General features: G+C 75.1%; 39 protein-coding genes (1 of these 39 running past the window's edge). 26 read left to right on the top strand and 13 right to left on the bottom strand.

Features of this window, described 5'->3' with window-relative positions:
- Both FB558_RS15870 and FB558_RS15865 read left to right on the top strand, forming a co-directional pair.
- On the top strand, positions 1 to 617 hold a 617-nt coding region (locus tag FB558_RS15870; protein WP_246106464.1), incomplete at its 5' end, for a sensor histidine kinase.
- On the top strand, positions 605 to 1,291 hold the full coding sequence (locus FB558_RS15865; protein WP_142053433.1) for a response regulator: 687 nt from the start codon (positions 605 to 607) through the stop codon (positions 1,289 to 1,291). The genes FB558_RS15870 and FB558_RS15865, both read left to right, overlap by 13 nt.
- An 18-nt stretch (positions 1,292 to 1,309) precedes the next feature.
- Here the strand turns inward: FB558_RS15865 and FB558_RS15860 are convergent, their stop codons facing one another.
- Positions 1,310 to 2,161: an SCO6745 family protein gene (locus FB558_RS15860; protein WP_142053431.1), complete on the bottom strand. Its 852-nt coding sequence runs from the start codon at positions 2,159 to 2,161 to the stop codon at positions 1,310 to 1,312.
- Between the two features lie 102 nt (positions 2,162 to 2,263).
- Between FB558_RS15860 and FB558_RS15855 the strand changes: the two genes are divergently transcribed.
- The gene (locus FB558_RS15855; RefSeq protein WP_142053429.1) at positions 2,264 to 2,968 is read left to right on the top strand and encodes a DNA alkylation repair protein; all 705 of its coding nucleotides are present in this window, start codon (positions 2,264 to 2,266) and stop codon (positions 2,966 to 2,968) included.
- A gap of 18 nt (positions 2,969 to 2,986) precedes the next feature.
- Here FB558_RS15855 and FB558_RS15850 read toward each other — a convergent pair whose 3' ends face one another.
- Positions 2,987 to 3,529 (bottom strand): DinB family protein, encoded by a 543-nt coding sequence (locus FB558_RS15850; RefSeq protein WP_142053427.1) that lies wholly within the window; start codon positions 3,527 to 3,529, stop codon positions 2,987 to 2,989.
- A 52-nt stretch (positions 3,530 to 3,581) separates the two neighbouring features.
- Between FB558_RS15850 and FB558_RS15845 the strand changes: the two genes are divergently transcribed.
- The 11 genes from FB558_RS15845 to FB558_RS15795 all read left to right on the top strand — a co-directional run bounded on the left by FB558_RS15845 (position 3,582) and on the right by FB558_RS15795 (position 15,400).
- On the top strand, positions 3,582 to 4,535 hold the full coding sequence (locus FB558_RS15845) for an aldo/keto reductase (RefSeq protein ID WP_246106463.1): 954 nt from the start codon (positions 3,582 to 3,584) through the stop codon (positions 4,533 to 4,535).
- Between the two features lie 158 nt (positions 4,536 to 4,693).
- Positions 4,694 to 5,692: a TAXI family TRAP transporter solute-binding subunit gene (locus FB558_RS15840; RefSeq protein WP_142053423.1), complete on the top strand. Its 999-nt coding sequence runs from the start codon at positions 4,694 to 4,696 to the stop codon at positions 5,690 to 5,692.
- Between the two features lie 13 nt (positions 5,693 to 5,705).
- Positions 5,706 to 6,215, top strand: coding sequence for a hypothetical protein (locus tag FB558_RS15835; protein WP_142053421.1), 510 nt, complete (start codon positions 5,706 to 5,708; stop codon positions 6,213 to 6,215).
- Positions 6,212 to 8,227: a TRAP transporter permease gene (locus FB558_RS15830; RefSeq protein ID WP_142053419.1), complete on the top strand. Its 2,016-nt coding sequence runs from the start codon at positions 6,212 to 6,214 to the stop codon at positions 8,225 to 8,227. The genes FB558_RS15835 and FB558_RS15830 overlap by 4 nt, the downstream gene beginning before the upstream one ends.
- 108 nt (positions 8,228 to 8,335) lie before the next feature.
- A complete protein-coding gene (locus tag FB558_RS15825) occupies positions 8,336 to 9,133 on the top strand; it encodes a DeoR/GlpR family DNA-binding transcription regulator (protein ID WP_170231313.1) in 798 nt (265 codons plus the stop codon).
- A gap of 26 nt (positions 9,134 to 9,159) precedes the next feature.
- Entirely contained in the window at positions 9,160 to 10,191 is a 1,032-nt protein-coding gene (locus tag FB558_RS15820) for an autoinducer 2 ABC transporter substrate-binding protein (protein ID WP_142053414.1), read from the top strand.
- Positions 10,191 to 11,696: a sugar ABC transporter ATP-binding protein gene (locus FB558_RS15815; RefSeq protein WP_142053412.1), complete on the top strand. Its 1,506-nt coding sequence runs from the start codon at positions 10,191 to 10,193 to the stop codon at positions 11,694 to 11,696. Before FB558_RS15820 ends, FB558_RS15815 begins: the two co-directional genes overlap by 1 nt.
- On the top strand, positions 11,693 to 12,694 hold the full coding sequence (locus FB558_RS15810; RefSeq protein ID WP_211366435.1) for an ABC transporter permease: 1,002 nt from the start codon (positions 11,693 to 11,695) through the stop codon (positions 12,692 to 12,694). The genes FB558_RS15815 and FB558_RS15810 overlap by 4 nt, the downstream gene beginning before the upstream one ends.
- Positions 12,691 to 13,764, top strand: a complete 1,074-nt coding sequence (locus FB558_RS15805; RefSeq protein ID WP_142053410.1) for an ABC transporter permease — start codon at positions 12,691 to 12,693, stop codon at positions 13,762 to 13,764. Before FB558_RS15810 ends, FB558_RS15805 begins: the two co-directional genes overlap by 4 nt.
- The gene (locus FB558_RS15800) at positions 13,761 to 14,552 is read left to right on the top strand and encodes a class II aldolase/adducin family protein (RefSeq protein ID WP_142053408.1); all 792 of its coding nucleotides are present in this window, start codon (positions 13,761 to 13,763) and stop codon (positions 14,550 to 14,552) included. Before FB558_RS15805 ends, FB558_RS15800 begins: the two co-directional genes overlap by 4 nt.
- On the top strand, positions 14,549 to 15,400 hold the full coding sequence (locus FB558_RS15795; protein WP_142053406.1) for a sugar phosphate isomerase/epimerase family protein: 852 nt from the start codon (positions 14,549 to 14,551) through the stop codon (positions 15,398 to 15,400). The genes FB558_RS15800 and FB558_RS15795 overlap by 4 nt, the downstream gene beginning before the upstream one ends.
- A gap of 61 nt (positions 15,401 to 15,461) precedes the next feature.
- Here the strand turns inward: FB558_RS15795 and FB558_RS15790 are convergent, their stop codons facing one another.
- Both FB558_RS15790 and FB558_RS15785 read right to left on the bottom strand, forming a co-directional pair.
- Positions 15,462 to 16,343 carry a DUF559 domain-containing protein gene (locus FB558_RS15790; RefSeq protein ID WP_142053403.1) on the bottom strand — a complete coding sequence of 294 codons (882 nt, stop codon included), beginning with the start codon at positions 16,341 to 16,343 and terminating at the stop codon, positions 15,462 to 15,464.
- 98 nt (positions 16,344 to 16,441) lie between these two features.
- Positions 16,442 to 17,326 (bottom strand): LysR substrate-binding domain-containing protein, encoded by an 885-nt coding sequence (locus FB558_RS15785; RefSeq protein WP_142053401.1) that lies wholly within the window; start codon positions 17,324 to 17,326, stop codon positions 16,442 to 16,444.
- Positions 17,327 to 17,450: 124 nt separating this feature from the next.
- Here FB558_RS15785 and FB558_RS15780 point away from each other — a divergent pair, with 124 nt between their 5' ends.
- From FB558_RS15780 to FB558_RS15735, 10 genes are all read left to right on the top strand, one after another.
- The gene (locus FB558_RS15780; protein WP_142053399.1) at positions 17,451 to 17,921 is read left to right on the top strand and encodes a tripartite tricarboxylate transporter TctB family protein; all 471 of its coding nucleotides are present in this window, start codon (positions 17,451 to 17,453) and stop codon (positions 17,919 to 17,921) included.
- 1 nt (position 17,922) lies between these two features.
- On the top strand, positions 17,923 to 19,467 hold the full coding sequence (locus FB558_RS15775) for a tripartite tricarboxylate transporter permease (protein WP_142053396.1): 1,545 nt from the start codon (positions 17,923 to 17,925) through the stop codon (positions 19,465 to 19,467).
- Positions 19,464 to 20,429, top strand: a complete 966-nt coding sequence (locus FB558_RS15770) for a tripartite tricarboxylate transporter substrate binding protein (RefSeq protein WP_142053394.1) — start codon at positions 19,464 to 19,466, stop codon at positions 20,427 to 20,429. Before FB558_RS15775 ends, FB558_RS15770 begins: the two co-directional genes overlap by 4 nt.
- Positions 20,422 to 22,077: a thiamine pyrophosphate-binding protein gene (locus FB558_RS15765; protein WP_142053391.1), complete on the top strand. Its 1,656-nt coding sequence runs from the start codon at positions 20,422 to 20,424 to the stop codon at positions 22,075 to 22,077. The genes FB558_RS15770 and FB558_RS15765 overlap by 8 nt, the downstream gene beginning before the upstream one ends.
- Positions 22,074 to 22,733 (top strand): 3-oxoacid CoA-transferase subunit A, encoded by a 660-nt coding sequence (locus tag FB558_RS15760; protein WP_142053389.1) that lies wholly within the window; start codon positions 22,074 to 22,076, stop codon positions 22,731 to 22,733. Before FB558_RS15765 ends, FB558_RS15760 begins: the two co-directional genes overlap by 4 nt.
- Positions 22,730 to 23,386, top strand: coding sequence for a 3-oxoacid CoA-transferase subunit B (locus FB558_RS15755; RefSeq protein ID WP_142053387.1), 657 nt, complete (start codon positions 22,730 to 22,732; stop codon positions 23,384 to 23,386). Before FB558_RS15760 ends, FB558_RS15755 begins: the two co-directional genes overlap by 4 nt.
- Complete coding sequence (locus FB558_RS15750) at positions 23,383 to 24,348, top strand: tripartite tricarboxylate transporter substrate binding protein (RefSeq protein WP_142053385.1); 966 nt, start codon at positions 23,383 to 23,385, stop codon at positions 24,346 to 24,348. The genes FB558_RS15755 and FB558_RS15750 overlap by 4 nt, the downstream gene beginning before the upstream one ends.
- Entirely contained in the window at positions 24,348 to 25,322 is a 975-nt protein-coding gene (locus FB558_RS15745; protein WP_142053382.1) for a tripartite tricarboxylate transporter substrate binding protein, read from the top strand. The genes FB558_RS15750 and FB558_RS15745 overlap by 1 nt, the downstream gene beginning before the upstream one ends.
- Before the next feature lie 8 nt (positions 25,323 to 25,330).
- On the top strand, positions 25,331 to 26,104 hold the full coding sequence (locus FB558_RS15740) for an SDR family oxidoreductase (protein WP_142053380.1): 774 nt from the start codon (positions 25,331 to 25,333) through the stop codon (positions 26,102 to 26,104).
- A 221-nt stretch (positions 26,105 to 26,325) separates the two neighbouring features.
- Positions 26,326 to 26,991, top strand: coding sequence for a pentapeptide repeat-containing protein (locus FB558_RS15735; protein WP_170231312.1), 666 nt, complete (start codon positions 26,326 to 26,328; stop codon positions 26,989 to 26,991).
- A gap of 61 nt (positions 26,992 to 27,052) precedes the next feature.
- Here the strand turns inward: FB558_RS15735 and FB558_RS15730 are convergent, their stop codons facing one another.
- Positions 27,053 to 27,793 (bottom strand): SDR family oxidoreductase, encoded by a 741-nt coding sequence (locus tag FB558_RS15730; RefSeq protein ID WP_425468009.1) that lies wholly within the window; start codon positions 27,791 to 27,793, stop codon positions 27,053 to 27,055.
- Between the two features lie 25 nt (positions 27,794 to 27,818).
- Entirely contained in the window at positions 27,819 to 28,559 is a 741-nt protein-coding gene (locus tag FB558_RS15725; protein WP_142053374.1) for an AfsR/SARP family transcriptional regulator, read from the bottom strand.
- A 67-nt stretch (positions 28,560 to 28,626) separates the two neighbouring features.
- Here FB558_RS15725 and FB558_RS15720 point away from each other — a divergent pair, with 67 nt between their 5' ends.
- Complete coding sequence (locus FB558_RS15720; protein WP_142053372.1) at positions 28,627 to 28,788, top strand: DUF1059 domain-containing protein; 162 nt, start codon at positions 28,627 to 28,629, stop codon at positions 28,786 to 28,788.
- Positions 28,789 to 28,835: 47 nt separating this feature from the next.
- On the opposite strand, the gene FB558_RS15715 is transcribed toward FB558_RS15720, so the two are convergent.
- From FB558_RS15715 to FB558_RS15695, 5 genes are all read right to left on the bottom strand, one after another.
- Positions 28,836 to 29,027, bottom strand: coding sequence for a ferredoxin (locus FB558_RS15715; RefSeq protein ID WP_142054284.1), 192 nt, complete (start codon positions 29,025 to 29,027; stop codon positions 28,836 to 28,838).
- 11 nt (positions 29,028 to 29,038) lie between these two features.
- The gene (locus FB558_RS15710; RefSeq protein WP_246106462.1) at positions 29,039 to 30,241 is read right to left on the bottom strand and encodes a cytochrome P450; all 1,203 of its coding nucleotides are present in this window, start codon (positions 30,239 to 30,241) and stop codon (positions 29,039 to 29,041) included.
- 150 nt (positions 30,242 to 30,391) lie between these two features.
- Positions 30,392 to 31,918: a DHA2 family efflux MFS transporter permease subunit gene (locus tag FB558_RS15705; RefSeq protein ID WP_246106461.1), complete on the bottom strand. Its 1,527-nt coding sequence runs from the start codon at positions 31,916 to 31,918 to the stop codon at positions 30,392 to 30,394.
- Positions 31,919 to 31,920: 2 nt separating this feature from the next.
- A complete protein-coding gene (locus FB558_RS15700; protein ID WP_211366432.1) occupies positions 31,921 to 32,658 on the bottom strand; it encodes an efflux RND transporter periplasmic adaptor subunit in 738 nt (245 codons plus the stop codon).
- 24 nt (positions 32,659 to 32,682) lie between these two features.
- A complete protein-coding gene (locus tag FB558_RS15695; RefSeq protein ID WP_142053370.1) occupies positions 32,683 to 34,389 on the bottom strand; it encodes an HlyD family efflux transporter periplasmic adaptor subunit in 1,707 nt (568 codons plus the stop codon).
- 175 nt (positions 34,390 to 34,564) lie between these two features.
- Here FB558_RS15695 and FB558_RS15690 point away from each other — a divergent pair, with 175 nt between their 5' ends.
- The gene (locus tag FB558_RS15690) at positions 34,565 to 35,200 is read left to right on the top strand and encodes a TetR/AcrR family transcriptional regulator (RefSeq protein ID WP_142053368.1); all 636 of its coding nucleotides are present in this window, start codon (positions 34,565 to 34,567) and stop codon (positions 35,198 to 35,200) included.
- 12 nt (positions 35,201 to 35,212) lie between these two features.
- Here the strand turns inward: FB558_RS15690 and FB558_RS15685 are convergent, their stop codons facing one another.
- The gene (locus FB558_RS15685) at positions 35,213 to 35,695 is read right to left on the bottom strand and encodes a hypothetical protein (RefSeq protein ID WP_142053366.1); all 483 of its coding nucleotides are present in this window, start codon (positions 35,693 to 35,695) and stop codon (positions 35,213 to 35,215) included.
- Positions 35,692 to 49,826, bottom strand: partial view of a preprotein translocase subunit SecA gene (locus FB558_RS15680; RefSeq protein WP_142053364.1) — the 3' portion only. Its footprint extends 9,865 nt past the window's final position; 14,135 of the gene's 24,000 nt are visible here — the last part of the coding sequence; its start codon lies off the right edge, out of view — the gene reads right to left on this strand; it ends in the stop codon at positions 35,692 to 35,694. Before FB558_RS15680 ends, FB558_RS15685 begins: the two co-directional genes overlap by 4 nt.

Below are 49,826 nucleotides of genomic sequence, written 5' to 3'. Positions count from 1 at the left end.
CCGAGCAGGCGCAGATGGCGGCCCGGGAGACCGTGGCCCGCGAGATGCACGACGTGCTGGGCCACCGGCTGTCGCTGCTCAGCGTGCACGCCGGCGCGCTGGAGTTCCGGCCGGACGCGCCCGCCGAGGACGTCGCCCGCGCGGCTCGCGTGATCCGGGAGAGCGCCCACCAGGCGTTGCAGGACCTGCGGGAGGTCATCGGCGTGCTGCGCGCACCGGTGGGCGAGCTGCCCCAGCCCACGGCGGCCGACGTGCCCGAGCTGGTGGCGGAGTCGCGCCGCGCGGGGATGCGGGTGGTCCTGCGCCACGAGGTCGAGGGCGCGGTGCCGCAGACGGTGGGCCGCACGGCCTACCGGGTGGTGCAGGAGGCGCTGACCAACGCCCGCAGGCACGCGCACGGCGCGGACGTGCGGGTCGCGGTGGCCGGCGCCGCCGACGCCGGCCTGGCCGTCGAGGTCGTCAACGACCCGCCCCCGCTGCCGTGCCCGCACGGGGAGCCGGGTCAGGGGCTCACCGGGCTCGCCGAGCGCGTCGCGCTCGCGGGCGGCCGGTTGGAGCACGGGCCGACGAGGGCGGGCGGCTGGCGCCTCGCCGCCTGGCTACCGTGGCCGACGTGACCACCGCGGAGCCGGTCGGCGTGCTGATCGTCGACGACGACCCGCTGGTGCGCGCGGGTCTCGCGATGATGCTCGGCGGCGTCCCGGAGATCCGGGTGGTCGGCGAGGCGGGCGACGGGGCCGAGGTACCGGCGCTCGTCGAGCGGCTCGCTCCCACCGTGGTGCTGATGGACATCCGGATGCCCGGCGTCGACGGCCTCACGGCCACCGAGCACCTGCGCCGCCGTCCCGCGGCACCCGAGGTGATCGTGCTGACCACGTTCGACGCCGACCGCCACGTCCTGCGCGCGCTGCGGGCGGGTGCCGCCGGGTTCCTGCTGAAGGACACGCCGCCCGGGGAGATCGTCACCGCGGTGCGGCAGGTGGCGCAGGGCCGCCCGGTGCTCTCGCCCGCGGTGACCCGGCGGCTGATCGCCCGCGTCGCCGAGAACGACCACGACCGGCGCCGGGCCCGTGCCCGGGCGCGCCTCGCGCAGCTCAACGACCGCGAGCGCGACGTGGCCGTCGCGGTCGGCGAGGGCCGCTCCAACGCTGAGATCGGCGCGGTGCTGCACCTCGCGGTGCCGACCGTCAAGACCCACGTCTCGAACATCCTCACCAAGCTCGACCTCAACAACCGGGTCCAGATCGCGTTGCTCGCCCACGACGCGGGCCTCCTCGACGACGACGGGTGACGCCGGGCGCGTCATGCGTCATCCCCCCGGACGGGCCACGCCCATCGCGTTCGGGTAGGGCACCGCACCGCCGTCGGCGACGGACCGGGCGAGCGGACCGAGCGCGTCGAGCAGCCCGCGCAGCGCGGCGTCGTCGAGCGCGCGCAGGGCGGTCGCCGCCGAGAGGTCGGTGCTCCGCTCGATCCCGGCTCGCAGGTCCCGCCCGCGCTCGGTCGGCTCCCCCGCGGCGTCCAGCAGCCCGCGGGCCCGCAGCCGGTCGGCCGCGTCCGCCCACTCCTGGTCGGTCCACCCCCGGAACTCGCGCTGCCGCTCCACCAGCGCGGCCCGGTGCAGCCGGTGGGCCTCGACGCCGTCGACCTGCGCCGCCACCAGCGCGGCCACGTGCCCGTCCCCGCGGTGCTCGCGCAGCACGGTGGCGGCGTGCCAGACGCGGCCGAGCGGGTCGGCGGGCGCCGGGACGTCGAGGTGCGCGGCCGCGAGCGGGCGCCCGGCGACGTCGAGCCCCGCGAGCACCCCGGCGAGCCGGTCGGCCGCGCCCGCGAGCGCGGAGGCGTCCGTGACGTGCGCCGCGAGGGCCGCACAGGCGAGCCGGGCCCGCGCGTCCAGTACGCGCGCCGGGTCGGCGACCGCCCACGCCCCGGGCAGCGCCTTCTCCACCATCCGCGGCGCGAACCCGTGGAAGAGCGCCGTGACCAGTCGCGGGCCCGGCGTGCCGAGCGCCGCCGAGCGGGAGGCGAAGTACCCCGTCCAGAAGCCGCGCAGCCCCAGCTCCCCGTACGCCTCCTTCGACCCGGCGGTGAAGTACACGACGGCGTGCACCGCCTCCAGCACCCGCCACAGCTCACGCTCCACGAGCCCGCGTTCGTCCACCCCGCTGGTGTACGGGTCGGGGCGCGTCGCGGCAAGGCACCCGCCGCGGACGCCGGTCCTCGGGGCCCCGGAACGCGCGGCCGGTCACTACGCTCCAGATCCGTGCCCGCCGCGACCGAGACCGCTGCCGGGTTCCTCGACGCGCTCCGCGCGCTGCGGTCGGAGCCCGAGCTCGCGGTGGTGCGCAGGCGCCTCGGGCCCGGCGACGACGCCATCGGCGTGCGGATGAAGGACCTGTTCGACACGGCGAAGGCCGCCCGGCGGATGCCGCTCGAGCAGGTCGAGGCCCTGTTCGCCGACGACCGGTACGAGGCCCGGATGGGCGCGCTGTGCATCCTGGACTTCCGGGCGAGGGCGCGCGACGCCACCGAGGACGACCGCCGCGCCTACTACGAGCTCTACCTGCGGCACCTGGACCGGATCACGACGTGGGACATGGTCGACCGGGCGGCGCCCAGCGTGGTCGGCGGCCACCTGCTCGGGCGGTCGGTCGCGCCGCTCGTCGAGCTGGCCGGGGCCGCCGCGCCGCTGCGGCGCCGCACCGCGATCACCGCGCCGCTGTGGTTCGTCCGGTACGGCGGCGAGGCCGACCTGCGGGGCCTGTTCGACGTGGCGGCCCTCCTCGCCCACGATCCCGACCCGGTGGTGCACAAGGCCGTCGGGATCGCGCTCAAGCACGCGGGCGGGCGCGACGCGGCGGCGGTGGAGCGCTTCCTCGACGCGCACGCCGCGCGCATGCCCCGGGTCGCCGTGCGGTCGGCGACGGACAAGCTCGCCCCGGCCGTGCGGGCCCGCTTCGTCGGCTGACCCGGACGGAACGCGCGGTCACCGCGGCGCGGAGACCGCCCGGCCGACGGCGCCGATGTCGTGGACGTGGTGGCGGGCCTCGTGCAGGGCGTGGCGCACCAGCCAGCGGGCGGTGCGCACCTCGTCGGGGCGCCTGCGTCCCACCCGCTCCCAGTCGGTGGTGGCCGCGATCTCGTCGAGGAACCCGGCGAGGTGGGCGTCCAGCTCGGCGAGCACGGCGTCGAGGTCGGCCTCGTTGTGGCGGAACCGCACGGTGCGCAGGTCGTTCAGCATCGGCTCGTGCACCGGCGTGTCCTCGGTGCGGGTGCGGTACAGCCGGATCGTGGACGTCGAGAACACGTCGCGGACGTGGCAGGCGTACTCGACGACCGACCAGGTCGTGGCGTCGGGGCGCGTGCGCCGGAGCGCGGGGGCCACGGCGGACACGGCGGCGCGCACCTCATCGGGCACCCCGCGCAGGGCCGCGGTGGCGGACTCGACCGAGGTGTCGGCGTAGGACATCGGGCACTCGCCGCAGACGTGGTGCTCGCCCGCGAGCCGCGGCACCCGGGTCGGGTCCATGCGATCCTCCGCGCCCCTCGACCGATCGTCTGCGCGCGTAAGCTACGCCCCCGTGACGGCCGGCACCTCGCAACTGGGCATCGGCCTCGCCGCCGTCGCCCGCCCCGCCTACATCACCTCGGGGCGCGCGGCCGACCTCGGCGCCCACCGCGACGTCGACGACCTGCGCGTCCGCACGGAGGCGGTCCTGGACGCGGCGTACGCCGCCGGGATCCGCTACGTCGACGTGGCCCGCTCCTACGGGCGCGCCGAGGAGTTCCTGGCCGGCTGGCTGCGGCGCCACCCGGAGATCGACGACGTCGAGATCGGGTCGAAGTGGGGCTACCGGTACGTGGGCGGGTGGCGGGTGGACGCGTCCGTGCACGAGGTGAAGGACCACTCGCTCGCCGCGTTCGACGAGCAGGTGGCCGAGACCGGCGCGCTGCTCGGCCCGCGCCTGGGGATCTACCACATCCACTCCGCGACGCCGGAGACCGGCGCGCTCGAGGACACCGCGCTGCACCGGGCGCTGGCCGGGCTGCGGGAGCGCGGGGTCCGGGTCGGCGTCTCCACCTCCGGGCCCGCGCAGGCCGACACCGTCCGGCGCGCCCTGGAGATCCAGGTCGACGGGGCGCCGCTGTTCACCTCGTTCCAGTCCACCTGGAACGTGCTGGAGCCCTCGGTCGGGGCGGCACTGTCCGAGGCGGCAGGCACGGGCGCGCGCGTGATCGTCAAGGAGGCGGTGGCGAACGGGCGGCTCACCCCGGGCGCCCCCGACGCCCCGCCCGCCGCCGCGGCGCTCGCCGCCGAGGTCGGGCTGCCGCTGGACCAGCTGGCGATCGCGGCCGCGCTCGCCCAGCCGTGGGCGTGGCGGGTGCTCTCCGGGGCGGTCGACCCGCTGCAGGTCACGAGCAACGCGGCGGCGGCCGCCGTGGTGCTGCCGCCCGCCGTGGTGCCCGCGCTCGGCGCGCTCGCCGAGGAGCCCCGCGCGTACTGGTCGGCCCGCTCCGCCCGCCGGTGGAGCTGACCCGCACCCCGGAGATCGCCGCCGTCCGGGGTGCTCGCGAACGGCTCGTAACGATCATTGCCGTCGCGTGGACAACGTCGGTGGCGTGTGCGATGTTGCGCGCACCCATCGGAGTGATCGCGCTCGCCGCCGAGCGCCGCTCCCGAGCAGGAGGTGCCATGGCTGTCACCACACGGAGCCGGGTCACCCCGGCACGCCGCCGACTCCGGACCGTCGTCGCGGCGGCGGGGGTGCTCGCCCTCGCCGCGTGCGGCAGCAGCGAGCCCGAGGTCCCCGGGGCCGACGGGTCGCTGTCGATCGCGACCGGCGGCACCGGCGGCGTCTACTACCCCTACGGCGGCGGCATGGGGACGGTCCTCTCGGAGAACCTCGAGGGCATCACCGCCACCGTCCAGGAGACCAACGCCTCCGTCGACAACATCCTGCTGGTCCAGGACGGTGGCGCCGACATCGCCTTCGCCCTCGGCGACACCACGGCCGACGCCGTCGGCGGGGTCGCGCAGTTCGAGGGCCGCGAGGTCACGATCTGCACGCTGGGCAAGCTCTACAACAACTTCACGCAGGCGGTGACGACCAGCGGCACCGGGATCCGGTCGGTCGCGGACCTGCGCGGGAAGCGGGTGTCGGTCGGTTCGCCCGGCTCGGGCACCGAGGTGATCGCGCTGCGGCTGCTGGAGGCCGCGGGCATCAACCCGGACACCGACATCCAGCGCAGCCAGCTCGGGGTCGGCGAGACGGCGCAGGCGTTGCGCGACGGCACCATCGACGCCGGGTTCTGGTCGGGCGGGCTGCCCACCGGCGCGCTCGTCGACCTGGCGAGCACCGGCCAGATGGTGCTGATCCCCACCGCCGAGTACACCGAGGCGCTGGCGTCGCAGTTCGGCCCGTACTACCAGACCGCGGAGATCCCGGCGGGCACCTACCAGGGCCAGACCGAACCGAGCCCGCAGGTCGTGGTGCCGAACGTGCTGGTCGTGCGCTCGGACATGCCCGAGCAGCTCCAGCAGGACATCACCCGCACGATCTTCGAGAACGAGGAGCGGCTCACCACCGTGCACCCGGCCGCCGCGGATCTCGACGCCGCCACGGCGGGCGACGTGAGCTTCGTCGACGTCTGCCCCGGCGCCCGGGCCTACTTCGACCAGGCGACGGGCTGACCGGGCACCTGCCGTGCGGACGCTCGTCGCGGTCGCGGTCGCGGTCGCGGTCGCGGTCGCGGTCGCGGTCGCCGTCACCGGGCTGCTCGCCGCGGGCTGCGCGGCGCCCGGCCCGGCCGTCACCGTGCGCGACACCGGGGGTGCGCTGCTCACGCGCGTACCGGTGCCCGCCGGGACGTTCGCGGTGAGCTACCGCAACTCGCTCTACGGCACGCTCGCCGAGGAGCGCTACCAGGTGCAGGACGACGGCGGGTTCCGGCTCGTCGAGCTGGCCGCCGACCAGCTCGCGGTGCTCGAGGAGTACTACGCCGTGCCGGGGCCGGTGGACGCGGCGCCGGACGGCGACCGGCGCAGCTGGGTCGCCCAGCCGTCGCAGCACCCGGTGTTCGGCGACCTCTCCATCGCCGCCACCGCGCTCGGCGAGCGCACCCTGCACGTACCCGGTCACCCGCCGGTGCCCCTGCCGCCGCTGACCGGCGCGTCGGGGGTCACCGTCGTTCTCGACGTCGAGGAGAGCCGATGACCGCACGACCCGACGGCGACGAGGCCCGCCCCGACCCGCCCGGTGAGCGCACGTTCGACGAGGAGGCGCTGCTCGCCGAGTACGAGGCGGAGAAGCCCGCGCGCCGGCTCTCCGGGGCCCCGCTGCGCGTGGTGCAGGTGCTCGGGGCCGTCCTGTCGCTGTACGGGCTGTGGTGGGTGTTCAACCCGATGCCCGCGCAGCAGTACCTGCCCTCGTTCCTGGGGCTCGGGCTGGCGCTGACCTTCCTGGTCTACCGCGGCTGGGGCCGCTCGGAGCAGGCCCGCGCCGACGGGCGGACCGACAACCCGCACGTGCTCGACTGGGCGCTGGCGGTGGCGTCGATCGTCCCGTTCGCCTACATCGTGGCGGACTGGGACTCGTTCTTCCGCCGGGCCGTCGTGCCCACCGACCTCGACCTCGTGATGGGCACCCTCGCCATCGTGCTGACGCTCGAGGCCGCGCGGCGCACCGTGGGCCTGCTGGTGCCGCTGGTGGTGGTCGCGTTCCTGGCTTACGCGGCCTTCGGGTCGTACTTCCCCGGCATGTTCGCCACCTCGAGCTACGACTGGGAGCGGCTGGTCGGGCACAACGTGATGGGCACGCAGGGCCTGTTCGGCGTGCCGATGGACGTCGCCGCCACCTACATCATCCTGTTCACCGTCTACGGCGCGGTGCTCACGGCGTCCGGGGCCACGCGGTTCTTCATCGACCTGGCGTTCGCCGCGTTCGGCCAGTCCGGTTCCGGGCCGGGCCGCACCGTCACGCTCGCCGGGTTCCTGCTCGGCACGGTGTCCGGCTCCGGGGTGGCCACCACCGTGACCCTCGGCGGCGTGACCTGGCCGCTGCTGCGCAAGGCCGGCTACCCGAAGGAGAACGGCGGCGCGGTGCTCGCCGCCGCGGGCATCGGCGCGATCCTGTCCCCGCCCACGCTCGGCGCGGCGGCGTTCATCATCGCCGAGCTGCTGAGCGTCTCCTACCTGCAGGTGCTGATCTGGGCGACGATCCCGACGCTGCTGTACTACCTCGGGATCATCCTGGCCGTCGAGATGGACGCCCGGCGCTACCGCACGCACGCGATCGAGCTGGACGTGAAGCCCGCGGGTGCGCTGCTGCTGCGCTTCGGCTACCACTTCAGCTCGCTGGCCGCGATCGTCGTGTTCATGGCGCTGGGGCTGACACCGTTCCGCGCGGTCGTCTACGCCACGGTGCTGGCGTTCGTGCTGAGCTTCCTCGACCGCAGCTGCTGGATGACGCCGCGCCGCGTCTTCGGCGCGCTCGCGGCGGGCGCGAGCGGCGCGCTCTCGGTGATCCCGGTGATGGCGGCGGCCGGGATCATCGTCGGGGTCATGACGCTCACCGGTCTCGGGCTCAAGCTCGCCGGGATCATCGTGACGATGGCGGGCGGCAATCTGGCCCTGACCGCGGTGTTCTCCGCGATCGCGGTGACCCTGCTCGGGCTCGCGGTCCCGGTGACGGCGAGCTTCATCATCTCGTGGGTGATCATCGGGCCCGCCCTGCAGGACGTGGGTGTGCCCGCGTTCGCCGCCGCGATGTTCATCTTCTACTACGCGGTGCTGTCGGAGGTGTCCCCGCCGACGGCGCTCTCCCCGTTCGCCGCCTCGGCGATCACCGGCGGCAAGCCGGTGCGCACCATGTGGCTCACCTGGAAGTACACGCTCCCGGCGTTCCTCGTCCCGTTCGTCGTGGTGCTCTCGCCGCAGGGTGTGGGCCTGCTGCTCTCGGGCGGCGTCGGCACGGTCGTGGTCGCCACGCTGGCGGCGGCCGCCGCGGTCGCCGCGCTGGCGGTCGTCACCGGCGCGTGGCTGGTGGGGCCCGCGGGGGTGCCCGAACGCGTGCTGTTCGGCGTCGCGGCGGTCGCGCTGCTGGTGATGGCCCCGGTCGCGATCGGGATCGGTGTCGCGGCCGCGCTGGCCGGGGTGCTGGTGCACCTGGTGCGGCGCCGCCGGGCCGACGCAGCGGACGCAGCCCAAACGAAAGCGAACAACAGCTGAGCGAAAGCCGCGCTGCAGTGCTTTCGATGCTGTTCGTTGACGGTCGGGGGTGCGTTTCCTAGGGTCTGCGCGGGTGACACCGATCACTCGAGGACGGCTGGGGGCCGGGTGGCGGGCATCGCGGAGCACGAGCGGCAGCAGGAGGTGCTGCGCCTGCTCGACGTCGACGGCCGGGTGAGCGTGGCCGACCTCGTGCGCCGCTTCGGCGTCACCGCGGTGACCATCCGCAAGGACCTCGAGGTGCTGGAGCGCCGGCACCTCCTCGCCCGCGTGCGCGGGGGCGCGGTGCCGGCCGACGGGGCCGACGAGGGCGCCTTCGAGATGCGGCTGCGCCACGGCGCCCAGGCGAAGGCGGCGATCGCGCACGCAGCCGCCGCGCTGGTGCCCGACGGCGCCGCGATCGCCCTGGACTGCAGCACCACCTGCTACCACCTCGCCCTGGAGCTGCGCGGCCGCCGGAGCCTCGTCGTCGTCACCAACGGCCTGCGCGCCGCCGAGCTGCTCAGCGACTCCGGCGTCACCGTCGTGCTGCCCGGCGGCACGCTGCGCCGCTCGTCGTGGTCGGTGGTGGGCGACTTCGGCGACTTCGTCGGCAGCCGGGGCCGGCTCGCGATGGGGTTCTTCGGCGTCCGCGGGCTCTCGCGCGAGCACGGGCTCATGGAGCTCACGGTGGAGGAGACCACGGTGAAGCGCCGGCTGGCCGCGTCCTGCAACGAGGTGTACGCCCTCTTCGACTCGTCCAAGGTCGGCCGGTTCGCCCTGCACAGCTTCGCGCCGCCCCAGCGGATCACCGCGCTCTACACCGACGAGGGCGCCGACCCCGACGCGCTCGCGGGCTTCGCCGAGGTGGGCGTGGCCGTCCACCGGGTGCCCGTCCCCACCACTCGAACCGGAACGTCCGCCTGACCACAGGCGCAGAGGAAGGAGCGACGATGCTCGACAGGCGCATCACCGCGGCGCTCGCCGTGGCCGCGGCAGGGGTGCTGGCCCTCGCGGGCTGCACGCAGCAGAACCCCGGTGGGGGCGGCGGGGAGGGCGGTGGCGGCGGCGAGGACCAGGTCAGCGTCGCGTTCGTGCCCAAGCTGCAGGGCATCCCCTACTTCGAGGCGATGAACACCGGCGGGCAGGCCGCCGCGCAGGAGCTGGGCCTCGAGTGGATCTACCGGGGTGCGTCGACGGCGGACCCGGGCGCGCAGACCGAGATCGTCAACTCGCTGATCCAGCAACGCGTCGACGTCCTCGTGGTCGCACCGAACGACCCCGACTCGATGGCCCCGGTGCTGCAGGAGGCCGCCGACGCCGGGATCAAGGTGATGACGGCCGACACCGACGCCCCGAACTCGGTGCGCGAGGCGTTCGTGAACCAGGCCTCGCCGGAGGGCGTCGGCACCGCGCTCACCGACTCGCTGCTCGAGGCGATGGGCGGATCGGGCAAGTACGCGATCGTGTCGTGCGGCCAGACCGCGGCGAACCTCAACTCCTGGATCGAGGTCCAGCGCCGGGTGACCGCGGAGAAGTACCCGGGCGCCGAGATCGTCGACGTCGTGTACGCGGGCGAGGACGAGGCGCAGGCCGTCACGATGGCCAAGGACCTGATGAACGCCCACCCGGACCTGACCGGGCTCGTCGGCGAGTGCACGGCGTCCGCACCCGGGGTGGCCAAGGCCGTCACCGAGGCCGGGAGGATCGGCCAGGTGTTCACGGTCGGGCTGGGCACGCCGCAGTCGATGAAGCAGTACCTGGAGAACGGCTCGTCGTCCGCGGCGATCCTGTGGGACGTCGAGCAGCTCGGCTACCTGACCGCGTGGGCGGGCCTGCAGCTGGCCTCCGGCACGCCGTTCCAGCCGACGAACGAGGTGAACGCGGAGCTGCCGGCCGTCACGTGGGACGAGGCGAGCAAGGAGCTGCTGCTCGGCGACCCGCTGCGGATCACCACCGAGAACGTCGACCAGTACCAGTACTGATGGGAGAGGCCCTGCTGCGGCTGCGCGGCGTCCAGAAGCGCTACGGCGGTGTCCGGGCGCTGCGCGGCGTGGACCTCGACGTGCTCGCCGGCGAGGTGCATGCCCTCGTCGGCGAGAACGGCGCCGGCAAGTCCACGCTGATCAAGATCGTGTCCGGTGCCGAGGTGGCCGACGAGGGCACGGTGGAGATCGACGGCACGCCGCTCTCCGGCGGCAGCACGCAGGCGGCGATGGAGGCGGGGGTCGCCACCGTCTACCAGGAGCCGCACCTGTTCGGCGAGCTGACGGTGGCCGAGAACGTGTTCCTCGGCCGGGAGCTGAGAACCGGCGGGCGGGTGGACTGGGCGACCCAGCGCACCCGGGTCGGCGAGCTGCTCGCGCAGATCGGCCTGGATCCGGCGATCGGCGACGTCCGCGTCGCCGACCTGCCGGTGGCCGAGCAGCAGCTCGTCTCCATCGCCAAGTCGTTCGCGCACTCGGCGAAGGTGCTGATCCTCGACGAGCCCTCGGCGATCCTCACCGACCGCGAGATCGACGTGCTGTTCGGCGTCGTGCGCAACCTGCGGGCCGCCGGCGTCGGCATCGTCTACATCTCCCACCGGCTCGACGAGCTGGCGCAGATCAGCGACCGCGTCACCGTGCTGCGCGACGGCGAGGTCGTGGCCACCGAGCCGACCGGGGACCTGTCCGTCCGGCAGGTGGCCGAGCTGATGGTCGGCCACGAGCTGGGCGCCGCCACCGCGGACCGCCCGGCCCCGACCGGCGAGCCGGTGCTCGCCGTGGCCGGGCTCGGGCGCAGCGGCGCGTTCTCCGGCCTGGACCTGCAGGTGCGCCCGGCAGAGGTGGTGGCCCTCTACGGCCTGGTGGGCTCGGGCACCGGGGCGATCGCCCGCGCGCTCTACGGGGTGGACCCCGCCGACGCGGGCACCGTGCACGTCGACGGGCGCCGCGTCCGGCTGCAGTCCCCGGGCGACGCCGCCGCGGCCGGCGTCGCGATGCTGCCCGGCAACCGCAAGCAGCAGGGCGTGTTCGCGAACAAGTCGATCGCGTTCAACATCTCCAGCGCGCACCTGCGGCACCTGGCGAAGCTCGGGTTCTGGTTCGACCGCGGCCGTGAGAGGTCCATCGCTCAGGACTTCCTGCGCCGGATCTCGATCAAGGCACCCGACGTGGGTACCGCGGTCGGCGCGCTGTCCGGGGGCAACCAGCAGAAGGTCGTGCTGGCCCGCCAGCTCGTCCGCGCGCCCCGGGTGCTGGTCCTCGAGGAGCCCACCCAGGGCGTCGACGTGGGCGCGAAGGAGGAGATCCACCGGCTGGTGCTGGAGCTGGCCGACGGCGGCAGCGCGGTTCTCGTGATCTCGACTGATCTCGCGGAGGTGCTGCAGCTCGCCGACCGCGTGCTGGTGGTGCGCAAGGGCAGCGTGGTCCGGGAGTTCCCGCGCGGCGCGGGCCAGGCCGAGGTGCTCGCGGCCGCGGCGGGCGACGACGGCGAGGTGGCCGCGTGATCACCGCCTCCACCACGGCAGCCGAGCCCGTGCGCCGCTGGATGCGGGTACGGGCGATCGAGGGGCAGGAGCTCGCGCTCATCGGCGTGACCGGGCTGCTGTGGATCGTGCTCTCGCTGGTCACCGACACGTTCCTCACGACAGGCAACATCACGAACATCCTGTTCACGGTGGCGCCGATCGCGCTGGTCGGGATCGGCATGACGGCCGTGATCGTCACCGCCGGGATCGACGTGTCGGTGGGCAGCCAGGCGGCCGTGGTGATGGTGGTGGTCGCGCTGCTGGTGCGCGACGCCGGCCTGGCGTTCCTGCCCGCGGTGGCCGTCGCCGTCGTCACCGGGCTGGTGCTGGGCCTCGTCAACGGCCTGCTGGTGGCCTACGGCGGGATCCACCCGATCATCGTCACGTTCGGCACGCTGAACATCTACCGGTTCGTCGCGCTGCAGATCTTCGGCACCGAGCAGGTGGCGGGCGTGCCCGACACGCTGTCCGTGATCGGCGGCGGCGCGGAAGGCCGGTTGCTGGGCGTGCCGACCGCGTGGTGGCTCACCCTGGTGCTGGCCGCGGGCATGTGGTGCTACATGCGGTTCTGGGCCACCGGGCGACACCTCTACGCCGTGGGCGGCGACGCGTTCGCCGCGCGGCTGGCCGGGGTGCGGGTGCGGCGTCGCCAGATCAGCGCCTACGTGCTCACCGGCGCCTGCGTCGGGCTCGCGGGCTGCGTGCTGATCGGCAGCGGCGGGCTGGTGCAGCAGAACGTCGGCACCGGCCTCGAGCTGGAGGTGATCGCGGCCGTCGTGATCGGCGGCACGAGCATCATCGGCGGCCGCGGCACCGTGCTGGGCACCCTGCTCGGCGCGCTGCTGGTCGGCACCGTCTCCAGCGCCGTCACCCTGCTGAGCTGGCCCACCGAGGTCACGCAGCTGTTCATCGGCGTGTTCATCCTCGTGGCGGTCGGTGTCGACCTGCTGCGCGAGCGGCGGAGGAGTGCCCGATGACCGAGACGGACCTCGCACCCGCACCCGAGCGCAGCGGCGGCGAGAGCATCCCGGCACGCGTGCTGCGGATCGCGCTGACCGAGCGGGTGGTGCTGCTCGCCGTGCTGCTCGTCGTGGTGGTCGTCTGGTTCCGGGTGCTCGGGGCGGGCGGCTATCTGGTCGCCCCGTACGACGTGCGCTACCTCGGCAACGCGCTCGAGTCGATGGCGCCCTTCGCGCTGCTGGCGATCGCCGAGCTGTTCGTCATCGTGTCCGGCCGGGGCGGGATCGACCTCTCGGTCGGCGCCATCGTGTCGCTGGCCGGGATGGCGTTCGGGCTCATGGTCGGCGTGTGGGGGTGGCCGCTGCTGCCCGCGATCGTCGGCTGCGTGGCCGTCGGCGGCCTGCTCGGAGCCGTCAACGGGGCGCTCGTGGCCTACCTGCGGTTCCCCGCGCTGATCGCGACGCTCGCGACGTACTACGCGTACAGCTCGCTGGCCCTGGTGAGCAACGCGAACGCGCCGATCTCGACGCCGCCGGTCGTCGACCTGCACTCGCTGACCAGCAACGTCCGGCTCCCGCTGCTGCCGCCGGTTCCGCTGCACGTCTTCACGATCCTGCTGCCCTGCGCGGTGCTGGCCTGGGTGGTGGTCTCGCGCTCGACCTACGGCCGGTCGCTGTACGCCGTGGGCACCAACGACGTCGCCGCCGCGTACGCCACCCAGCCCGTGGCCCGCACGCGCTTCACCGCCTTCGTGGTGTCCGGGCTGCTCTCCGGCGTGGTCGCCGTGGTGACGGTGGCCCAGTTCGCGTCCGCCCGGCCCGACGCCGGCATCGTCGGCAACGGGATGGCGCTGCCCGCGATCACTGTGGCGGTGCTGGGCGGGGTGGCGATCCAGGGCGGCATCGGGCGGGTCGGCGGCGTGCTCGTGGCGGCGCTGCTGGTCACGTGGCTCAACGCGGGGATGCTGCTGGCGTTCCCGGAGGGTTCGGAGGGCAGCCGCTACCAGCTGCTCGCGCTCGGGCTGGTGCTCGTGCTGTCCGCGCTGCTCAACACGCTCGCCCTGCGCCGCTACGGGAGGCTGTCGTGACGTTCGCGCATCGGCCGGCCGACGTGCCTGCCGAGCTGGTGGCGCTCACCCGCCGCCTCGGCGACCCGGCGGCCGACCTCGTCGTCCTCGCCGAGGGCAACACGTCGGCGCGGCTGCCCGGCGACCGGTTCGCGGTGAAGGCCAGCGGGTCCCGCATGGACCTCGCCGGGGCGGGCGACTTCGTCGTCGGCGACCTGCCGGAGCTGGTCGACGTGCTGGAGCGGGGCGGCACGGACCAGGAGACGCTGTCGCGGCTGCTGTCGGCCGGTCCCGCGAGCCGCCGGAGCGAAGCGGAGGCCATCCGACACAGCGCGTCGATCGAGACGCTCGTCCACGTCGTCGCCCTGGCCGCCGGGGCCACCTGGGTGGCGCACACGCACCCGACCGCCGTCGTCGGGCTGCTCGCCGTCGAACAGGCGCGGGAGCTGTGGGAGGCGCCGCTGTTCCCCGACGAGGCCGTGGTGCTCGGCGAGCCCGTGTGGGTGCCCTACGCCGCGCCGGGCATCGCGCTCGGCGTGGGCGTGCACGCGGCCGTGCGCGAGCGGCTCGACCGCGACGGCGCCCCGCCGCGCCTGGTCCTGCTCGGCAACCACGGCATCGTCGCGCTCGGGGACAGTGCGGGCGAGGTCGAGACGATCACGACGATGGCGGTGAAGGCGGCCCGCGTCCGCGCGGTGGCGCTCGGGGCGGGCACGCCCGCCCCGCTGGCGATCGCGCACGCCCGCGAGCTCGCCGGACGCCCCGACGAGGCGGCCCGCCGCACGCTACTGGGAAGGACCCGCACATGAACCCGCTCGGCATCCACGCGCTCGTCTGGGCCGGCGGCTGGTCGCACGAGGAGTGCGAGCACGCCGTGCGCAGCACCCGCGAGGCCGGCTACGACATCCTCGAGATCCCCGCGCTCGACCCGGCGTCGATCGACATCGCGCACACGAAGGCGGCGCTCGCCGAGCACGGCGTCCGCGGTGTCTGCTCCCTTGGCCTCGACCTCGACGCGGACATCTCCTCCCCCGACCCCGACGTCGTCGCACGGGGGCAGGCCCGGCTCGCGGACGCGCTGGCCGTCGTCACCGGGATCGGCGGCGACTACCTGGGCGGCGCCGTCTACTCCGCCCTGGCCAAGTACGACCGGCCGCTCGACCCGCGCGGGCGCGACAACATGATCGCCGGCCTGCGCACCCTCGCCCGCGACGCGGCCGCCCAGGGCGTCACCGTGGGGCTGGAGCCGGTGAACCGCTACGAGTCGAACGCGATCAACACCGTGGCCGGCGCGCTGGCCGTGATCGACGAGGTCGGCGAGCCGAACGTCGTGGTGCACCTGGACGTCTACCACGCCAACATCGAGGAGACCGACTTCGTCTCCCCCGTCCGCGAGGCCGGCTCGCGGTTGGGCTACGTCCACATCGGCGAGTCGCACCGCGGCTACCTGGGCACCGGCACGATCGACTTCCCGGCGTTCTTCGGGGCGCTGCGCGACACCGGCTACGCGGGCCCCGTCACGTTCGAGTCGTTCTCGCGGGCGGTGGTGTCGGCGGACCTGTCCGACCGGCTGGCGGTGTGGCGCGACCTGTGGAGCGACGGGATGGACCTGGCGACGCACGCCCGGCGCTTCGTCACGGACGCCCTCACGCGCTGAAGATCCCGAGTATCGGTTGCTCATTGCTGTGATCACGACAATGAGCAACCGATACTTCGGATCACGAGACGAGGAGGCCGCGGCGGCGCAGCTCGAACGCCACCGTGCGGGCCACCAGGTCCGGACGCCGGTGCACGATGCCCGCGTCGAAGCGGAGGATCAGCCAGCCGAGTGCGACGAGAGCGGCCTCGCGCTCGAGGTCGCGGCGCGCGCGGTCCTGCCGGCGGTGGTCCTCGCCGTCGTACTCGATCGCGAGCTTCACCTCGGGGTAGGCCAGGTCGAGCCGGCGCACCTTGCCGCCCGCCGGTACCGCGAACTGGAGGGTCGGGGGCGGCAGGCCGGCGGCCCACAGCGCCATCCGGATGCGCGTTTCCATCGGCGATTCCGCGAGGTTGGTGGCGTGGCGCAGGACCGCGCTCAGGTGCCGCGCACCCCACGCGCCGGGATGCGCCAACCGGAGCCGGACGAGGTCGTCGTGGGTGACATCGCGCTTGTACGCCAACACGTCCACCGCGACGACCTTCTCGACGAGAGACGGCACCCAGCGAGCGAGGTCGAACGCGGTGCGGGCGGCGTTCGTGACCGCACAGCCGTCCACCTCGGTAGTTTCCGTCGGATCGACGAGATCACGATGAACACGCAGGCCGGGGCTCCGGTAGCTCTGCCCTCCGGAGCGGAGCATCAGTACCTCGGCCGGCGCGTCCGTCGGCCCGCTGGACGCGCGGAGGAGCTCGGCGGCGGAGTAGCCCGCCACCACGCCGCGCCCTGCCACGAGGACGGCGGCGGCCCGGGACCGCACCGCCAGCGTCGGTTCGAGGTGGGCGGGCGCGTAGACGTCGGGGAAGAGCTTCTGGAAGCGCGGCCCGCGCAGTTCACTCCAGGTCAGCAACCCGGCGGCAACGGCAGCGGACGCACGGAACGGCCGGGTGGGATCGATGGACATGCCCGGCACTGACGATCCCGAGCCGCCCGCGGTTCCATGATCTCGAGTATCGGTTGCTCATTGCTGTGATCACAGCAATGGACAACCGATACTCGCGATCACGTCGGGAAGGTCTCGGCCGCGACCGCGAGGAAGCCGGCCAGCACCGGGGACTCGTTACCGGGCCGCCAGGACAGCGCGACCGGCACCCGCAGGTCCGCGCCGGTCACGGGGCGGAAGGCGACACCTTCGAAGTGCAGCCATTCGGCCGAGGCCGGCAGCAGGGCCACGCCCACGGCCGCGGCGACGAGGGCCACCACGGTGTAGGTGTCCTGGGCCTCCTGCACGACCCGGGGCCAGAAGCCGACGGACGCGCAGCCGCGCACCGCGGTGTCGCGCAGGTTGGAGCCCTGCCGGTCGGGGTAGCTGACGAAGTTCTCCTCGGCCAGCTCGGTCAGCGGCACCGACGACCGGGCGGCGAGCGGGTGCTCGGCGGGGAGCACCGCCACCAGCTCCTCGTCCAGCAGCGTGCGGCTCTCCAGCGGGGCGGGCACGGGCGCGCGCAGCAGGCCCACGTCGATGCCGCCGTCGAGCAGGGCGCTGATCTGCGCGCCGCTGAACACCGACGGGTGCAGCTCGAGGCGGACCAGGGGGTAGCGCGCACGGTAGGCGCGGGTCATCCGCGGCAGCAACCGCCATGTCGTCGCGCCCGTGAGGCCCACGCGGATCTCACCGCGCTCGCCCTGCTCGGTGAGCAGCACCGACTCCCGGGCGCGGTCGGCCTCGGCGAGGACGCGGCGGGCGTGCTCGAGGAAGACCGCACCGGCGTTGGTGAGCCGGACCCGGCGGGTGGTGCGCTCCAGCAGCTGCACACCCAGGTCGCGTTCCAGGTGCCTGACCTGCTGGCTCAACGGCGGCTGCGCGATGTGCAGGCGCGCGGCCGCGCGGCCGAAGTGCAGTTCCTCGGCCACGGCGACGAACGCACGCAGGTGCCGCAACTCCATGATCGGCTCCGATCCGGGATCGAGACGGGTTCCGTCTCAGTCATGGCGTCATCTTGTATTGGACCGGCGGCGCCCGCACTGCCTACTGTCCGTGCACACGTTCGGCCTCAAGGGAGAGGTGCCGATGGCGCAGTCGCGCACAGTTCGAGGGCAGTTGCACCGGATCGGTCCGCTGCTCGTGCTCGCCGTGGGGGTGAGCGCGATCATCGGCGCGGTCGGGCTCTCGCTCGGCGAGCTCACCGCGCCCGGCCCGGGGTTGTGGCCCTTCATCGTCGCGCTGCTGCTCACCGGCACGGCGCTGGTCCTGGTGGTGATCGACGACCCCGAGGACTACGAGCCCTGGACGAGCGGGACCGCGCGCATCGCAGGCGGGGTCGCCGGGCTGGCGGTCTTCATCGTGGCGTTCGAGGCGATCGGGTTCCTGCTCCCGGCGTTCCTGATGCTCCTGCTCTGGCTGCGGATCTTCGGCCGCGAGTCGTGGCGCTGGGCCGTCGGGCTGGCGCTCGTCGGCTCGGTGGGCCTGTACCTGCTGTTCGACCAGGCACTGGGCGTCCCGTTCCCGGACGACGTGGTCGCCGAGCTGGTGGGCGGCTGACATGGGCATCCTGGACGGGATCGCGCAGGGGTTCACGGTCGCGCTGGACCCGGTCAACATCCTCTACGTCTTCGTCGGCGTGCTGATCGGCACGGTCATCGGGGTGCTCCCGGGGCTCGGGCCGACGGCGACGATCGCGTTGCTGCTGCCGCTGACCTACGAGATCGAGCCGCACACGGCCGTGATCCTGCTGGCCGGCATCTACTACGGCTCGATGTACGGCGGCACGATCACGTCGGTGCTGCTGCGGCTGCCCGGCGAGGCGGCGTCGGTCGTCACCACGTTCGACGGCTACGAGATGGCCAAGCAGGGCCGGGCCGGGCCGGCGCTGGGGATCGCCGCGATCGGGTCCTTCGTCGGTGGCGTGCTCGCGGTCGTCGGGCTCGCGGTGCTCGCGCCCCCACTGGCCGCGCTGGCCGTGTCGTTCGGGCCACCGGAGTACGTCGCGCTGACGGCGCTGGGCATCCTGCTGGTGACCTACCTCGGCACCGGGTCGGCGCTCAAGAGCCTGAGCATGGCTGCGCTCGGCCTGCTGCTGGCCACCGTCGGGCAGGACCCGATCGCCGGGACGACGCGTTTCACGTTCGGGCAGGTGACGCTGTTCGACGGGTTCGACTTCGTCGCCGTCGCGATGGGGCTGTTCGGGGTCGGCGAGATCCTGCACAGCCTCGAACGCACGGAGAAGGTCCAGGCCGTCACCCAGAAGATCAAGCACATCTGGCCGAGCCGCAAGGACGTGCGCGAGTCGGCGGGCGCCATCGGGCGCGGCAGCGTGCTCGGTTTCCTGATCGGGGTGCTGCCGGGCGGCGGCGGGGTGGTCTCCTCGCTCGCCTCCTACGCGCTGGAGAAGCGGCGGGCGAAGGACCCGAGCCGGTTCGGCCGGGGCGCCATCCAGGGGGTGGCAGGACCGGAGACGGCCAACAACGCCTCGTCGACCTCGGCGTTCATCCCGCTGCTCACGCTCGGCATCCCGGCCAACGTCGTGCTCGCGCTGATCTTCGGGGCGCTGCTGGTGCAGGGCATCACGCCGGGGCCGCAGCTCATCGACCAGCACCCGGAGATCTTCTGGGGCGTGATCGCGTCGATGTTCGTCGGCAACCTCATGCTGCTGGTGCTGAACATCCCGCTCGTCGGGGTGTTCGTGCAGATCCTTCGCGTGCGCGCCGGGGTCCTCGCCGCGTTCGCCCTGCTCGTGACGATGGCCGGGGTCTTCTCGATCAACAACGACGTCTCCGACATGTGGGTCGTCCTCGCGTTCGGCGTGCTGGGCTGGCTGATGAAGAAGACCGGGTTCGAGCCCGGGCCGCTCGTGCTGGCGTTCGTGCTCGGGCCGATCCTCGAACGGGCGTTCCGGCAGTCGATGCTGATCTCCGGCGGCAGCCTGGACGTGTTCGTCACGCGGCCGATCTCGGGCGGGCTGTTCGCGCTGATGGCCCTGATCGTCGTGATCAGCATCCTCACCGCCCGCCGCCGGGCCCGCGTGCTGCACCGGCACGACACCCCCACCACCGACGACGAACTCACGCCCGCCGAGGGAGACCGATGAGACGCCTGCACCTGCTCGCCGCCACGTTCGCGGCCGCCCTGTTGCTCGCCGCCTGCGGCGGGCAGGGCCCGGAGGAGCCCGAGGCGTACCCGTCCGACCAGATCCGGCTGATCGTGCCGTACGTGGCGGGTGGACCCACCGACATCGCCGCCCGCTCGCTCGGCCGGTTCATGGAGGGCTCGATGGGCCAGACGGTCGTGGTGGAGAACATGCCCGGCGCCTCCGGCTCGACCGCCTACCAGGAGCTGCTGTCCGCCGACGCCGACGGCTACACGATCTCGATGACGGCGCTGCCGACGGCGGTGCTCAACTACCTCACCAACGACGTCGGCTACACGCGAGAGGACTTCGCCCCGGTCGGCGTGATCACGCAGGTGCCGTCGGCGATCGTCGTGCCGGCCGCGTCCCCGTACGCCGACCTCGAGTCGCTGTTCGCGGCCGCGCGCACCGATCCCACGCTGGTCAGCGTGGGTACGCCGGGCGCGACCAACACCCACGCCGCGGAGACCCGCCGCATCACCCAGCTCTACGGGGTGCCGCTCACGGTCGTGCCGTTCAACGGCAACCAGGAGGTGCTCGGGGCGCTGCTGGGCGGCAACGTCGTGGCCGGGTTCGTGAACGTCTCGCAGGACATGCTCCCGGCGATCGAGTCGGGGCAGCTGCGCGTGCTCGCGGTGGGCACGCAAGCGCGGCTGCCGTACCTCGACGGCCCGACGTTCGTCGAGCAGGGTTACCCGGAGATCACCCAGAGCACCACCACGTTCGGCCTGATCGCCCCGGCCGGCACGCCGCAACCGGTGATCAGCCGGCTCGAGGAGGCGATGCGCGCCGCCTCGGCCGACCCGGAGACCCGGCGCGTGCTCGACGAGCGCTACGTGCCCGAGCAGTTCCTGGGCAGCGCCGACCTCGCGGCGCTGTTCGCGGAGACCGAGGAGACCTTCAAGGGAGTGGCGAGTGGCTGAGAGCAATCCGGCGAACGAGTCTGCGAACGGAGCGGACGCGCTGGTCGACGCGCTGCGCGAGCTGGGCGTCGAGCTGGCGTTCGGGCTGCCGGGGGTGCACAACCTGCCCGTGTGGGAGGCCTGCGCGCACGCCGGCATCCGGCTGGTCGGCGTCCGGCACGAGCAGGCAGCGGCCTACGCCGCCGACGGGTACGCGCGGGCGACGGGGAAGCTCGGCGTCGCCGTGGTGACGACCGGGCCGGGCGCGGCCAACACGCTGGGCGCCACCGGCGAGGCCATGACGTCCGGCGCGCCGGTCCTGGTGCTCGCCACCGACATCCCCTCGACGCTGCGGCGCCCCGGCGTCTACCGCGGCGTGCTGCACGAGACGCGCGACCAGGCGGCGATGTTCGCGCCGGTCACGAAGGCGGCCACGACCACGGCGTCCGCCGCCGACCTGCACGCCGACGTGCTGCGGGCCGGGCGGGAGGCGCTGCGGGCGCCCACGGGGCCGGTCTACCTGGGGATCCCCACGGACCTGCTCTCCGCGCGGGTCGCCGAGCGCACGCCCGCACCCGACGGCCCGCCGGAGCTCCCGGACGCGGACCTCGACGCCGCGCTCGCGCTGGTCGAGCGCGCGGAGCGACCGCTGCTGTGGGTCGGTGGCGGGGCGCTGCGCGCCGGCGCGGGCGACGCCGTCGGCCGGCTGGCGCAGCGGCTCGCCGCGCCCGTCGTCACGACCTACCACGGTCGCGGCGTCCTGCCGCCCGACCACCCGTGCCTTGCGCCGGCCACCACCCACGTGCCGGCCGTCGGCGCGCTGTGGGACGAGGCCGACCTCGTGATCGCGATCGGCAGCGACCTGGACGGGATGACGACCCAGAACTGGCGGATGCCGCAGCCGCCCGCCCTGCTGGCGATCAACGTCGACGCCGCGGACGCCGCGAAGAACTACCGGGCCGACCACGTCCTCGTGGGCGACGCGCGCACCGTGACCGAGCGGCTGGCCGCCGCGGTGCAGGCCCGGGACGGGTTGGACGTGCTGTCGGTGCAGACCGCGTCGCTGCGCGCCCACGTCGACGCCCTGGTCCGCGAGGAGGAGCCGCAGGCCGCGCTGCTGCTCGACGCGTTCGACCGGCTGCTGCCGCGCGACGCCACGGTGCTCGTCGACATGTGCATCGCGGGCTACTGGGTGGCCGGCTTCCACCGCGTGGCCGGGCCGCGGCGGCTCGCGTACCCGATGGGCTGGGGCACGCTCGGGTTCGCGTTCCCGGCCGCGCTCGGCGCCGCGGCCACCGGGACCGGGCGGGCGGTCGCCGTGGTCGGCGACGGCGGGTTCCTCTTCGCGTGCGGCGAGCTGGCCACCGCGGTGCAGGAGCAGCTGCCGCTCACCGTCGTGCTCGTCGACGACGGCGGCTACGGCATGCTGCGGTTCGACCAGGTGCAGGACGGCGTGCCGACCCGCGGCGTCGACCTCGTCACGCCCGACTTCACCGCGCTCGCCGCGGCGTTCGGGGTGCCTGCGCAGGGCGTGGACGGGTTCGGAGAGGACTTCGAGGCCGCGCTGACCAAGAGCCTGGAGGTCGACGGCCCGTCGCTCGTGGCGGTGCGGGCCGCGCTCACGCCGCCGCCGTCGACGTCGCCGCGCTGGTACCGGGCGGCCGGATGATCGACAAGCGGGTGGCGTCGCTGGCGGCGGCCGTCGCCGGGGTGCGCGACGGCGACACCGTCCTCGTGGGCGGCTTCGGCAACTCCGGGGTGCCGGTCGAGCTCGTGCACGCGGTGCTGGAGCTGGGGCCGAAGGACCTCACGATCGTCACCAACAACGCGGGCAGCGGCGAGACCGACATCGCCGCGCTGATCCGGGAGCACCGCGTCCGCAAGATCATCTGCTCGTACCCGCGGTCGGCGGGCTCGATCTGGTTCGAGAAGTTCTGGCGGGCCGGCGACATCGAGCTGGAGCTGGTGCCCCAAGGCACGCTCAGTGAGCGGATGCGGGCGGCGGGCGCAGGCCTCGGCGGCTTCTTCACCCCGGCCGGGGCGGACTCGCCGCTGGCCCAGGGCAAGGAGGTCCGCATGATCGACGGGCGCAGGCACGTGTTCGAGAAGCCGCTGCAGGCCGACGTCGCCCTGATCAAGGCCGACCGCGCCGACCGCTGGGGCAACCTCGTCTACCACTCCGCGGCCCGCAACTTCGGCCCGGTGATGGCCACCGCCGCGACGCTCACGGTGGCGCAGGTGCGCGAGTTCGTCGAGCTCGGGGACCTGGACCCGGAGGCCGTCGTGACACCGGGGATCTTCGTCGACCGGGTGGTGGTCGCATGAGTCTCTCTCCGCGGCAGATGGCCGCCCGGGTGGCGCGCGACATCCCGGACGGGAGCTACGTCAACCTCGGGATCGGGCTGCCGACGCTCGTCGCCGACGTGGTGCCACCGGACCGCGAGATCGTCTACCACAGCGAGAACGGGATCCTCGGGATGGGACCGGGCCCGGCGCCCGGCACCGGCGACCCGGAACTGATCAACGCGGGCAAGCAGCTGGTGACGCTGCTGCCCGGCGGTGCGTACTTCCACCACACCGACGCGTTCGTGATGATGCGCGGCGGGCACCTGGACATCACCGTGCTCGGCGCGTTCCAGGTCGGCGCGGGCGGCGACCTCGCCAACTGGGCCACCGACGAGGCCACGATGCCCCCCGCGGTCGGCGGGGCGATGGACCTCGCCGTGGGCGCCCGCCGGGTGCTGGTGATGACCACGCACACGACCAAGGACGGGCGGCCGAAGCTGCTGCCCGCCTGCACCTACCCGCTCACCGCCGCCGGCGTCGTCGACCGGGTCTACACCGACCTGGCCGTGCTCGACGTGACGCCCGACGGGTTCGTCGTCCGCGAGCTGGTCGACGGCGTCACCCGCGACGAGCTGCAGGAGCGCTCCGGTGCCCCGCTGCGGTTCGCGCCCGACCTCGAGGAGCTCACATGAGGAGGATCGGCGCCTTCCTCGCCGGGCTGGCCCTGCTGGCCGGGTGCGGCGCGCAGCAGCAGGCGGACGAGCCCGCCGAGTACCCCACCGAGGAGATCCGGCTGCTCGTGCCCTACGCCGCGGGCGGGCCGACCGACCTCACCGCGCGGGCGTACGGGTCGTTCCTCGAACGCGACCTCGGCCAGCCGGTGGTCGTGGAGAACCTCCCGGGTGGCTCGGGCGCGCTCGCCACCCAGGAGCTGATCCAGGCCGAGCCCGACGGGCACACGCTCTCGCTGATCACGGCCGGCACGACCGTGCTGACGCCGCTGGTCAACGAGGTGGGCTACACGGCGGAGGACGTCACGCCGGTCGGGGTGCTCTCGGAGGTGCCCTCGGTGCTCGCGGTGGCGGCGGACTCGCCGTACCCGGACCTCGCGGCGTTCGTGGCGGACGCCCGCGCCCGCCCCGGCGCCCTCACCGTCGGCACCCCCGGCGCGACGACCCCGCAGGGCATCGAGCTGCAGCGGCTGCGCGACGAGCACGGCGTCGAGGTCACCGTCGTGCCGTTCAACGGCAACGCCGAGATGACCACCGCCCTGCTCGGTCGCAACGTCGACGCGGTCCTGATCAACGCCTCGCAGGACGTCACCGAGAACATCGACGCCGGCGAGTTCCGCCCGCTCGCGGTCTCCAGCGCCCAGCCGCTCGACTGGCTGCCCGGGACGCCGACGCTGGTGGAGGCCGGGTTCGCCGGCCTCACGCTGTCCGGCTCGACGTTCGGGCTGGCCGGGCCCGCGGGGCTGCCCGAGCCCGTGGTCACGCGGCTCGAGGAGGCCCTGCGCCGCGGGCACGCCGACCCGGACGTCGTCGCCACCGTCGGCGAGCGCTACCTGGGCCCCGAGTTCCGCGGCGCCGCCGAGATGCGGGCGGTCCTCGACGAGACGCGCGCGGTCTACGAACCGATCCTGGGAGGATCCTGATGAGACGAGCATGGGCCGGCTTCGCCGCCGCGGCCGCGTTGACGCTGTCGTGCTCCGGGCAGGCGGCGGACGCCCCGGAGGAGTACCCGACGGACGAGATCACCGTGATCGTCCCCTACACCGCGGGCGGGCCCACCGACCTCGCCGCCCGCACGATGGGCGCGCACCTGGAGAAGGCGCTGGGCCAGCCGGTCATCGTGGAGAACCTCCCCGGTGCGGCGGGCTCGGTGGCGATGAACGAGTTCGTGGCGAGCGAGCCGGACGGGCACACGCTCACCCTCGTGGCCGCGCCGTCCACGGTCGTGACGCCGATGATCCAGGACGTGCCCTACGACGCCAACTCGTTCGTCACGATCGGCGTGATCACCGAGATGCCGTCGGTGCTCGCGGTGGGGAGGGACTCCGGGTTCGCCGACGCCGCCGCGTTCTTCGACGCGGCGCGGCAGCGGCCCGGTGAGCTCACCGTCGGCACGCCGGGCGCCACGACCTCGCAGGCCATCGAGCTGCGGCGGCTGGCGAACGAGTACGGCGTGCAGGTCACGGTCGTGCCGTTCAACGGCAACGCCGAGCTGATCCAGGCGGTGCTGGGCGGCACCGTCGACGCGGTGCTGGTGAACGTCTCGCAGGACATCCGCGCCCAGATCGATGCGGGTGACTTCCGCGCGCTCGCGATCAGCCCCGCGGAGCGCGTCGACTACCTGCCCGACACCCCGACGCTCGCCGAGCTGGGCTTCCCCGAGCTCACCTACAGCACGTCGCTGTTCGGGTTCGGTGCCCCGGCCGGCACCCCGCCGGAGATCGTCAGCCGGCTGGAGCAGGCGATGCGGGAGGGACTGGAGGACCCGGCCGTCCGCCAGCAGCTCGACGAGGCCTACGTGCCCGACGAGTTCATCGGTGCGGCCGAGTTCCGCGAGCGGCTGGACGAGATCGTGACCGTCTACGGGCCGGTGGCCCAGGAACTCCGGGGTGGTTGACTCCTGGCATGGACACCGGACTGAGTGGACGCACCGCCGTCGTGCCCGGCGCGACCTCCGGCCTCGGCCTCGCCGTGGCCCGGTCGCTCGCGGCCGAGGGGGCCAACGTCGTGCTGGGCGGGCGGCGCGGGGAGCTCGTGCGCGCCGAGGCCGAGAAGCTGCCCTCCGCGGTGGGCGTGGAGGTCGACCTCACCGACCCGGGCGCCACGGACGCACTGGTCGGGGCCGCGCAGGAGCGCTTCGGCCCGGTCGACGTGCTCGTGCTCAACGGCGGCGGCCCGCCGCCCGGCGTGGCCGTCGACTTCACCCCCGACAAGCTCGCGGAGGCGGTCGCCCTGCTCGTCCAGCCGCACCAGCGGCTCGTCGGGGCGGTGCTGCCGGGGATGCGCGGGCGTGGTTTCGGCCGGATCGTCGCGATCGGCTCCAGCGGCGTCCAGCAGCCGATCGACCGGCTGGTCGCCTCCAACGCCGCCCGCGCCGCGCTGGCCGGCTACCTCAAGACCCTCGCGAGCGAGGTCGCCGCCGACGGCGTCACCGTCAACATGGTGCTGCCCGGCCGGATCGCCACCGACCGCGTCGGCGTGCTCGACCGCGCCAACGCCGAGCGCTCCGGCGCCAGCGAGGAGCAGGTGCGCGAGCGCGCCGAGGCGGCGATCCCGGTGGGCCGCTACGGCACGCCGGAGGAGTTCGCCGCCGTGGTGACGTTCCTGGCCAGCGCGGCCGCGTCCTACGTCACGGGCGAGCAGGTCCGCTGCGACGGCGGACTGGTCCGGGCGCACTGAGCAGGGTCTCGGGCCACGTGATCGTTCCGAACCGGCCCTGACGGCGGCTGTCGCCGCGATGGTGTGCGGCTCGGGGCGATCACCGCGCCGATGATCGATGCGAGACGCACCTCCGCGTCGTCAGCAGGCCGTGGTGTGCGGGTCGGAACGATCTCGGGTGGTTGTCAGGGCGCTTTCGTAAGGTGCGGGGCGTGGCTCCCCGAGGCGGCAGGTCCCGAGCGGTGAAGCGGCGGCCGGAGCCGCCCGACCTCCCCGAGGCGCTCGAGCCGGCGCCCGGGGTCGTCGGGGGCGGCGCCGTCTGGGACTGCGTCGAGGCGGGGGCCGACGTGCGGGTGCCGGAGCACGTCGCCGGCCTGCGGGTGCAGGAGAGCAGGTGGGTCGGGGGCAGTCTGGCCGGTGTGCGGTTCACCGGGCTGGAGTGCCGCGACACCGAGTTCGTGCAGTGCGACCTGTCCGGCGCCGTCCTGGACAGCGCCGTGCTCAGCCGCGTCGTCTTCACCGACTGCCGGCTCACCGGCACGGTCCTCGACGGTGCGCAGCTCACCGACGTCCGCATCAGCGACAGCGCGGCCGACCTGCTGAGCCTCCGGATGGCGCGGGCGAGGTTCGTGCTGGTCGAGAACTCGGGCCTGCACGCCGCCGACCTCTACGAGTTCGACGGGGAGCACTGCGCCTTCCTCGGGTGCGACCTGGGCGAGGCGAGCGTCGAGGCGGCCCGGCTGCGGGAGACCGACCTGCACGGCTGCACGGTCGACGGACTCCGCGGCGCGCTGGCCCTGCGCGGCGCGCGGATCAGCCCCGACCAGATCGTCCCGCTGGCCGCGGCCCTGCTCGACGAGCTGGGCGTCCAGGTCACCGAGCAGCCGCCGAAAGCGGGATTCGCATGACGAACGGCACTTTCGTCGGCTAGGTACCGACGAGAGTGCCGTTCGTCCGGGTGGGAGCCTGTCAGCCGCGGCCGAGGAACGGCATGGTCGTGGCCATGATCGTCAGGAACGGCACGTTCGCGTCCAGCGGCAGCCGCGCCATCATCAGCACCGCGTCGGCCACGTGCGCCGGGTCGAACGTCGGCTCCGGGCGGATGCTGCCGTCGGCCTGTGACACACCCGTGGCCATGCGGGCGGTCATGTCGCTGGCGGCGTTGCCGATGTCGATCTGGCCGCAGGCGATGCCGTAGGGGCGCCCGTCGAGCGCGAGCGACTTCGTCAGGCCGGTGATCGCGTGCTTCGTCGCGGTGTACGCCGCGCTCCCGGGCCGGGGGACGTGGGCCGAGATCGAGCCGTTGTTGATGATCCGCCCGCCCTGCGGCTGCTGGGCCCGCATGGCCGCGAAGGCCTCGCGGGCGCAGAGGAACGAGCCGGTCAGGTTGGTGGTGACGGTGGCCGTCCAGTCCTCGACCGCGATCTCGTCGACGGTGCCCGCGGGGCCGAACATCCCGGCGTTGTTCACCAGCAGGTCGACCCGGCCCCACCGCTCGCGCACGGCGGAGAAGAGCGCCGCCACGGAGCCGGCGTCACCGACGTCGGTGGGCGCCACGAGCGCGTCGGCGTGACCGCCTGCCGTCTCCTCCAGCGCCGGGCGCCGCCGCCCGGCGAGCGCGACCCGGTACCCCGCCCCGAGCAGGGCCGTCGCCACCACCCTCCCGATCCCGGAGCCAGCACCGGTCACCACTGCCACGTCGCCGTCCACACCGAGCATGATCCCCGGGCGCGGGTCACGGTGCCAACAGGCCGCGGTGCACCGCGGCGGCGATCGGTCCGGGCGACGCGCCGAGGTCGTCGCGCAGCACGCGCCGCAGCTCGCCGAACACATCGAGGGCACCGCCGCGGTCACCGCGCTGCGCCAGCGCCCGCATCAGCAGGCAGTACCCGGTCTCGGAGTGCGGGTCGAGCGCGACCAGCCGACGGGCGGAGCGCTCGGCGGCGGCGAGCTCAGCGCCGCCCAGCTGCAGGCACGCCTCCGCGTAGCAGCCCAGCGCCCGCCGGTGCACGTGCGCGAGGACGGCGCGCCGGTCGTCGGCCCACGTGTCGTCGACGTCGGGCAGGAACGGGCGCTGGGTGACGAAGAGCGTGCTCAGCGCCTGCGTCCAGGCGCGACGCCAGTCGTGGCGAGCGGCGGCGGCCTCGGCCGAGTGCAGGGCCGCCTCCGCCACCGCAGTGTCGACGATCGATCCCGGTGGCAGCACGAGCTGCAGGCTGCCGCGGCCCCGGATCTCGGCAGGCGCCAGGACCGTGCGCACCTTGGACAGCAGCGCGGCGAACGTCGCGGCAGCGCCCGGACCCGGCACGGCCGGGTGCCACAGCAGCTCGAGCAGCGTCACCCGGTCCACCACCGGACGCCGCGGGTCGGCGAGCAGCGCCACGAGCACGCGGGCCCGCCGGCCGGGCAGCTCCTGCTCCACCGGCCGCCCGTCCACCACCACCGCGAAGCGGCCGTGCAGCTGGATGCGGACCACGATGGGGAATTGCAGGGTTCCGGCAAGGTCGGTGTCAATACTTGCCGCACCCGTCGAGGAGGACGCGATGAACCAGGTGACGTGCGAGTGCGGCTTCGCGACCCGAGCCCCGCAGGAGGACCAGGTGGTGAACGACGTGCTCACCCACGTGCGCTCCGACCACCCCGACCTCGTCGGGGACGTCACCCCCGACGTCGTGCGCGGCTGGATCGAGGTCGTGCCGGACTGATTGGGGAGGGGGACGGGCCGGGTGCCGCGCGGTGCCCGGCCCGTCGGCTACTCCTCCAGCGACAGCGCGCCCGAGGGGCAGTTGGCCACGGCGCTGCGGGCGTCCGCCGCGTCGGACGGGTGCTCCTCCAGCACCACGACGATGCCGTCGTCGTCCTGGTCGAAGACGTCCCCCGCGGTCAGGACGCACATCCCGGCCCCGATGCAGACGTCCCGGTCCGCGTGCACCTGCACACCCATCACGTCTCCCTTCACCACGCCACCTCCAGTGCCGCCAGACCGTAGATGATGTGGAAGGTGCGGAACTCCACCTCGTCGCCCACGGCGCGCAGGCCGGGGAAGCGGCGGAGCAGGGCCGGGAAGGCGATCCGCATCTCCATCCGGGCCAGTGGCGCGCCCAGGCAGTGGTGGATCCCGTGCCCGAACGCGACGTGCCCGACCGCGCCGCGCGTGACGTCGAGGCGGTCCGGGTCGTCGCGCAGGGCGGGGTCCCGGTTGGCCGCCGGCAGCGCCAGCATGACGAACTCGCCCGCCTCGATCCGCTGCCCGGCGATCTCCACCCCGGCAGTGGTGATCTTGGCCGTCCCCGAGTGGACGATGCTCAGCCAGCGCAGCAGCTCCTCGACCGCGGCGTCCACGCGCTCGGGCTCGTCGCGCACGATCGCCAGCTGGTCGGGGTGGCGCAGCAGCGCGAGCGTGCCGAGCCCGAGCATGTTGGCCGTGGTCTCGTGCCCGGCGACCAGCAGCAGGCCCGCGATCCCGACGAGCTCGTCGGTGGACAGCTCGTCGCCGTGCTCGCGCACGAGCATGCCCAGCATGTCCTCGCCGGGCTCCGCCTGCGCCCGGCCGACGAGCTCGGCCATGTAGGCGCGCGACTCCTTCGCCAGCCGGAACCGCTCCTCCACCGGCAGGCTCAGGTCGAGCTGCCGGCCGGTGCGCGCCTGGAACTCCGCCCGGTCCGCGTAGGGCACGCCCAGCAGCTCGCAGATCACCAGCGACGGCACCGGCAGCGCGAAGTCCGCCACGAGGTCGGACGGCGGGCCGGTGCGCTGCATCGCGTCGAGGTGCTCGTCCACGATCTCCCGGATCCGCGGCTCCAGGCGCCGCATCCGGCGCACCGTGAACTCCGGGGTGAGCATCCGGCGCACCCGGCTGTGCTCCGGCGGGTCCAGCGCGAGCAGGTTGCCCGCCCGCATCCGGGCGATCTCCTCCTCGCTCATCGGCGGCATGCCCGCCCGCCTGCGATCGTCGACCGACACGCGAGCGTTGCTGAAGCGCACCGGGTCGCTCAGCACCTCGCGGACGTCGGCGAAGCGGGTGACGAGCCAGGCATCCACCCCGAACGGCGTGCGGACCCGCCGGACGCCCCCGGCGTCGCGCAGCGCGGACAGCTCGGGTGCCGGATCGAATCCGTTCCGCCGCATGTGGATGGGCAGCGTTGGCGCTCGGGTCACTGGGACCTCCCCGACGACGACGCGCGCCCGGGTCGGCGCGCTCCACCCGGGGAACGGGGCGCGCCCGCCGGTGGGTTCCGCCGCGCGCCCCGCGCACCTCAGCGACCCCTCAGCCCGCGGGGGCGCACCACCGGAACGGGTGACCTCGGGTCACTCCGCGAGCGCCGGCCGGGCCCCGCCCGCGGGTGCGCTCCGCCCCGAGCGCAGGAACAGCGCGAGCCCGACCCCGACGACCGTCATGACCGTGTTGATGAGCATGACGTCGTCGAGGGAGGACACGAAGACCTGGGTCTGGGTCTGCTGGTAGACCATCATCGTCCCCATCATCTGCCCCCGCTGCCCGGGTCCCAGCGCCGGCATCGCGAGGTCGGCGGCGACCATGCCGGCCCGGTCGGCGCTGAGCTGGGCCTGCTGGATGGTCATGAACGCCGTGAGCACCGCGAGCCCGAGCGCGGACGAGACGCGCTGCGCCACGTTGTTGAACGCGCTCGCGAAGCCGACGTGCGCCGGCGGCACCGCCGAGATGCCACCGGTCATGATCGGCATCATGGCCAGGCCCATTCCGACGGCCCGCAGGCACAGCAGCCCGACGATCTCGCTCTGCGCCGTCTCGACCGTGAAGTCCTGCATGAGGTGGGTCGCCCAGGCCACGATCGACAACCCGACCACCGCGGGCCAGCGCGCCCCGATCCGGTCGTAGAGCCGGCCCGCCAGCGGCATGAAGACGGCCATGACGAGCGCCTGGGGCATCAGGACCAGCCCCGCCTCGAACGCCCCCAGTCCCTGCGCCTGCTGCAGGAACACCGGGATGTAGAACAGGCTCGCGAACAGGCCGACCGACAGCACCGAGATCAGCAGCAGCGAGTTCGTGTACGGCCACGAGCGGAACACCCGCACGTCGAGCAGCGGCTCCTCGACCTCGAGCTCGATCACCACGAACAGCGCGAGGGACAGGACGCCGAGGATGATCAGGATCACCACCGGGTAGGACGTCCAGCCCCACGACTGCCCCTCCGACAGCGCCAGCAGCAGCGCCGACAGGCCGGTGGCGATCGTGACGAAGCCGAGGAGGTCGAAGCGCCCGACGCGCTGCGCGGCGAAGCCCGGGAGCAGGAACCAGGCCGCGACCGCCCCCAGGATGCCGATCGGGACGTTGATGAGGAAGATCAGCCGCCAGTCGACGTACTCGACGAGGTAGCCGCCCAGGGTGGGGCCGACCGCGGGAGCGGCGATGATCCCGAGGCCGTAGAGGCCCATCGCGGTGCCGATCTTCTCCTTCGGCACGATCTGGTAGAGCATCGAGAGCGTCACGACCGGCAGGACACCGCCCGGGATCGCCTGCAGGATCCGGAACGCGATCATGCTGTCGAGGTCCCACGCCACGCCGCAGAGCGCGGAGCCCGCGGCGAAGGCCAGCAACGACGCGTTGTAGACCCGCTTCATCCCGAAGCGGTTGCCCAGCCACGAGCTCGCCGGCACCACCACACCGAGCACCAGCGTGTAGGACGTGGCGATCCACTCGATGTCGTCGGCGGTGACCCCGAAGATGACCTGCATCTCCGGGATCGCCACGTTGACGATGCTCGTGTCCAGCACCGACATGAACATGCCGGCGACGAGCACCACCAGCGGGAGACCCCACCCGGTCCGCGCCTGCGCCTCCGTTGCCGCCGACACGGTCAGCTCTTGTGGATCTTCACGGTGACGTTCATCCCCGGCACGAGCGCGAGCTCCTCCGCGTTCTCGATGTCGATCGTGACCGGGATGACCTGGGTGACCTTCTGGAAGTTCCCGGAGGTGTTGGACTCCGGGAAGATCGAGAAGACGCCCGCAGCACCGCCCTGCACGTCGCGGACCGTCCCGGTCAGGTCGACGCCGGGGAACGCGTCGACCGAGATGTCGACGAGCTGACCGGGCCGCACGTCGACGATGTCGGTCTCCTCCACGCGCGCCGTGACGTAGATCCGGGAGAAGTCGTAGGCGACCGCGAGCTCGGTGCCTGCGGTGACGTAGGTGCCCTCGACGGCGTTGTTGACCGCCACCGTGCCGTCGGCGGGCGCCCGCACCGGCATCTCCGGCTGGACGAACCCGCCCTGCATCCGGACCCGCCCCACGACGTTGTTCTCCTGGACCTGGCTGCCCTCGGTGGCGGCCCAGTCGATGACCGTGCCGCTGGTGGGGGCGTTGATCGAGATCTTGTCGCCGTCGACCTGCGCGTTGTCGGTGGTGACGTAGTTCTGCGCATCGATGAAGTACCACGCCGTGACGCCGCCGCCGGCCAGCACCGCGATGGTGAGGATGACCACCAGGGAGATGCGCGTGGAGCGCTTCATCCCCTTCTTCTTCTCCTCCTCCTGCGGGGCCGCGCCGTTGCCCTCGCTCGTCCCGACCGGCTCCGTGACCGGACCCTCAGACATCGAACGACTCCCCCTCGCCCTTCATCACCTGGTGGCGGGCAGCACGACCTGCTGCCCCTCCCGCAGGCCCGAGAGCACCTGCGTACGGCCCGCCCCGACCTTCCCGGCCTCGAACGGGACCGGCCTCTCGGCACCGTCGGGCTCGACGACCGTGACGGTGCTCTTGCCGTTCTCCTGCCGCACGGCCGCGCTCGGCACGCTGAGCACGTTGCCGATCTCCTCGGTGACGACGGTGGCGCGCACGGTCTGGCCGTCCTTGAGCCGGGGGTCCGACCCGTCGACGACGGCCGTCACGTAGTAGCTGATCACCCCGGCGATCGAGGTGCCCGTCGGTGCGACCGAGAGCACGCTGCCGGTCAGCGTGAGGTCGGGGAGCGCGTCGACCGCGACCTCGACCTTCTGGTTGGGCACGATCGTCGCCGCGTCCGACTCGTTGAACGGCACGACCACCTGGAACGCGTTGACGTCGTCGAGCACGAGGAACGGCGCCGCGCCGCCGGGGCGGGTGGGGTTCACGGGTCCCGCGGCCGCCGCGGCCGCCCCCGCCGAGGCATCCACCCCGGGGATCGTGGCGGCGCTGCCCGGCGCCAGGGCGCTGGTGCCGCTGCCCGGGGACAGGAACTCCCCGACCACGCCGTTGAGCACCGAGACGGTGCCCGCCACGGGGGCGCGCAGGGTGGCGTTGTCGAGGTCGCGCTGAGCGTTCGCCACCGCCGCCTGGGCCGCGATGACGGCGCCACGCTGCTGCTCGATCTCGAACGGCCGGTCCGACGCCGCCGAGTTGGCGTTGTTGCGCGCGTTCACCACGGCCTGCCGGGCGTTCTCGATCGCCAGGTCGCCGTTGGTCTTGTCGACGTCGCGCTGCTCCTTCGCGTTGTCCAGCGCGGCTTCGCTGGCCACGACCTTCTGCTTCGCCTGCATGAGCGCGGACTCGTCGGAGGAGAGGGTCAGGCACGCGGGGTCGAAGCTCGACTTCTGGAAGGACGCGGGCGTGGCGGACGCCGATCCGGACGCACCCGAGCTGTCGCTGTCGCCGTCGCCGTCTCCGTCACTGCCGCCGTCGCCGTCGCCGTCGGAGTCGTTGTCGCCGTCGTCGTCACCGCCGCCGCTGCTACCGCCGCTGCCGCCGTTGCCGCCGCTGCCGCCGTCGAAGTCGAAGTCGAAGTCGCCGCTCGAACCGCCGTCACACGCCTTGCGGGAGGCCTCGACCTTGTCCTCCGCCTGCTCCCTGGCCTTCTTGTCGATGGACAGCTGCCGTTCGGCGTTGTCGATCGCGGTCTCGTCGGCCTGCACCACGGCCTCCGCCTGCTTGCGGGTGGCCTCGAGGATCTCCTCGGCCTGGGCATGGGTGTCCTTCGCGCCGCCCACGGCCGGGGAGTTGACGAGCTGGTCGAGCATGGCCTGCTGCGAGCGCAGCTGCCCCTGCTGCTGCTCGAGCGTCTGGCGCAGGGCGAAGTCGTCGATCGTCGCCAGCACCTGACCGGGCTCGACGTGGTCGCCCACCTTCACGAACACGTTGGTGAGCTGCCCCCCGTTCGGGAAGCCCATGTTCTGCTGGGTGACCGAGCTCATCGACCCGGTGGCCGACACCCCGCTCGTCACCGCAGCGCGTTCGACCGGCGCAGTGCGCGCCTGCGTCGGCTCCTCACCGGTGCATGCCGCCAGCAGCAGCACGACCAGCGCGGAGCTCGCCGCCGCAGGCAGCACCCGCCGGTGCCGGTCCATCTGCACGTTCCCCTCCTACGTGTACTCACCGTGGTCGACCGGCCCTCTAGAGTCACCCGTTCGGCGTCAACCATCAGTGTTCTTGGAAACGAGAGAGCAGTCTTGCAGTTATCACCCGGAGGGGGTTCAGTGACCCGCATCATGCGAGAGTGGGAGGCCGGTTCGACGGGAAAGGGCACTTGTGGGCGATGAGCCAGAGGGCCGGCTGCGGGCGGATGCGCGCCGCAACCGCGACCGCCTCCTCGCCGCTGCCAAGGCGTGGTTCGCCACCCACGGGCCGGAGGCGCCCGCGGAGGAGATCGCGCGCGCGGCCGGGGTCTCCCCGGGCACGCTCTACCGCCACTTCGCCGACCGCGAAGCGCTGATCCAGGCCGTCACCCTGGACAACCTCGACAACGCGCTCGCCGAGACGCGCGCCGCGCTGGCCGAGGAGTCGAGCGCCTGGAACGCGCTCGTGCGCATCCTGAACCAGTCGCAGGAGCTGCGGCTGAGCATCCGGCTCCTGATGGCCTACCCCGCCGTGGGCGAGATCGTGAAGCGGGAGCGCGACACCGCCCACCTCCGCCACGCGATGATCGAGGTGCTCGACGAGGTCGTCCGACGGGCCCAGGCGGAGGGCACCCTGCGCACGGACGTCGGCACCGGCGATCTCGCGGTGATGTTCTCGCTGCTGGCGCACCCCCTGCCGATCATGCACACCGAGATGGCCCGGCACGCCACGGCGCGCTGCACGGCACTGCTGCTGGAGAGCCTGCGTGCCGGCGCGGGCGCCCACCTCCCGGGCCATCCCCTGACCCCGGCGGACATCGGAGCCTGACGCGCAGGGCCGTCACGGTCCGTAACGGCGGCGCAGCTCCCGCGTCAGGTCCTCGGCGCGGCGCGCGTGGATGTCGGGAACCCGGGCCGCCAGCCGCTCGGCCCGGTCACCGACCAGCGCGAGCCGCGCGACGAGCTCGTCCCCGGCCATCTCCACGGGTTGTGCGAACCAACCGTCGAGGAGCTCGGCCAGCTCGGTCCGCACGATCACGACCGCATCGGCGAGCCGCTCCGGAGCGGCGACCCGGTCGACCCCGTCGTCGAACACCTCGTCGAGCCGGTCGAGCACCACCCGCAGCGCCCGCACCACGCGGCGCACGGCCCGCTCCGCGCCACGAGGCAGCTCCGCGCGCCGCAGCTCCACCCGCGTGAGCTGCGCCTCGACCTCCGCGCGCAGGGCGTGCACCAGGCCCGGTCCGGGGTCCGGCGCCGCGGCGGGCCCACGCCGGCCGAGCAGCGCGAGGCAGCGGCGCACCGCAATGCGGAATCCGGTCATCGCTCCGACTCCTCACCCGCGGTCCGCCTCCGGTGATTGTGCCGCGGTCCGGGCCCGCCGCTGCGTGCCCGCACCACGAGGACGGCACCGGCCCCGACGGCCAGCACCGCGGCGGCTCCCGCGGCGACCGGGCCGGCGTGCGGGAGGGCGGCCCACCCGCCCGCGTGCGCCGCACCGGCCAGCGCCGCCGTCGCCAGCGCCCCCAGCCGGACGCCGAACCCCACGCCGACCGCGCCGGTGTCGTCGCCGAGCGGGCGGGTCCCCTCGGCCCGGGACGCCGCCGACGCGCGGTCGCGCAACTGCACGAGCGCCGCGCCGACGGCCCCGGCGCGCTCGGCCAGCAGCCGGAACCGGTGCGCCGCCGGAGCAGTCACGAGCCGCTCCCGCACGGAACCCAGGAACGAGTGGACCGGGTCGTCCCCGAGCGTGTCGAGGACGTCCTGGAACCCGCCGGGCAGCTCGGCGGCGAGCTCGTCGACGAGCCCGGCGATCGCCGCGAGGTCGGCGACGATCCCGGCGGCGAGCCGCTCCGGGTCGGGCGCGGGACGGCCGAACGCGTCCCTGTCGCGCAGCGGCGGCACCGGACGGCCCGCGGCGCCGGTGACCGCGTCGCCGAACCGGCCGGCCAACCGCGGCCCGATCCCGTAGGTCCGGCCGGGCCGCCCGGTGACGACCGTCAGCACCACCCGGCCCCGAGCGTCGAACCCGGGGCCGCCGGACACGCCGCCGCCGAGCGCTGCGATCGTGTCGAGCAGGCCGCGGTCGGTGCCCACGACCGGTGCCTGCGTGACGGTGTGGCGGCCTTCCGGGTAGCCGATGAACGTCACGAGCTCCCCCCGCGCGACGGGGTGGCGCCGGACCGGGGCGGCCGGGCGGTCCAGGCCCCACACCGCGGCGAGCGCGAGGTCCAGGGTGGGCAGGCCGCCACCCGCGAGCCCGAGGTCCAGGTACTGCCGGGCGGCCGCGGCCAGCTCGGCGTCCGGGCCGTAGGCGTCCAGCGGCAGGCTCCGCAGGTCGCTCAGCGCCAGCCCGTCCACGGTGGAGTCGCCGTCGAGGACCTCGGCCACGTGGTAGGCCGTGCGGACCAGCGCCGGCGCCGCGGGCGTCGCGGCGCGGACCACGACCCCGGTGCCCACGACGCGACCACGCCCGTCCCGGAACGCGACGACGCTGCGGGCGGCACCGGCCAGCAGCGCAGGATGCCCGGCCAGGCCGGTCGGGGCACCCTCGCGAACCGGGTGGAACCCGACCAGCAGGTGCCGCCCCGGCGCCACCGGCATCGTCACCAGCTCGACGTCCCGGGTCCGGGCACCCCCCTCCCAGAGCATGGCGCCGACCTGCCGGTCGACCCGCACCCGGGCCGTCCGCACCGCCCCGTGGTCGTGCACCGCGAGGGGTGCCGCGGTCGCCGCCTCCGCGACCAGCCCCAGCACCTGCACCACCCGCTCGGCGGCCGTCCCGCCCCCGGCGAGCCACCACCGCGCGCTCTCCCCGAACTCGGACACCGCACCTGCCGCGGCCGACACCCGTTCGTCGACGGTCAGCTGCTCACCAGTGATCACCAGCGTGCCGAAGGGCGCCGCCAGCTCCCAGAACGGGTGGCCTGCGGCGTCCCGGACCGGCCGGAACCGGACGTCGCCACCCACGGCGGGGTCGACGCCGAACGCCCGGGCCGCCCGCAGCCGCCGCGCCAACCCGGCGGCGTGCTCGTCGTGCCCCGCGCCGCGGAGGACGGACCGCCCGTGGAGGTGGAACCGCACCTCGTGCTCCAGGAGCTCGTCCCAGAAGCCCTGGGCCAGCCGGCCCGCCGCCTCGTGGTCCATGATCTCCGCGAGCACCGGCGCCGGCACCACGACCGCGCCCCGCTCGTGCCACCCGTAGGCCACCAGCGCGCCGAGGACGTCGTCCCATCCGGCGAGCACGGCTCCGGCAGCAGCGATGTCCAGCACCAGCACCGGAGCGCTCGCCCGCAGCAGCGGGTCCACCTCGGCGAGCGGCCGCAGGAACCCGCGATCGTCCAGTTCCGGGAGCAGCCGCCCGAAGGCCGCGATGCGTGCCTCGTCCAGCTCGGCGAGGACGACCGGGCCGCTCGGGCCCGCCCCGGGCGGGCCGCGGGGCATCCGGTGCGGCAGCGCCGCGAGCGGCGTCGCCCCGCCGCGCGGGCCGCGGGGACCGCGGCCGAGGCCGCGCACGTGGTCCGGGGCCTGCACGACGGCGACGGTGAGGTCATCGCGGCCGCCGGCCCGGTGGCCGGACTCGGCGAGCCGCTCCGCCGCGGCATCGGCGGTGCGCAGGCCGGCGGGCAGCGCGGCGCTCAGCGCGTCGGGCGTGGGCAGGTAGCGCCACAGGCCGTCGGTCGCCAGCACCAGCAGCCCCGGCTCGTCCGGCCGGACCGTGGTGACGGTGGGCGCGGGCCGGTAGTCCCCCGCGGCCCAGCGGGTCATGACCCCGCCGTCGGTGATCGCCCCGCCGCGGCTGTCGTCGACGGTGATCTGCGTCGTGGGCTGCGTCCGGTCGAACGGGACGTGGAAGGCCCGGGCCGTACCGACGTGGCTGGTCGTGACGGTCCCGTCGGCGGCGTGGTGGGCGGCCAGGTAGGCCACGGCGCCGTGCCCCGCCTCCGGGGTGTAGGCGGCGGTGAGGGCACCGAGGCCGGCCTCGTGCGCGTCCTGCAGGAGCTGTGCGGCCGTGCGGCCCGGTCGGTCGGTGCGAAGCAGCTCGGCGCGGAACGCGGCGGCGAAGGTGGTCGCAGCGGTCCGCGAGGCGGGGTAGGAGAACACGCCGTCGACGACGAGGGCGACGCGGGCGCCGTCCGGCAGCGTCGCGAGGGTGGCGGCGTCCTGGTTGGTGCGGTTGCCGCGGCCGCGCCGGGTCTCCGCGGCCATTCCCGGACCGCGCACGCCCTCGTCGCCGTAGGGGTGCTCGACCCGGTCCCGGTGCGGGACGACCGGTGAGTGCCCCGGCTCCGGGGCGGCGGGCGCGCGGAACAGGTCCGGGTGCGCGGCGCGCAGCCGCGACGCCGCGGCGCGGGCGGCTTCCATGACGTTCCAGCCGCCCATGGTGCGGTGCAGCTGCGACGCCCACCCGTAGTCGCGGTCGATCGCGTGGCGGGCCAGCGACAGCCGGGCCTCGTCCAGGGCCCGGTCCCGCCCGGGGCCGGGGTGCAGGCCGTCCAGCCGGGCGCGGGCGGCGTCCAGCTCCCGCGTGATCTCCTTCAGCCAGTGCTCGGCCGTGGGCGGCAGCGGGTCGGCGCCCGGAGCGTGCGCGAGGGCCGCGTCGGTGGCGCTCAGGGTCCGGTCGACCTGGTGCGGGTACGACCCGACGGCGGCGAGCGCGTCCGCGGCCCGCCCGCGGTCCTCGCCCAGCCGGGCGTACGCCTCGACCTCGACGACGCGGGCGGCGTGCAGCAGGTCCGTCGCCTCCGGCCGCAGCGAGACGTCGGGCCGCTGGTCGGCGAGGAACTCCGCGGCCCGGCGCGCCCGGACGTAGAGCCGGTCGGCGGCGTCGGCGGTGCGCAGCCGGTTCCGCAGGGCGCGGCGCTGCCTGCCGGGCTCGACCCGGTGCCGCCACCGCTGCGCGACCAGCTCGCCCAGGCCGCGGGCGACGCGGACGGGCGGCGTGGAGCGGCCCGCGGGCAGCGGCCAGTCGCGCCGGCCGGGCCCGTGCCGGTGCCCGAGCGCCGTCAGCCGCCGCCAGGTGGAGCCGGCGTCGTCGATCCACCCGTCGCGCCAGTGCCGGAAGGCGAGGTCACCGTTGCGCAGCACGTCGAGCAGCGCAGCCACGGCGTCGCGCCGCTCCTGCGGCTCGCCGCCCGCGGGCCGTTCGACCAGTAGCGGGGCGACCGCCGTGCCGCCGGGCAGCTCGGTCACCCCGGAGCGCACGGCGCGCCGCAGCCGCGGCGCGGCCGCCCGCCACAGCGACCTCAGGTCGGCCGCGGCGCGGTACCCGCCGTCGACGGTCTCCAGCGCGCCCGCCTCGACCAGCGCGGTGAGGGCCTCGGCCCACCCGGTGCCGTCGTACTGCGCCTCCAGGTGGGCGGCGGAGACCGTGCCGCGGCGGCCGGCGACCAGCAGCAGCCGGTCCAGCAGGGTCACCGGCTGCGGGCTCGCCGAGGTGCCTGCCGCGGCCATCGCGGCCCGCCAGCGCTTGCGGTCCCAGCTCCGCTGGGTCGCGCTGAGCTCGGCCTCGATCGCGAGCAGCGCCGCGGAGCCCAGCACCCGCATCCCCGCTTCGAGCTGCTGCATCCGGACCAGCCGCTCCGTGCTCGCGGCGGGGTCGCGGCTCTCGATCCCCCACTGCTCGGTGGCGGCGGCGATCCCGACGCTGCGCGCCCGCTGGTCGGCCAGCTGCGCGACGGCCTCCAGCGGCTCACGCCGCGGCTTGCTCATGCCCTGCCGCTCGAACTCCAGCGCCCGCAGCTGCGCCCGGGCGTACCGGGCGTTCCACTCGTTGCCGCGGTCGGCGTCCAGGTGGTAGCGCTTGATGTGCTCGAGCAGCTCCTTGCGCGGACCCGCGAGGTAGTCCGCCCGCAGCTCGGCGCGCTCGGCCAGCGCCCGCGCCAGCTGCTCGGCCCAGGTCCGGTGCTCCGGCACGGGCGTGGCGTCCGGCTCCGGCCGCGCCGCGGTGAACTGCGCCCACAGCTCCTGGGCGAGCATCCGCTGGAAGTCCAGGACGGCGGCGTCGGCAGTGCGCCCCGCGCGGCGCAGCCGGTCGGCGACCCGCACCATCGTGCCCGGGTCCGCGGCGAGGACCGGCACCACCAGCGCGATCGTCTCGACGTGCTGGTCCCGCCGCCGCTGCGCCGCGGCCCGCTCGCGGGCCAGCGCACCGTCGATCTCCGCGGGCAGCGGGTCCCACTCGGGCAGCGGCTCGTGGACCGGGGCCGTCATCCGGTCCCACAGCAGCGCGGCCAGGTCGTGGGCCAGGCCCCGGTCGCGCGTGCGGCGGGACAACCCGAACTGCTCCAGCGCCCGCTCGAGGTCGCGTCCGTGGTGCGCCGCCCGGTGGTGCAGCCGGCCACCGGTCGCCACCGACCACCAGGGCGCCCGGCTCGGCAACCGCAGGGCCCGCGAGCTGCGGAAGCCGTAGAAGCCGCTCGCGACCTCGTCGGGGTCGCGCAGCAGCTTCCCGATCAGCCACACGGTCGTGGCCATCGCCGCGAAGCGACCGAGCACCACGGTGAGCGAGCCGTCGTTCGCCAGCACCCACGCGCGCTCCATCCAGGCCAGGTTGACCACCACCGCCGCGAGCCCCGCCAGCACCGGGTCCAGCGCCTTGCGCGCGAGCAGCCGGGTGTCGACGGGCGAGAAGTTCTTGTAGTCGAGCCAGGCGAAGTACCAGCTCCGCTGCCGGTCGCTGTGCCCGTCGGCGGCCGCGGCCTTCCGCGCCTCGCGCTCGGCCCGGCTCTTCGCGAACGGCGCCATGGCGCGCCCGACCCAGACGTTCACGTACTCCGCGATCACGCTCGGCGCGCCGTAGACCACCGTGGCGATCACGAGCGTGGCGACGAGCTCCCGGGTCGCGCCGGGGCCGACCGCGGTACCGAGCAGCCCCACCACGAACGCCACGCCCGCCGACAGCGCCCCGGTGATCATCGCCTTGAACACCCGCGTCCGCCCGGTGTCCTTCTTCTGCAGGATCGCAGCGGCGATCCCGACCCCGATCGCCATCGCGACGGGTACGAGCCACCAGGGGTTGGCCGCCAGCCCGAATGCCCGCACGAGACCCAGCCCGGCGGTGAGGACGTACGCGCCGATCGCCGAGGTCCACGCCGCCTGGCGCGGCCGCGTCTGCATGCCGGACGCCTGGTTGGCGTGCTGGCGCCGCAGCACGTAGCGGAACACCAGCCCGGCCGTGATCGCCGGCGTCAGCAGCGCCTTGACCCCGAGCAGGCCCGGCTGGTGGGCGAAGACCGGCCACAGGCTCGTGACCAGGCCCGCGAGCGGCCCGGCGCCGAGCACGGCGCCGACCCCGCCGAGCGTCCACAGCCCGAGCCGCAGGCCGTGGGCGCGCAGCCCGCGCAGGAGCGCCGCGGACGGCGGGCCGCGCGCCGTCGCCGGCGTCCACATCGCGCGTACCGCCGCGAGGAGGCCTGCCGCCACGAGGACCGACCCGACCGCGACGACCGCCGTACCGCCGACGACGACCCCCGCCAGTCCTCCGGCCACCAGCCCGGCTCCCACGCCCGTCACCAGACCGGCGAGCGCGGCGCGTCGCGGCCGCAGCCGCTCGGCGAGCGGGACGTCCAGGCCGAGCCCGGCCCCCAGCCGGTGGCGCAGCCCCGCGGCGCCCCGACCCCGTGCCGCCCGGTCCGCCCGGCGCTCGGCGCGGTCCGGCGCGACGCCCGCGGCGGTCGCGACGTGCACGGCCTCGGTCCGGCCCGCGGCGAGCGCCCGCCCGGCGGCCCGGTGCGCGGCGGCCGCGTCGGCGAGGGTCCGGTGCGCACCGGCGAACGCGGTCGCCACGGCGGCCACCGCCAGGTCGAGCGTGGTGCCGGTGGCCGTGCCCCCCTGCGGCGGCCGGACCTGGCTCGCCGCGAGCCGGTCGGCACGGGTGAGCAGGCGGCGCGCGGTGCGCCCCGGCAGCTGCAGCGCCTCCGCGAGCCGCTCGGCCAGCTGCTCCCGGCTCGGCTGCGTGCCGGCCGGCTGCGCCGAGGCGACGACCGACACCCAGCCGATCCAGCCGAGCTGCTCGGTCGTGACCGCCCGCCGGGCCGCCCGCTGCTCGCGGTGCAGCAGCCGGGCGATCGCGCCCTCCGCGGCCCGCAGCCGCGCGACGCCGCGGACCTGCACGCGCAGGGCCCGGTCGGCGCGGATCCGGTCGCCGATCCGCTGCCGGCCGCGGCCCGCGGCGGCGACCGCCGCCAGCACCCGCTCGCCGGACCACTGCCGGGCGGTGCCGGCCGCGCGCCCGACGTCCCGCCCGCGCTCGACGGTCCACCGCCCCGCCGCGCGCACCCCGCCGACGCCGGCCTGCCAGCCGGACGCGAACCACGTCCCGACGGGCCGCAGCGCGTCCCGCACGGTCGGCGGGGTGGCAGGCAGCGACGTGACGTCGGCGCGGGTGAGCTCGGTCGCCCGGCGCACGGTGCCCGCGCGGACCCCGGCGTCCCGGGCGGCCGTCGCGGCCTCCCGGATCCGCTCCTGGGCCTCGGTCCGGGCGGTGTCCAGCGCCTCCGCGGCCGCGTCCCGCTGCGCGAGCGCCGTCTCGAGGGCGTCGGCCCGGGCCGTCACCCCGCTCCGCACCGCCTCGAGCAGCTCGGCGGCCGTCAGGTCCGCGGCGGCCAGCGGCGCGGGCAGCTCCACCGCACCGGCCAGGTCGGGGTCGACCAGCCGGGCACGGACCCGGACCGGGTGCACCGACAGCGCCGCGGCGAGGTCCGCGACGACCTGCTCGTCGGTGCGGCCCCGCTGCCGCAGCCGCTCGGCGAGCGCCGGGACCCAACCCAGCCGGTCCTGCAGCACCTGCGCGTCCTGGCGCACGGCCATCCGGGCACCGGCGTCGGCCTGCTCGGCGCCGCCCAGCGCGTCCCGGACGGCGGCGACCTCGTCGCGCAGCTCCCGCGCGGCGCGCCGCTGCCCCGGCCACCACCAGATCCCGGCCGCGGCCAGCGCACCCGGTTCGACGGCGCCGTACCGGGCCGCGACCAGCGCGGCCGCGAGCCCGGCGAACAGCACGACCGCCCCGGTCGTGCGCGTCGTCCAGAGCTGCCGCCACGGCGGGCCGCGCGAACGCGCCTCGGGGCCCGCAGCGCTCGGGCCGCCCGTCGCCGCACCGGTCACGGCCGGGGACCCGGCCTGCGGGGCCGACCGGCGCTCGGGTCCGGTTCCGGTCGGGTTCGTCGGCCCGCCACCGCCGGTGCCCGGCCCGCCGCCGGTCGCCGACGGCCCCGAGCCGCCGCGGGGGGTCTCCCCGAGGATCGCCCGGACCTGCGCCGGGGTGAGCCCGGTCAGCGCGGCGATGCGCGCCACCGCGACCCCGCCCGCAGCCGCGGCGCGGATCGCCCCGGTCAGCCGGGTGCTGCGCTCGTCGCGCCGCTCGGCCAGCAGGCGGCCCGCCGCGTCGACGGCGTCGACGGCCGCACCCAGCGGCGCCTCGGCGGCCTGCAGCTCGTCGGCCACCCTGACCAGCCGTTCGTCGAACAGGTCGATCGACGGGTCCGCTCCGGCCGCACCGGCCTGCCGGCGGACCTCGGTCCGGTCCAGGCCGAGCGCGTGGGCCACCGCGGCCTCGCGCGCCGCGTCCACGGCGACATCGCCGGACCTGGCGTCCGGGGCGTCGTAGAGGTCGCGCACCGCGTCCTGCTGCCGGCGGCCGAACTCGGCGTCGGCCACGAGCAGGTCGGCCCGCGCCGCGGCGAGGTCGGCCTCGCCCGCCCGCACCGGCCCGTCCAACCCGGCCAGCACCGACCGCAGCGCGCGGTCGGCCGCCCACCGGCGGCGGGCCGTCGCCAGCGCCTTTCGCTGCGCGCGCACGGCGTCGCGGAGCCGGTCGCCGGTCCGGTCGCGCAGCCCGCGCAGCCGCTCTCCGGCAGCCGCGCGCAGCGCGAGCCCGTCCCGCACCCGCGGGGCCAGCTCGACCGCGATCGCGCCGGCCGCCGCACCGACGGCGAGCGCGGTCCCGCCCGGGACCCCGACCGTCGCGAGCGACCATCCGAGCGCGCTCGCGCCGACCAGCGCAGCGGTCGTCCGGTGTCGCACCACCGGGTCGCTCATCAGCGGGGCGCCGATGACGATCCGGTCGATCCACCGCCGCGCGGTCACACCGTGCGCTGCGGCAGGAGAAGTGGTGGCCCGCCCGACCGGCGGTCCCCGGTTGCGCACCCGGTGGACCGCGGTGACGACCGCGGCGCCGACCGTCGCCCCGACGAGCGACGCACCGGCCGCCAGCGTCGGAGCCGACCCGGCGAGGACCGCCGCCGCCCCGCCGGCCGCACCCACCGCGGCCGCGGTGGCGACGAGCGTCGCGGTCGGGAACCGGTGCGGCGCGGGCGCGGGGGTCAGCGGGGCGGGCGCGGGCTGCTCGCGGCCGGCGTGCACGTCGGCGTCCAGCACGAGCAGGGCCACGAGCTGGTCGGGCCCGGCAGCCCGCATGCGCAGCACCCCCGACCCGCGCGCCACCAGCTCGAGCCGCTCGGCGTCGGTCAGCGCGCCGGCGCGCGCCCGCACCAGCAGGTCCAGCGCCTCGACCGGCAGCAGCGCACGCTCCTCGGGGCGCAGCTGCCCGGCGTCCGCCCGCTCCAGGAGCAGGTCCGCCAGCGCCGCCAGCGCGTCGAGCCCGAGCAGACCGCGCAGCTCGGCGATCTCCCGGTGGGTCGCCGGGCCACCCGGGTCGTACTCGCGACCGGCGGCGACGTGCAGCGCGGCGAGCAGGTCCTCGTGCGTCCACGCGGTGCGGCCGGCCAGATCGGCGGCCACGTGCCGGTCGAGCGCGTCGACCCGCTGCGGCGCCGGGACGGTCGCCAGCGCCGCGCGCACCGCGCGGGTCGCGGTGGCCGGCATCCCGAGGTCGGCCAGCGCGTCGAGCGACAGGCCGGCCAGCTGCGTCAGCGACGTGACGCCCGCGTCGACCAGCGCCGCGTGGGCCACGTCCCGGTGCCGGTCCGGCAGCAGGCCGACGAACTCCTCGATCCGGTCGTCGCGGTCCCACAGCACCGCCTGCTCGACCGGGTGCAGCCCGTTCAGCTCGACCGCACGCAGGGCGTCGCGCACCCGCTGCCAGCGCCCTGCGGCGCCGTCGTCGCGGGCGAGGACCGCGGCGCGGGTCGCCGCCTCCGTGCGCACCTGCCTGCCGGCCGGCTCCCGGCCGCCGAGCAGCGCGTTGTTCCTCGTCGCGCGCGTGAGCTTGTCGACCACGATGCCCGGCGCCGCCTCGTCCAGGCCCAGGAACCAGCCGAGCTCGTGCGGCGCGATCCCGAGCCGCTGGGCGACGAGGTCCTCCGGGACACCGCGCACCCAGTCCACCAGCGCCTGCAGCTCGCGGTCGCGCAGCGCGTCCAGCCGCAGCCGGTCGGCCGCCGGGCCCGCACTCGGCGGCACCGCGTCCGGCCCGGCCCCCTGCCGCTCGGCGAGCAGCTGCTCCGCCACGGCCATGGTCGCGGCGAACGCGTCGGCGTCCATCCCCAGCCGGTCGCGCAGGTCGATGCCGCGCTGCACGGCGTTCGCCTCCTGCGTGAGCCGCGCCAGCTGCTCCGTCACCGCGGCCAGGTCCGCCTCGGTGTACTCGTAGGGCTGGAACGAGCGCTGCGGCAGGTGCTCGACGACCCGGGCGGCGGCCGCGTGCTCGCTCGCGGTGGCAGGGTCCTCCACCAGGACCCCGTCGACGAGCTCGCGCAGCTGCGCGTTCAGCTCCGGCGAGAGCCCGGGCACGTCGTGCCCGGCCCGCAGCGCGGCCAGCTGCGGCAGGTCGATCCCCGCCGGGTTCGCCGGCAGCGACGACAGCTCCGTGGGCTGCGGGACGCCCCGCGAGCCGAGCACGCCGCGGGCCTGCCGGCGCTCCTCGACGACCGTGCGGACCTGCTGCGCGCCGCGCCGGCCCCGCGCCGCCAGCTCGGCCTGCTGCCTGCCGAGGGTGAACAGGGCCTCCACCGCGGCCGAGTCCAGCGCCACCGGCGCCGCCTCCCGCGGGTTGCGCGTGGCGGTGAGCTCGCCCTTGCCGACCGGCTGCAGGATCCGGTCCTCGAGCGACCGGTGCAGCGTCGAGCTGCCCTTCTCGCCCTGCCGCCCGGCCCGGCCGCGGGCCTGCTGCTCGACCCGCAGCGACTCCGGGAACTCGGTCAGCACCACGTGCAGGCCACCGGCCTGCTCCACCGCGTCGTGCTTCGGCCCCTTCGCCTCCCCGCCGAGCTGGATGTCGATGCCCCGGCCGGCCTTGTTCGTGGCCACCGTGACCTGGCCCGGACGGCCGGCCTCGGCGATGATCCGGTCGTCGACCGCCCCGCGGGTCCGGGCCGTCAGCACGTTGGGCTCGATGCCGGCCCTGCGCAGCCGCGCCGCGAACTGCGCGGCCTCCAGGATCGACCCGGTCACGACCAGCACCGGCCGGCCGGACCGCATCGCCGTGACGACGTCGTCGAACACGCCGTCCCACTTCTGCGCGGCCGTGCGGTAGGTGGGCGCCGTGAGGTCGATCCGCTGCGGGTCGCGGTGCGGCCTGATCTCGACGACGGTCTTGGAGTACTCGGCGCGGAAGGCGTCCCGGCCCGCCTTGCCGCCGATGGTGCCGGTCATCCCGCCGAACGGGCGGTCGCCGAGGAAGTCGACGACGGTCATCGCGTCGAGCGCTCGCGTGGGCCCCTGCACCTCGAGCCGCTCGGCGTACTCGATCGCCTCGTGCAGCCCGTCGTTCCACCGGCGCCCGTCGAGCGCGTAGCCGGTCCGCCGGTCGACGATGACGACGCGGCCGTCCTCGACGAAGTACTCGACGTCCTTGCGGACGACCAGCTCGAACGCGAGCGCGTTCTCCACCCGCCGCACGAGCGGCGCGTTGCGCCGTGTCGTCAGGTCCCGCCCGGTGCGCTCCTTGATGAACGCGATGCCGTCCGGGGTCAGCCGGACGCCGTTCCGGCCGATCTCGTAGTAACCGGGGGTGGTTCCGTTGCGGGGCTCCAGCTCGGTCGCGATCCGCGCCGACCACGCCAGGTCGCCCAGCGGGGCCCGGCCGCCGCGCGCGGCCGCCAGCACGTGCGGGGTCAGCGCCTCGTCGAGCAGCACCTGGTCGACCTCGTCGATCAGGCGGTACCCGCCGCGGTTCCCGTGCACGGGGTCGCCCTTGGCGTTGCGCGCCCGCAGCGCGTCGAACACGAACTCGCTGACCGTGCCGATCGCGATGTCGGCCTGGTACGCCCGCTGCTTGCTCCACCGCAGCGCGCCGGGCCGCACCTCGCCGACGGTCAGCCCGAGCCGCTCGGCGATGGGCCGGACCGTCCGGACCGCGGATCGCATGTCCTTGGGGTTCAGCGCCATCCACTGGACGCCCCGGTGCACGCCCGGGTTCCCGGCCGCGTCCCGCGCGTCGAGGCCGCGCACGACCGCCGCGAGTGCCCCGGTGAGCGTCTTGCCCTCGCCGGTGCGCATCTCGATGAGGTCGTCGCGCACGAGCGCGAGGGCACCTTCGATCTGCTCGTCGTGCGGCGCCTTGCCGTTGCGGCGGGAGGCCTCACAGGCGAGTGCGGTGCACTCGACGGCGACCTCGTCGATCTTCTTCCGCTCGCTGCGCACGTCGTCGGCGAGCTCGCGGTACCGGTTCCGCAGCTGCGCGTCGCTGAGCTGCCGGAACTCCTCCCAGAAGGTGCGCACCTGCGCGACCTCGGGTGAGAGGTCCCCGTTCGTCCGCGCCGGCGGCTCGGAGCCCTGCCGCGCGGGGGTCCCGTCCGGCCCGGGCGGGGGCAGGTCCGAGGTCAGCGGGTCGGGCTCGGTCGGGTGGCCCTTCGCGGGACGCGCGGGGCCCGGCTCCTCCGGCCGCGGACGCGGGCCGCTGCCGCCGCCCGCCCCGGTCGCGAGCGGGTCGGGTCCGTCTCCCCCGGTGCTCGCCCGCTGCCCGCCGCCGAGCCGGTCACCGCTGCGCGGTGCCGTCGGCGGGACGGGGTCGGCCGGGTCGGCGGGGCGGGGGCCGTTCGGGGCCGGGTCACCGGTCGCCGGGGTGCCGTCGTCGCCCGCCCGGCCGGCCGCGTCGTCGGCGGCCGCACCGCGCTGCTCGCCGGACCGGCCACCGCGGTCCCCGGCCGCGGCCGCGCCCTGCTCGCTCGCCCGGCCGCCCTGCGCAGGTGTGTCGGCCTGCCCGTGCGTGTCGACCTGCTCGCCGGACCGGCTCCCGCGCGCCGTACCGGCCGTGGTCCCGGCGGCGTCCGCCCCTCCGGCGCGGCCCGCGTCGGTGCGCGGAGCGGTCGCCACGTCGTCGGCGAGCCGGTCGAGCCCGCTGCGGGTCAGCTCGGCGAACTCCTGCGCGGTGAGCCGTCCCGCGGCGATCTCGGTCAGCGCTCGGGCGCGGTGCGCGGCCCACACTCCCCGGCCGGCCAGCCGGTTCGGGTTGCGGAAGGTGCCGCCGAACATCAGCTGGTCGTACTCGACGAGGGCCCGCGCGCGGTCCGCGCGCTGCTGGCGCAGGGCGGACGCGAACTCGTGGCCGGCGAGGCGGCCCAGCGGGCTGCGCGGGCCGAGCAGGTCGGTGCCGAAGGCGCGCACCGACGCCCCGGTGTGGGCGGACGCGACCTGGCCCGCGGTGAGCGTCCGGCCGAAGCGCAGGCCGAGGGCGTCGTAGGCGCGCAGGGTGCCGATCAGGCCGGGGGTGCGGCCTTCGCGGGTCATGCGGCCGAACAGGCCGTCCTTGCTGATGACGCGGCCCGCGTACGCGGCCGTGTCGAGGACGTCCGCCCGCCGCCCGAGCCCCGCGGCCCGGGACTGCAGCGCCACCGCCTCGGAGTAGCGGCCGAACTCGAACGCCGCACCGGCGCGGCCCGCCGCGACCTCGGCGGCGCTGCGCGACCGCCCGGCGAGCGGGGCCATGATCCCGCGGGACAGCCCGGCCGCGACCACACGCCCGGCCAGGAAGTTCGCCGTCAGCGGGGCCATTGCGACGTTGCCGGTCCAGCGGGCCCCCCGGAAGGCGACGCCGGCGGCCACGTCGAGGGCCGGAACGCCCTGCATCGACCGCAGGGAGGTCAGGGAGGCGCGCAGACCGTTGACGGTTCCAGAGGCCGCCACCCCGGCGCCGGCAGCCCTCGCGCCCATCGAGACGCCCTTGATGATCGCCCCGGCGCCGGCCGCGACCAGCGCGACCGTGCCGACGTCCTCCAGCAGCGTGGAGACCGGCGCGTAGTAGTAGTCCTCGCCGAGCCGGCCCCAGTCGGTGCCGCCGTCCTCGAAGTTGATCCACCGGTTGTAGAAGTTGACCGCGCCCGTCGCCACGCCGCCGGTGAAGGGGTAGAGCCGCGTGTAGTACTCGAGGTCGGACTCGCCCTCCATCTGCTCGGGCTCGTCGAACCAGAGGACGTCGTACTTGGCGCCGTTCCAGAGCTCGGTGCCGACCGACTCCAGCAGGCCCGGGATCGCGTACACGACGACGTCGCCGAGGTCGCGGCCGGCGTTCTTGAACCACTGGCCGACCGACTTGTCCTCCTCGACGTCGAGCACGA

It is taken from the genome of Pseudonocardia kunmingensis (genome assembly GCF_006716445.1).
GTDB lineage: Bacteria > Actinomycetota > Actinomycetes > Mycobacteriales > Pseudonocardiaceae > Pseudonocardia > Pseudonocardia kunmingensis.
Note: the sequence above shows the minus strand (reverse complement) of the source record. Positions and strands in the feature narration are given on the sequence as shown.

Bases quoted from the DNA above. Each gene is read 5' to 3' on its own strand.
- FB558_RS15850 (WP_142053427.1), bottom strand. From the start codon at position 3,529: ATGGACCCGACCCGGGTGCCGCGGCTCGCGGGCGAGCACCACGTCTGC.
- FB558_RS15840 (WP_142053423.1), top strand. From the start codon at position 4,694: ATGGCTGTCACCACACGGAGCCGGGTCACCCCGGCACGCCGCCGACTC.
- FB558_RS15830 (WP_142053419.1), top strand. From the start codon at position 6,212: ATGACCGCACGACCCGACGGCGACGAGGCCCGCCCCGACCCGCCCGGT.
- FB558_RS15820 (WP_142053414.1), top strand. From the start codon at position 9,160: ATGCTCGACAGGCGCATCACCGCGGCGCTCGCCGTGGCCGCGGCAGGG.
- FB558_RS15815 (WP_142053412.1), top strand. From the start codon at position 10,191: ATGGGAGAGGCCCTGCTGCGGCTGCGCGGCGTCCAGAAGCGCTACGGC.
- FB558_RS15805 (WP_142053410.1), top strand. From the start codon at position 12,691: ATGACCGAGACGGACCTCGCACCCGCACCCGAGCGCAGCGGCGGCGAG.
- FB558_RS15795 (WP_142053406.1), top strand. From the start codon at position 14,549: ATGAACCCGCTCGGCATCCACGCGCTCGTCTGGGCCGGCGGCTGGTCG.
- FB558_RS15790 (WP_142053403.1), bottom strand. From the start codon at position 16,343: ATGTCCATCGATCCCACCCGGCCGTTCCGTGCGTCCGCTGCCGTTGCC.
- FB558_RS15785 (WP_142053401.1), bottom strand. From the start codon at position 17,326: ATGGAGTTGCGGCACCTGCGTGCGTTCGTCGCCGTGGCCGAGGAACTG.
- FB558_RS15780 (WP_142053399.1), top strand. From the start codon at position 17,451: ATGGCGCAGTCGCGCACAGTTCGAGGGCAGTTGCACCGGATCGGTCCG.
- FB558_RS15775 (WP_142053396.1), top strand. From the start codon at position 17,923: ATGGGCATCCTGGACGGGATCGCGCAGGGGTTCACGGTCGCGCTGGAC.
- FB558_RS15770 (WP_142053394.1), top strand. From the start codon at position 19,464: ATGAGACGCCTGCACCTGCTCGCCGCCACGTTCGCGGCCGCCCTGTTG.
- FB558_RS15760 (WP_142053389.1), top strand. From the start codon at position 22,074: ATGATCGACAAGCGGGTGGCGTCGCTGGCGGCGGCCGTCGCCGGGGTG.
- FB558_RS15755 (WP_142053387.1), top strand. From the start codon at position 22,730: ATGAGTCTCTCTCCGCGGCAGATGGCCGCCCGGGTGGCGCGCGACATC.
- FB558_RS15750 (WP_142053385.1), top strand. From the start codon at position 23,383: ATGAGGAGGATCGGCGCCTTCCTCGCCGGGCTGGCCCTGCTGGCCGGG.
- FB558_RS15745 (WP_142053382.1), top strand. From the start codon at position 24,348: ATGAGACGAGCATGGGCCGGCTTCGCCGCCGCGGCCGCGTTGACGCTG.
- FB558_RS15740 (WP_142053380.1), top strand. From the start codon at position 25,331: ATGGACACCGGACTGAGTGGACGCACCGCCGTCGTGCCCGGCGCGACC.
- FB558_RS15720 (WP_142053372.1), top strand. From the start codon at position 28,627: ATGAACCAGGTGACGTGCGAGTGCGGCTTCGCGACCCGAGCCCCGCAG.
- FB558_RS15715 (WP_142054284.1), bottom strand. From the start codon at position 29,027: ATGGGTGTGCAGGTGCACGCGGACCGGGACGTCTGCATCGGGGCCGGG.
- FB558_RS15700 (WP_211366432.1), bottom strand. From the start codon at position 32,658: ATGTCTGAGGGTCCGGTCACGGAGCCGGTCGGGACGAGCGAGGGCAAC.
- FB558_RS15685 (WP_142053366.1), bottom strand. From the start codon at position 35,695: ATGACCGGATTCCGCATTGCGGTGCGCCGCTGCCTCGCGCTGCTCGGC.